General features: G+C 42.9%; 46 protein-coding genes (1 of these 46 running past the window's edge). 10 read left to right on the forward strand and 36 right to left on the reverse strand.

Features of this window, described 5'->3' with window-relative positions; all coding sequences use genetic code 11:
* Window positions 1–186 precede the first annotated feature (186 nt).
* Window positions 187–726, reverse strand: a complete 540-nt coding sequence (locus N5O98_RS19035; RefSeq protein ID WP_008650303.1) for a GNAT family N-acetyltransferase — start codon at window positions 724–726, stop codon at window positions 187–189.
* Between the two features lie 43 nt (window positions 727–769).
* Complete coding sequence (locus N5O98_RS19040; RefSeq protein ID WP_004311693.1) at window positions 770–2,047, reverse strand: IgA Peptidase M64; 1,278 nt, start codon at window positions 2,045–2,047, stop codon at window positions 770–772.
* A gap of 152 nt (window positions 2,048–2,199) precedes the next feature.
* Here N5O98_RS19040 and N5O98_RS19045 point away from each other — a divergent pair, with 152 nt between their 5' ends.
* Window positions 2,200–2,679 carry an Lrp/AsnC family transcriptional regulator gene (locus tag N5O98_RS19045; RefSeq protein WP_004297952.1) on the forward strand — a complete coding sequence of 160 codons (480 nt, stop codon included), beginning with the start codon at window positions 2,200–2,202 and terminating at the stop codon, window positions 2,677–2,679.
* 3 nt (window positions 2,680–2,682) lie between these two features.
* Here N5O98_RS19045 and N5O98_RS19050 read toward each other — a convergent pair whose 3' ends face one another.
* From N5O98_RS19050 to N5O98_RS19075, 6 genes are all read right to left on the reverse strand, one after another.
* Window positions 2,683–3,177: a dihydrofolate reductase gene (locus tag N5O98_RS19050; protein ID WP_004311692.1), complete on the reverse strand. Its 495-nt coding sequence runs from the start codon at window positions 3,175–3,177 to the stop codon at window positions 2,683–2,685.
* A 4-nt stretch (window positions 3,178–3,181) separates the two neighbouring features.
* Entirely contained in the window at window positions 3,182–3,976 is a 795-nt protein-coding gene (locus N5O98_RS19055; protein WP_004311691.1) for a thymidylate synthase, read from the reverse strand.
* A gap of 39 nt (window positions 3,977–4,015) precedes the next feature.
* Complete coding sequence (gene cls, locus N5O98_RS19060; RefSeq protein ID WP_004311690.1) at window positions 4,016–5,287, reverse strand: cardiolipin synthase; 1,272 nt, start codon at window positions 5,285–5,287, stop codon at window positions 4,016–4,018.
* A gap of 120 nt (window positions 5,288–5,407) precedes the next feature.
* Window positions 5,408–5,737: a DUF5056 domain-containing protein gene (locus N5O98_RS19065; protein ID WP_004297958.1), complete on the reverse strand. Its 330-nt coding sequence runs from the start codon at window positions 5,735–5,737 to the stop codon at window positions 5,408–5,410.
* Window positions 5,718–6,269, reverse strand: coding sequence for an RNA polymerase sigma factor (locus tag N5O98_RS19070; RefSeq protein ID WP_004297960.1), 552 nt, complete (start codon window positions 6,267–6,269; stop codon window positions 5,718–5,720). Before N5O98_RS19070 ends, N5O98_RS19065 begins: the two co-directional genes overlap by 20 nt.
* The gene (locus N5O98_RS19075) at window positions 6,266–7,045 is read right to left on the reverse strand and encodes a DUF6249 domain-containing protein (RefSeq protein WP_004306807.1); all 780 of its coding nucleotides are present in this window, start codon (window positions 7,043–7,045) and stop codon (window positions 6,266–6,268) included. Before N5O98_RS19075 ends, N5O98_RS19070 begins: the two co-directional genes overlap by 4 nt.
* A 109-nt stretch (window positions 7,046–7,154) precedes the next feature.
* Here N5O98_RS19075 and N5O98_RS19080 point away from each other — a divergent pair, with 109 nt between their 5' ends.
* Window positions 7,155–8,618: a methyltransferase RsmF C-terminal domain-like protein gene (locus tag N5O98_RS19080; RefSeq protein ID WP_004321816.1), complete on the forward strand. Its 1,464-nt coding sequence runs from the start codon at window positions 7,155–7,157 to the stop codon at window positions 8,616–8,618.
* Here the strand turns inward: N5O98_RS19080 and N5O98_RS19085 are convergent.
* From N5O98_RS19085 to N5O98_RS19110, 6 genes are all read right to left on the reverse strand, one after another.
* On the reverse strand, window positions 8,615–9,445 hold the full coding sequence (locus tag N5O98_RS19085; protein WP_004321813.1) for a hypothetical protein: 831 nt from the start codon (window positions 9,443–9,445) through the stop codon (window positions 8,615–8,617). The two genes, N5O98_RS19080 and N5O98_RS19085, sit on opposite strands and share 4 nt — an antisense overlap.
* A 257-nt stretch (window positions 9,446–9,702) precedes the next feature.
* Window positions 9,703–10,887, reverse strand: coding sequence for a TolC family protein (locus tag N5O98_RS19090; RefSeq protein ID WP_004311687.1), 1,185 nt, complete (start codon window positions 10,885–10,887; stop codon window positions 9,703–9,705).
* A 157-nt stretch (window positions 10,888–11,044) separates the two neighbouring features.
* The gene (locus N5O98_RS19095) at window positions 11,045–14,143 is read right to left on the reverse strand and encodes an efflux RND transporter permease subunit (RefSeq protein WP_004311686.1); all 3,099 of its coding nucleotides are present in this window, start codon (window positions 14,141–14,143) and stop codon (window positions 11,045–11,047) included.
* A 78-nt stretch (window positions 14,144–14,221) separates the two neighbouring features.
* Window positions 14,222–15,457: an efflux RND transporter periplasmic adaptor subunit gene (locus tag N5O98_RS19100; RefSeq protein ID WP_004311685.1), complete on the reverse strand. Its 1,236-nt coding sequence runs from the start codon at window positions 15,455–15,457 to the stop codon at window positions 14,222–14,224.
* 88 nt (window positions 15,458–15,545) lie between these two features.
* Window positions 15,546–15,956: a DUF6769 family protein gene (locus N5O98_RS19105; protein ID WP_004306814.1), complete on the reverse strand. Its 411-nt coding sequence runs from the start codon at window positions 15,954–15,956 to the stop codon at window positions 15,546–15,548.
* A 98-nt stretch (window positions 15,957–16,054) separates the two neighbouring features.
* On the reverse strand, window positions 16,055–17,692 hold the full coding sequence (locus tag N5O98_RS19110; protein WP_004311684.1) for an ABC-F family ATP-binding cassette domain-containing protein: 1,638 nt from the start codon (window positions 17,690–17,692) through the stop codon (window positions 16,055–16,057).
* 119 nt (window positions 17,693–17,811) lie between these two features.
* Here N5O98_RS19110 and N5O98_RS19115 point away from each other — a divergent pair, with 119 nt between their 5' ends.
* Window positions 17,812–18,210 (forward strand): response regulator, encoded by a 399-nt coding sequence (locus N5O98_RS19115; RefSeq protein WP_004297972.1) that lies wholly within the window; start codon window positions 17,812–17,814, stop codon window positions 18,208–18,210.
* A 244-nt stretch (window positions 18,211–18,454) separates the two neighbouring features.
* Here N5O98_RS19115 and N5O98_RS19120 read toward each other — a convergent pair whose 3' ends face one another.
* Together N5O98_RS19120 and N5O98_RS19125 are read right to left on the reverse strand one after the other, a co-directional pair.
* Window positions 18,455–20,068 (reverse strand): SusD/RagB family nutrient-binding outer membrane lipoprotein, encoded by a 1,614-nt coding sequence (locus tag N5O98_RS19120; protein WP_004306816.1) that lies wholly within the window; start codon window positions 20,066–20,068, stop codon window positions 18,455–18,457.
* Window positions 20,069–20,079: 11 nt separating this feature from the next.
* Window positions 20,080–23,058 (reverse strand): SusC/RagA family TonB-linked outer membrane protein, encoded by a 2,979-nt coding sequence (locus tag N5O98_RS19125; RefSeq protein WP_225483732.1) that lies wholly within the window; start codon window positions 23,056–23,058, stop codon window positions 20,080–20,082.
* A 333-nt stretch (window positions 23,059–23,391) separates the two neighbouring features.
* Between N5O98_RS19125 and N5O98_RS19130 the strand changes: the two genes are divergently transcribed.
* Window positions 23,392–23,613 (forward strand): carboxypeptidase-like regulatory domain-containing protein, encoded by a 222-nt coding sequence (locus N5O98_RS19130; protein ID WP_004297975.1) that lies wholly within the window; start codon window positions 23,392–23,394, stop codon window positions 23,611–23,613.
* Window positions 23,614–24,091: 478 nt separating this feature from the next.
* Here the strand turns inward: N5O98_RS19130 and rpiA are convergent, their stop codons facing one another.
* The 5 genes from rpiA to N5O98_RS19155 all read right to left on the reverse strand — a co-directional run bounded on the left by rpiA (window position 24,092) and on the right by N5O98_RS19155 (window position 30,855).
* Window positions 24,092–24,793: a ribose 5-phosphate isomerase A gene (rpiA, locus tag N5O98_RS19135; RefSeq protein ID WP_004310051.1), complete on the reverse strand. Its 702-nt coding sequence runs from the start codon at window positions 24,791–24,793 to the stop codon at window positions 24,092–24,094.
* 353 nt (window positions 24,794–25,146) lie between these two features.
* Complete coding sequence (gene trhA, locus N5O98_RS19140; protein WP_004297979.1) at window positions 25,147–25,797, reverse strand: PAQR family membrane homeostasis protein TrhA; 651 nt, start codon at window positions 25,795–25,797, stop codon at window positions 25,147–25,149.
* 80 nt (window positions 25,798–25,877) lie between these two features.
* Window positions 25,878–27,797, reverse strand: coding sequence for a transglutaminase domain-containing protein (locus N5O98_RS19145; RefSeq protein WP_004310052.1), 1,920 nt, complete (start codon window positions 27,795–27,797; stop codon window positions 25,878–25,880).
* Between the two features lie 19 nt (window positions 27,798–27,816).
* Window positions 27,817–29,859 (reverse strand): DUF3857 domain-containing protein, encoded by a 2,043-nt coding sequence (locus tag N5O98_RS19150; RefSeq protein ID WP_004310053.1) that lies wholly within the window; start codon window positions 29,857–29,859, stop codon window positions 27,817–27,819.
* A gap of 96 nt (window positions 29,860–29,955) precedes the next feature.
* Window positions 29,956–30,855 carry a diaminopimelate dehydrogenase gene (locus N5O98_RS19155; RefSeq protein WP_008776313.1) on the reverse strand — a complete coding sequence of 300 codons (900 nt, stop codon included), beginning with the start codon at window positions 30,853–30,855 and terminating at the stop codon, window positions 29,956–29,958.
* 187 nt (window positions 30,856–31,042) lie between these two features.
* Between N5O98_RS19155 and ruvA the strand changes: the two genes are divergently transcribed.
* From ruvA to N5O98_RS19170, 3 genes are read left to right on the forward strand one after another with little or no spacing between them, the layout of a single operon-like run.
* Entirely contained in the window at window positions 31,043–31,645 is a 603-nt protein-coding gene (gene ruvA / locus N5O98_RS19160) for a Holliday junction branch migration protein RuvA (protein ID WP_004306823.1), read from the forward strand.
* 1 nt (window position 31,646) lies between these two features.
* On the forward strand, window positions 31,647–32,639 hold the full coding sequence (locus N5O98_RS19165; RefSeq protein WP_004297985.1) for a DUF3843 family protein: 993 nt from the start codon (window positions 31,647–31,649) through the stop codon (window positions 32,637–32,639).
* Window positions 32,640–32,679: 40 nt separating this feature from the next.
* Window positions 32,680–32,817, forward strand: a complete 138-nt coding sequence (locus N5O98_RS19170) for a hypothetical protein (RefSeq protein ID WP_008998781.1) — start codon at window positions 32,680–32,682, stop codon at window positions 32,815–32,817.
* Between the two features lie 222 nt (window positions 32,818–33,039).
* On the opposite strand, the gene N5O98_RS19175 is transcribed toward N5O98_RS19170, so the two are convergent.
* Complete coding sequence (locus tag N5O98_RS19175) at window positions 33,040–33,876, reverse strand: hypothetical protein (RefSeq protein ID WP_004297988.1); 837 nt, start codon at window positions 33,874–33,876, stop codon at window positions 33,040–33,042.
* A gap of 95 nt (window positions 33,877–33,971) precedes the next feature.
* Here N5O98_RS19175 and N5O98_RS19180 point away from each other — a divergent pair, with 95 nt between their 5' ends.
* Window positions 33,972–35,405 carry a CCA tRNA nucleotidyltransferase gene (locus N5O98_RS19180; protein WP_004321787.1) on the forward strand — a complete coding sequence of 478 codons (1,434 nt, stop codon included), beginning with the start codon at window positions 33,972–33,974 and terminating at the stop codon, window positions 35,403–35,405.
* A gap of 400 nt (window positions 35,406–35,805) precedes the next feature.
* On the opposite strand, the gene N5O98_RS19185 is transcribed toward N5O98_RS19180, so the two are convergent.
* From N5O98_RS19185 to N5O98_RS19205, 5 genes are all read right to left on the reverse strand, one after another.
* Window positions 35,806–37,332, reverse strand: coding sequence for an arylsulfatase (locus N5O98_RS19185; RefSeq protein ID WP_195664255.1), 1,527 nt, complete (start codon window positions 37,330–37,332; stop codon window positions 35,806–35,808).
* 49 nt (window positions 37,333–37,381) lie between these two features.
* Entirely contained in the window at window positions 37,382–38,944 is a 1,563-nt protein-coding gene (locus N5O98_RS19190) for a sulfatase family protein (protein WP_008650338.1), read from the reverse strand.
* An 82-nt stretch (window positions 38,945–39,026) separates the two neighbouring features.
* Window positions 39,027–40,190: a M24 family metallopeptidase gene (locus tag N5O98_RS19195; protein ID WP_004306834.1), complete on the reverse strand. Its 1,164-nt coding sequence runs from the start codon at window positions 40,188–40,190 to the stop codon at window positions 39,027–39,029.
* Window positions 40,191–40,422: 232 nt separating this feature from the next.
* Window positions 40,423–41,760: an NADP-specific glutamate dehydrogenase gene (gene gdhA / locus N5O98_RS19200; protein WP_004317267.1), complete on the reverse strand. Its 1,338-nt coding sequence runs from the start codon at window positions 41,758–41,760 to the stop codon at window positions 40,423–40,425.
* Window positions 41,761–41,960: 200 nt separating this feature from the next.
* Window positions 41,961–44,078: a prolyl oligopeptidase family serine peptidase gene (locus tag N5O98_RS19205; protein WP_004297998.1), complete on the reverse strand. Its 2,118-nt coding sequence runs from the start codon at window positions 44,076–44,078 to the stop codon at window positions 41,961–41,963.
* A 171-nt stretch (window positions 44,079–44,249) separates the two neighbouring features.
* Here N5O98_RS19205 and N5O98_RS19210 point away from each other — a divergent pair, with 171 nt between their 5' ends.
* Window positions 44,250–47,216 (forward strand): PEP/pyruvate-binding domain-containing protein, encoded by a 2,967-nt coding sequence (locus N5O98_RS19210; RefSeq protein WP_022200236.1) that lies wholly within the window; start codon window positions 44,250–44,252, stop codon window positions 47,214–47,216.
* A gap of 321 nt (window positions 47,217–47,537) precedes the next feature.
* On the forward strand, window positions 47,538–49,019 hold the full coding sequence (locus N5O98_RS19215) for a PCMD domain-containing protein (protein ID WP_022200237.1): 1,482 nt from the start codon (window positions 47,538–47,540) through the stop codon (window positions 49,017–49,019).
* 830 nt (window positions 49,020–49,849) lie between these two features.
* On the opposite strand, the gene N5O98_RS19220 is transcribed toward N5O98_RS19215, so the two are convergent.
* The 9 genes from N5O98_RS19220 to N5O98_RS19260 all read right to left on the reverse strand — a co-directional run.
* A complete protein-coding gene (locus tag N5O98_RS19220; protein WP_008650346.1) occupies window positions 49,850–50,632 on the reverse strand; it encodes a porin family protein in 783 nt (260 codons plus the stop codon).
* A 14-nt stretch (window positions 50,633–50,646) separates the two neighbouring features.
* On the reverse strand, window positions 50,647–51,774 hold the full coding sequence (locus N5O98_RS19225) for a PCMD domain-containing protein (protein WP_269495908.1): 1,128 nt from the start codon (window positions 51,772–51,774) through the stop codon (window positions 50,647–50,649).
* A gap of 173 nt (window positions 51,775–51,947) precedes the next feature.
* Window positions 51,948–52,883: a HipA domain-containing protein gene (locus N5O98_RS19230; protein WP_008776321.1), complete on the reverse strand. Its 936-nt coding sequence runs from the start codon at window positions 52,881–52,883 to the stop codon at window positions 51,948–51,950.
* A 2-nt stretch (window positions 52,884–52,885) separates the two neighbouring features.
* Window positions 52,886–53,212 carry a HipA N-terminal domain-containing protein gene (locus tag N5O98_RS19235; RefSeq protein WP_004297663.1) on the reverse strand — a complete coding sequence of 109 codons (327 nt, stop codon included), beginning with the start codon at window positions 53,210–53,212 and terminating at the stop codon, window positions 52,886–52,888.
* On the reverse strand, window positions 53,209–53,427 hold the full coding sequence (locus N5O98_RS19240; protein ID WP_118161301.1) for a helix-turn-helix transcriptional regulator: 219 nt from the start codon (window positions 53,425–53,427) through the stop codon (window positions 53,209–53,211). Before N5O98_RS19240 ends, N5O98_RS19235 begins: the two co-directional genes overlap by 4 nt.
* Window positions 53,428–53,589: 162 nt before the next feature.
* Window positions 53,590–55,050, reverse strand: a complete 1,461-nt coding sequence (locus N5O98_RS19245) for a catalase (protein WP_004310080.1) — start codon at window positions 55,048–55,050, stop codon at window positions 53,590–53,592.
* Window positions 55,051–55,352: 302 nt separating this feature from the next.
* Window positions 55,353–56,687, reverse strand: a complete 1,335-nt coding sequence (locus tag N5O98_RS19250) for an NADP-specific glutamate dehydrogenase (protein WP_004297671.1) — start codon at window positions 56,685–56,687, stop codon at window positions 55,353–55,355.
* A gap of 247 nt (window positions 56,688–56,934) precedes the next feature.
* On the reverse strand, window positions 56,935–57,111 hold the full coding sequence (locus N5O98_RS19255; RefSeq protein WP_004310082.1) for a hypothetical protein: 177 nt from the start codon (window positions 57,109–57,111) through the stop codon (window positions 56,935–56,937).
* On the reverse strand, window positions 57,108–57,671 hold the 3' portion of the coding sequence (locus N5O98_RS19260) for an NADP-dependent malic enzyme (protein WP_004306858.1). 1,728 nt of this gene lie beyond the right edge of the window; only the last 564 of its 2,292 coding nucleotides appear in the window; its start codon lies beyond the right edge, outside the window; it ends in the stop codon at window positions 57,108–57,110. The genes N5O98_RS19255 and N5O98_RS19260 overlap by 4 nt, the downstream gene beginning before the upstream one ends.

A 57,671-nucleotide genomic window follows, 5' to 3' on the forward strand; every position in this document is an offset into this window, starting at 1 on the left:
ACGAAAAACTTTATACCTAAAGATACGAAAACTTTGGGTAATAACAAAGCCCGGGCTTGAGAAAGTCTGGGCTTTGCGCATAAAAAAAGGCTGTGTCAGCGTTTTGACACAACCTCTTTTATATATACGTAGCTGGAGTAAGGTTTTCCATTTGTGAAACTAATTTCGAGCTGCTACCTAATTTAATTAGTTGTCTTTTACTCCATATACTTCTTTATGTATTCTCTTTTTGATTGTTTCAAAATCCTTTTCACAATCCAATTCTCCGTGTACCATTAAATACATGGGCAGAAAATCATCTCCGGGCTTGTAAGGAGGTTGGCTATAGTCTTTTTCCCACAGCGTAAAGCCTTGACGTTGATAAAAGCTGATACGTCGTTTTGCCATTTCCTCTATCGGACGTTCTACTTCCAATACGATCGGGCGTTTCAAATAATTGCATAAGTATTCCAGCGTGCGTTTTCCATAGCCTCCATTTCGCAGGGCAGGATTGGTTGCAAAGTGTTCTACATAGTAGAAACTGTCAAAATCCCAATAGGTAATGAAGCCGACTGGCAGGTCATCATCAAAGATGATGTTATTATGAAAGTTGCCCGTACGATCAGTGTACTCGCGCAGTTGTTCCAACTGACGGTACTCTTCCGGTGGAAACGAATCAATTAGAAGCTCTTCCATGAATTTGTAATGTTGCAGATCCGACGTACTAATTGGTTGAAGTCTAATCATGAGGTTTGGGTTTTAAGTTTGACAATAATATAATTGTATTCCATTAAGGAACATAAAATTCAATCATTCGACGGATGGCACGTTGACAAACCGGACAAAACTCCGGATATTCGTTTGTTTTCATGCGACAGTCATAAGCCGGACGATAAATGCCTTTGGCAGAGTAGCCACCTCCTTCATATACTCCTACGGGATATTTCTTTTTTTCAGCAATAGGGGTCGGGATCGGGGTACCTGACGGAAGCATATCTTTCCATTTGGAAGCGAAGTTCACCCGTGTTGAAATATTTTGTTCCCACGGTTCGACATCCAGCGGATAAGTATCTGTCATCACATCATCATCATAGAAATATTCGTCGGCCAGTCCACCGAAACTGTGTCCGAACTCGTGCACGACTACCGGCTTGAACATCGGGTGATGGGCCGTGGTCAGCGTATACGAATTGTATATTCCTCCACCACCATATACATCCGTGTTAGCCAGGATAATGATATGTTCGTAGGGGATGCCTGCCAATGCATTATGGATAGACTTTACCCGGCTGGTAGTCAGATAACGGTCCGAGTAAAAAGTATCGAAATGGGAGTGAACCGCCGTTTGTTTCCACTGATTTTTGCGGGGAACACTGACACCACTGTCCGTAGAAGGACTGGCTACGGCAACAATATTAAATTTACCCTTCATGGAGCGGAACGGCTCATACGAAAACAAACTTTCGCAGGTACGTTGGGCATCCTGGTAGAAAATATCCATTTCTTTTTCTGTGTATCCTTCTGCAAGGATGGCAACATCTATGCAGTCTTTTTCGTTACCACTTTGAAGCATATACCGATGCGGAGTGACATGTGATACCCCCCGTTTATGAATCAATATATCATCCGGACGCACGATATGTTTATAGGTAGCCAATCTTTTTTTTCGCGGAGAATATAAAGTGACTTCTACCTCCACAGGCTGTTTAGGATAAGGAAGAAGGAAAGTATTCTCAAATCCTTTGGCTGTTTCTTTAGCTTCGTCTGTGGACAGCCACTCTTGAAACAAAGAAGAGAATGACGTTTTGTAGATACACTGTTTGCTGGCAAGGTCTTTCACTATAATTTGTCCGTTGCCTTCCAATGGAAGTTCCGAAAGATGATGTTGACGTCCTGCCCAGGTAGGAAGTTGTGATAGCTCATCCAGATAAATAGCCTGTTGTGTAGCATCCCCGGTAAAGATATAATCCACTCGCAATGTTTTGTTCTGAAAATAATCAGCAAAATTCTGTGCATAACTTCCTATAGAAGTACAGAAACACAGAATAATACAGCAAATATGTTTCATATTAATGGTATATTTATGTTTTTCGCAAAGGTACGAACTATTGTTGACTTATCCGCTTTCTGCAAATAAAAGTAATAGATTATAGTATTTGTTGTCGAAAAATCGCTAACTTTGCATAAAAGATTCATTGATAAAAACAATTTGATTCAAAAATGGGACATCATCAATTAGATGCTTTAGATGAGCAAATTCTGAAACTGATTGCAGGGAATGCGCGTATTCCTTTTTTGGAAGTAGCACGAGCATGTAATGTTTCCGGCGCTGCAATCCATCAGCGTATTCAGAAGCTTACTAATTTAGGTATATTAAAAGGTTCGGAATATGTCATCGACCCCGAGAAAATCGGATATGAGACTTGCGCTTATATTGGTATATATCTGAAAGATCCCGAATCCTTTGATTCGGTAACAAAAGCTTTAGAAGCTATCCCCGAAGTGGTGGAATGTCATTTCACTACCGGAAAATACGATATGTTTATCAAAATTTACGCAAAGAATAACCATCACTTATTGAGTATTATTCACGATAAGTTACAACCATTGGGTTTGGCGCGTACCGAGACATTAATCTCCTTCCATGAAGCCATTAAGCGGCAGATGCCAATCATGGTCGACATAGAAGATGAAGATTAATCGTTATTTTCTCACGTAATCAACAAAAGCATAGGAGCAGAGATGTTTCTCATCCGCAGGATGAGCTTCTCTGCTTTTTTCTTGCCACATCTCTGGCGATACTTCTGGAAAATAGGCGTCGGCTTCGGGAGTCATATCATCTATTTCTGTCAGGCAAAGTTCGTCAGCGAAAGAAAGAGCCTGCTGATAAATACTTGCTCCTCCTATAATATAAATGTGTTCCTCCTCTTTACAACTTTGCAAAGCTGCTTCGAGTGAAGGGAAAACTTCCGCACCGGGACATTCTGTAGCCGGGTTGGAAGATAAAACGATGTTTCTGCGATTGGGTAATGCGCCTTTCGGTAGTGACTCGAAAGTTTTGCGTCCCATCAGTATGGTGTTTCCGGTAGTTAATGCTTTGAAACGTTTCAAATCATTGGGTAACCAGAAAAGAAGTTTGTTCTCGAAGCCGATAGCCATACGGCGGTCTACGGCAGCAATGATAGATATTTTACTCATAAAGTTACACGGCTACTGCTCCCGCAATATGCGGATGCGGGTCATAGTTCACTAATTCAAAGTCCTCAAATTTGAAGTCGAAGATACTTTTCACATCCGGATTGATCTTCATTTGTGGCAATGGACGAGGTTCACGTGATAATTGGAGCTTCACTTGTTCCAAGTGGTTCAGGTAGATATGCGCATCACCGAAGGTATGAACAAAATCTCCGGCTTTCAGTCCCGTCACTTGTGCCATCATTTGCAGCAATAATGCGTATGATGCAATATTAAAAGGAACACCCAGAAAAATATCTGCACTGCGTTGATACAGTTGCAGGCTCAACCGTCCGTCTGCTACATAAAACTGAAAGAAAGCATGGCAGGGAGGCAAATTCATATTATTCAAATCTGCTACGTTCCAGGCGCTTACAATGATACGGCGTGAATCCGGATTATGTTTGATTGTTTCCACCACTTCACTGATCTGGTCGATAAATCCACCGTTATAGTCAGGCCATGAACGCCATTGATAACCATAAACATGTCCTAAGTCGCCGTTCTCATCCGCCCATTCGTTCCAGATGCGCACTCCATGTTCCTGAAGATATTTCACATTAGTATCACCTTGCAGAAACCAAAGTAATTCGTATATGATTGATTTCAGATGTAGTTTCTTGGTTGTCAGGCACGGGAAACCGTCATCAAGATTAAAACGCATTTGATGACCGAAAACGCTGATGGTTCCGGTTCCGGTACGGTCACTTTTTTCTGTACCTTCGGTTAGTACACGATTGAGTAAATCCAGGTATTGTTTCATAATGAATAAGTTGTGGTGAAAATGATTCTCCGCACAAAATTACAAAAATGGAGTGAATAAATTAGCAAACCAGCCGACGAACTTCTTCCACGGGGAGCGCTTTTTCCAGAATTCAGGCGTTAGTTGAGTGCAATGCTCGATATCGTTCCGGAACATTGTATTTAATTCACCCGTTATTTTGGTATCAAAGATAAAGGCATTTGTTTCGTAATCATAGCGCAAGCTGCGGCTGTTCAGGTTGGCAGTGCCAACTGTACAGAACAAATCATCCACCATCATTATTTTAGAGTGATGAAATCCACCGTTATACATATAGACAGTAGCTCCTCTTTTCATCAGTTTGTGCAACTTATAAAGTGCGGCATCCGGAGTAAACGGGATATCGGAGGCAGAAGAAACCATGATTGTAACATTTACGCCTCGGTCGATTGTCCGATTCAACGCCTTTTTGATAGAAGAAGTCGGTACAAAATAAGGATTGACGATATGAACATTCTTTTGGGCCGAATAGATGCTCATGGCATAAGCGTGGCTTAACATACGGCTATTCTTTTTCGGGGTACGGTCTACGATTGCTACCACAATATTCGTACTGTCCGTTTGTTCCTCATGTTGGGGGAAATAAGCGGCTCCACCTACATTCTGCTTGGTTTCCTTATTCCAGATCGTTAGGAATATCTCCTGCAGATCATTGACGGCATCCCCTTCAATGCGTGTGTGCATATCACGCCAGGTTCCGATTTTGGGTAGTCCGTTAATGTAGTAATCGGCGATATTCATACCACCGGTATAAGCCACTTTTCCATCGATGACAGCTATTTTCCGGTGATCGCGATGGGCGGCGTGATTGATATAAGGAAAAGTGAATGGATCGAACTTGACAATCTCGATTCCTTGTTCACGTATTTTCTTGAGATGTTTCTTTTTAAGTGGTTTGTTGTTCGACCAGTTTCCGAATGCATCGAACATAGCTCGTACTTCGACCCCTTCTTTCACTTTTTCGGCCAGCAGAGCAAATAAAGCATTGGCGATGGAGTCATTTCGGAAGTTGAAATATTCCAGATGGACGTGGTGTTTAGCTTCCCGGATGGCTTCAAACAAATCGATAAACTTCTCCCGTCCGCTTTTTAGCAGTTTTACCTTATTATTATCAGATATAGGGATTCCCGATTCTTGTAAATAGCGTAGCACAAGGGAATCGCTGGTTAATCCGATTGAGTCCCTGGGATGTATCATCAGACTGTCGATGATACCTGCCTGAACACTCAATATAGGCAGGAACAGAAATAAAATAAATATACGTAATTTCAAAACTCTTCTCACTCTTTTAGTTTACAGAAGAACAAAGATACGATATCTAAGTTTGGGCTCCTTTGCTAACAAGGGCAAATTTATCATTCTTTAACGAAATAACTTCTTTCCAGGAGTTAATTATGCCATCGAAGCAACCTTTCGTGTAGCCATGAATAATAGTACAACAGCTGCGATAATAATTGACTTCGGATCAAGGCTTGAAGTGCCATGATTAATCATACCGATAAATACTTCTCTTATGGTTCCCCAAGTTGCTTCCAATCCACCTAACCATACAAAAAGTGCGGCCGCCACAGTCATCACGAAAGCGCTCCAGATACGAGCCAGGCGATTACTACGATCGGGTAAGTGGTGCATGACACGGCGACTGAATCCGTTATCTGCTATTTCCTGCTTGTTTTCTGCGAAGAAATCGCGCAAGAGCTTATCATTGTCTATTTCTGTCATAACCGTTTTGTTTTAAATACGTTGCTAATTTTTCTTTCCCGCGTGACAGATGGCTTTTCACTGTCCCTGACGGTACTCCTACAATCCCTGCAATTTTGTCGATACTAATGTCCTCCATGTAGAACAACGTGATGCAGGTTCTTTCCACTTCTTTAAGCATTTTGAGTGACTGGTAGACATCCATTTTTTGCCCGATATTCTCCTGTTCGGTGCTGTTGATGGCGTCTATTTCTCTTGTATCCAAGTCGGCTGTCTCTTTCCGGCTGCGAATATAATCATAAAAAACATTATAAGCAATACGATACAGCCACGTAGAGAAACTTGACAAGTTCCGGAAAGAGGCAATGTTCGTATATGCTTTGATAAATGTATCTTGCGCAAGGTCGTCACTCAATTCGCTGTCGCCGCAAGTCAGGTTCAGGAAGAATCGCCGGATGGGCGACTGATACTCCTTCACCAACTGGTCAAAGGCCCTGGTGTTCTTGAACACCACGACCTGTGCGACTAACGATATATCATTGAGTTGGCTCATTTATTCTCGTCGTTCTTTTCTTCGTTTACTCCTTTGTCTTTCTCTTCGGATTCAGAAGGGATGATTTCGAAACTATCGGTTCTAACGTTATTCGGGTTCTTTTTTTCATCCTTATTACCCGTATACATCCGGGTAGCATTTGCGTCTTGAGTCTGTTGTTTACTACCGATAATCCATTGTCCGATACCCATGAATGTAACGAGTAAGCCGATAGCTCCAATTCCGAATTCGCCGGTGATTGCCCAGAGGAAGATGAAAAGACCGATACCCGTAAAAGTGTTCTTGATGCCTTGTGAACGCGAATCGACTGTTTTGTTTTCGCGGATAAACTCTGCCGGAAGCGGTTGGCCGGCAGCAAGTGCCTGTTCGGCAAGGCGATAACGTGCTTTCCGGTTTTTATAACGGAAGAAGAAGATTACAAATAGAATGAATACCGGAAATCCGAATACAGCAATGATTGCAATGATTGCTACCAGAATACCTCCGCCGGCACTAACATTGTGGAAGGGGAAATCGCTGTCATCCGAATCGAATGTGAAGCTGGCTTTGCCATGAGTGGTGCTAACATTACTTGAGTTTGCATTTACGTCTGCAGAATCAGCATCTGCTGTGTCTACACCAATCACTGTGACAGCAGTATTGTTCGTATTTGCTTTATTGTCTTTGGTCACAGTTACTTTTACTTTCCCGATGGAATCACGAACAACGGTGGTCTGGGCAACAGCCAGTGTGCAAGTGGTCAGTACAACCATCAATGCTAATAGAAAATTTTTCATATCAATAGTTTTTTAATTTATTTCTTTATCTGTTAGACGTAGTTAATATCATAGAAAGTTGCAAAGAGACGAAATATTTTTGATATTTGCGGAAATTAATAAACGAAAGATGGAATTACCTGCTTCTTTTATAGACTACACCCGCGCTCTATTGGGCGATGAAGAATACGACAAACTGGCTGTTGCCCTCCAACAGGAACCACCGGTTAGCATCCGGTTGAATCAATTGAAAATCAATCATTCTTTATCGGATAAAGTACCTTGGTCTTCCGAAGGATTCTATTTGGAGGAGCGTCTCACTTTCACGTTCGATCCCTTATTCCATGCAGGCTGTTATTATGTTCAGGAAGCTTCTTCCATGTTTGTGGAGCAGGTACTCCGGCAATATATCACGGGACCGGTGAAGATGTTGGATCTTTGTGCGGCTCCCGGTGGAAAATCGACTCATGCCCGTAGTGTACTTCCCGAAGGGAGCCTGTTGGTAGCCAATGAGGTAATCCGGAATCGTTCGCAGATTCTTGCTGAAAACCTGACGAAGTGGGGACATCCGGATGTGGTAGTGACCAATAATGATCCGGCAGATTTTTCGGCTTTACTCTCTTTCTTTGATGTGATTCTTACAGATGTTCCCTGTTCCGGTGAAGGTATGTTCCGTAAAGACCCGGTAGCTGTGGAAGAGTGGAGCCCCGAGAATGTGGAAATCTGTTGGCAGCGCCAGCGACGGATTATTGCAGATATCTGGGATGCGTTGAAGCCCGGAGGTATTCTTATATATAGTACGTGTACATTTAATACAAAAGAGGATGAAGAGAATGCACGTTGGATTCAACAAGAGTATGGGGGCGAACCATTAACTGTGCAGGTGCAGGAGAATTGGAATATAACAGGAGATCTTTTGTCAGATAAAGGGGATCATTCTAAATCTTCTATTCCCGTCTATCATTTTTTCCCTCATAAGACGAAAGGTGAAGGCTTTTTTCTGGTGGCTTTTCGTAAGCCGGAGACGGAAGAAGAGATCCCAGTATCTTCTTCCGCCAAAGAGAAAGCTTTCAAGAAGAAGGATAAGAAAGGAACAGCAGCATCTTCTCCTGTATCGAAAGAATATCTGAATATGGCTAAAAGTTGGTTGAATGATGAAAATTCGGACAAGTATATTTTATTGGCGGAAGGAACAAATATCCGAGCTTTCTCACAGTACTATACTAATGAATTGGCGACGATGAAACAAAGCCTGAAAATTGTGTCGGCAGGGATTGAGATAGGCGAGGTGAAAGGAAAGGATTTGATCCCTAACCATGCGTTGGCAATGTGTACCTCACTTTTATGCCGGGAAGCATTCGCTACGGAAGAAATAAGTTATGAACAGGCCATCACATATTTACGAAAAGAGGCCATTACCTTACCGGTAACAGCCCCTCGTGGATATGTTTTGCTTACTTATCGGCATATTCCTCTCGGATTTGTGAAGAACATCGGCAATCGTGCCAATAATCTTTATCCGCAAGAATGGCGCATCCGTAGTGGATACTTACCGGAAAATATACGCATCTTATCAGAATACGTTACTGATTAAGGCAGTATTCCCGCAGGTATTTCCTGTTGGGAAAGACTAAAGCTAAGCTGTCTGCCTTTTCCGATTTCTGTGCCTTCAGCTATTTCTTCCAGCGTGTAGGAAGGAGGAGGTGCAGGTGATGTCCGCGTTTCTCCAATAGGCGGAGTGTTCCAGTTCAGATTTAGGCTTTTATCCAACCGATGAAATAAGTACGAGTTTCCCCATATTATGAATTTATGATCGGAAACAGGTGTTGCCATATCTTCCGAAAAAGTGAGGGTTAGTGTCATTTTCTTATCGTCTCCTTCTTCTTTTTCCAGTTTGTAACTTCCTTGGGTTATTAATTCAAGTCCGGATGAAAAGGCGGTCTGTTCTCCTTGTTTGAAAAAATAAGCATCCCGTGCGTGGTTGTTAATCAGAAAAATGTCGGAAATACCGGGTAGAAGATTCGCATCTCCGTTGGGTAAGTTAGACAAGTAGCTGCGTAGCAACTCCATATTTTCGTAATTATCGACCACCTTGATTGGTAAAGTGCAGGTTTCTTGTGTGGCGTTGTCTGTTACTGTCAGATAAGTCGTTCCGGTGAGGATACCGGTTACATAAATCATACGTCCGGCAGGTACTCCACTCCAGCCAGTTTCAGTTCCGGCACTTGCGATGCGTGTGTCTTTCACTGCAAGTGAGTAGTCACCATTTCCGCTTTCCAGGCCGAGGTAACGTCTGCCACCCATAGGTACTTCGTATTCACTGTTGTAAAAACGCAGTGGATTGTCGTCATCATCTTTACAGCCACTTAGTAGCGTAAGGATGCAGCATAACATGAATAAATAGAAATGTTTAGGTCTCATAATTCAGATTTTATGTTCGTTGCAAATGTAATGTATTGTTTTGAAATATCCAGTCGGAATTTGAAGAAAAAGAGAGGAGATATATTTAGGCACGAATTACACGGATTAACACTGTTGCTTTATAGTTATGACAATACTAAAGACCGTGAATTCTGTGTAATCCGTGCCTAATTTATTATATAAACATACTTATATAACTTAAAAATAGAAATTAGTATGTTCAGCGTAACCCATACCTAAAGGGTTTTATGTACTATTTATAGCTTGCTTTTGTAAATCCGTGCCATTGCCTTTTGGTACTGATTTTCCAATTGCAGATAATTTTGATGACTTTGATAGATCACCGATACTTCAACGAAGTACTCGATCATACTAATTTGTCCACCTGTCAAAGCTTGTTTCAGCAATGCCAAATCTTGTTGAGACTGGAAAGTCTTGCTATATTCTTCCATTGAAGCATGCAGCGTTTTCGCTTCCCGGTAAAGTTGTGCCAATTCAGATTCCACTTGCAGTGTAGCATTATCCTTTTGCAAGTCGATGTTGAGTGCCTGCGCTTTAGCAATTTTCACCTTATTCCGATTTTCGAAAAGCGGGAAGGAAAAGCCCACCACTACACCGTTGAAAGGCACACCAGTCTCTGTATTCCGACGGTAGCCGAGTTCCAGCTTCGGCAGCCACTGGGATTTATTGACAGCAATCTGTTTACGGGCAACGAGAGCCTCGTTGCCTAGTGCCATTAAGGTACGGTCTGTAGCCATGACTTCTGATTTCAACATTTGGTAATCGCTTGGGAACGGTATAGCCGGATATTGATTTTCTTCGAAAACCACCGGAATATTACCATTCAGCGTATTCAGTTCCTGCTGCTTATTGCGAAGTGCCGTTTCGTTCAGAGACGCTTCCGTTTTGACATTCAACAGTTCCAAGTTGATTTTATTGGTTTCGAGAGCATTTGCATCCCCTGTTTGGAGACGTTTGGCGTACATTTTAGCAAGTTCTTCCGCATTGCGGAGACGTTCCTCCAAAATATGCTTTTGCTGACGAAGCATGATAATGTCCAGGCAAAGTTCTTTTGCCTGTAACAGTTTCTCCTGACGAAAAACATCCGACTGACTGTCAAGAGTTCCGGCTTTCAGACGGTTTAACTTGTTACGTGTGGCGTATAAACTAGGGAAATCAAAGCTTTGTGAAACAACCAGCTCACCGATTGTTTCGCTTTTATCTTTTGCTCCCCATAGATGCGCGTAAGAGAGAGTAGGATCAGGCAAGTTATTATCCGTTTTGGCTTCCAGCTTCTGCGAGGTAATCAGTTGCTCGTTTGCCTGCAACTCCTTATTGTTCGTTTCGATATTCTTCAATACCTGTTCAATTCCGTTTTGGGCTTGCACTTCACCTATGGTTAAGAAAAGAAGTGCAGCGCTTATGGTCATGATTTGTTTCATTTCTAATTTCTTTATTTATTACAATCTATTGTTGATAGATACTTTATGATAAGGCATCTATTTGTTTGACACCGAGGAACGACCCGTTCCTCACCGAGAAACACTTGTTTCCTCACCGGGGAACGATGGTTTTCTCACCGAGGAAAAATATCCCTCTCTACAGGCTTTTCTGGGCCTCTTTCCGATGCATCATCAGATAAACAATCGGAACGATAAAACCGTTCAAAAAAGTAGACGTTAATAATCCTCCTAGAATCACTTTTGCCATCGGACTTTGAATTTCGTTACCGGGCAAGTCGCCGGCAAGTGCCAATGGAATCAGTGCCAGTGCAGAAGACAATGCCGTCATTAAAATCGGATTCAGGCGGTCGAGAGAACCTTGAATCACACTATCATATACATTCAAACCTTCTTCCTTTTGCAAATGATTGTAGTGACTGATGAGCAACATACCGTTACGCGTTGCAATACCGAACAAGGAAATGAAACCGATGATAGCCGGAATACTGACTTCTCCTGTTGTAATCACCAAAGCAAATACACCACCGATCAGTGCCAGCGGAAGATTCAGCAAGATAACCCCGGATTCTTTCACACTGCGGAACTCATTGTACAGCAACAGGAAGATAACCACGATACTGATAAATGAAGTCAACGCTAATGTCCGGCTGGCAGCCTGCTCGCTTTCAAACTGTCCACCATACTCGATATGATAACCTTCGGGTAATTGTACCGATGTGTCGATACGTTTCTGAATATCATTCACAACACTGCGCAAGTCACGATCGGCCACATTGGCGGAAATGACAATTTTACGTTTCACATTCTCGCGGTTGATCGTATTCGGACCCATGGCCGATACCACTTCCGCTACATAGCTCAAAGGAACTTTGCGGCCGTCGTTCGTGTCTACCATCAGGTTACGGATTTTCTCTATTTCATCCCGGGCATCATCCTTCACTTTTACGATCAGGTCAAAACTCTTGCCCTGTTCATACACTTGTGAGATCACTTTTCCAGCCAAAGCTACATTCACATATTCCGAAAATTCCGGCAGGGTAATACCGAACTTAGCCAGCATTTCCCGTTTAGGCTGTATTTTCAGCTGCGGACGTTCAATCTGTTGTTCCACGTTCAGGTCGGCAACACCGGGAATGTCACTGATCGCTCCTTTGATTTGATTACCGAGTGAAAACATTTTATTCAGGTCATCACCGAATAATTTGATAGCAATATTCGCTTTCGTACCCGATAGCATTGCGTCGATACGGTGGCTGATCGGTTGTCCGATTTCTATGTTTGCTCCGGTGATCGTACCTAATTTTTCACGTACATCAGCTACCAGTTCACTGCGCGAGCGGTCTTTCAATTCGAACGGAGCTTCTATTTCAGAAACATTGACTCCTAACGCATGTTCATCCAATTCGGCACGTCCCGTTTTCCGGGCTACCGTTTGTATTTCGGGAATTGTCATCAATAACTCTTCGGCACGATGTCCCATTTTGTTGCTTTCTTCCAGCGAAATACCTGGCAGAGAACTGATATTGATAGTAAACGATCCTTCATTGAACGAAGGAAGGAAGCTGCGTCCAAGTGTGAAAAACACTCCGAGGGCAACTACAAAAAGTCCGATTGTACTTCCGAGAGTTACACGTTTATGTGCCAGTACCCAAGTCAGTGCTTTTTCATAAATCCCTTTCATCCAGCGGGCAACAGGAGCTTCTTTCAGTTCCTTGTTCGTCTTATTGCTTCCTAATAGATAAGAGCAGAGTACCGGAGTTAGTGTCAGGGCAACTATCGTAGACGCAAACAGGGCCACGATAAAAGCAACACCTAGTGGAACCAACATTCTGCCTTCCATGCCGCTCAAGAAAAATAACGGAACAAAACTGACTACGATAATCAACGTTGAATTAAGGATAGGCATGCGCACCTCTTTCGACGCATTGAATACCACTTCGAGCGTACTTAGTCTTTCTGCTTCCGCTTTCAGGCGGTTCTCCCGCAGTCGTTTATATACGTTTTCCACATCGACAATGGCGTCGTCTACCAATGAACCGATAGCTATCGCCATACCTCCAAGACTCATGGTGTTGATTGTCAGCCCCATGTAGTGTAAAGTCAGGATCGAAACGAGCAGGGAAAGAGGCAGTGTCACCAATGAGATCAGCGTAGTACGTACATTTGCCAGGAACAGGAAAAGCACGATGACAACGAAAATACCTCCTTCAAAGAGTGATTTTTTCACATTGCCGATGGAGCTTTCGATAAAGCGGCTTTGACGGAATATGTCCGTTGAAACTTTTACGTCCGGCGGCAGATTTTTCTGGAGGTCTTTCAGAGATGCTTCCAGTTTGTCCGTCAGTTCCAGTGTGCTGGTAGCCGGTTGCTTGGTAACAGTCATCAGGACGGCAGATTTGCCGCGTTCTGAAGCAGTACCCAGTTTCGGAGCCTTCGGGCCGATGGTTACGTTTGCAATATCTTCCAGCGTGACAGGGAAGTTATTCACTGTCTTTACTACCGCTTTGCCAAGTTGCTCTGTTTTCGAAGTGGAGAGTACACCACGTACAATATATTCATTTCCGAATTCATAGAGCACACCTCCATTGGCATTTAGGTTCATATCCTGTGTTACAGCCATCACTTCTCCCATCGAGATGCCGTAATGACGCATCCGTTCGGGATCTAGCTGAATCTGATATTCTTTGATATCTCCTCCGAGCACAGCCACTTGTGCCACTCCTCCGGTAGACAGCAGGCGTGGACGGATGGTCCAGTCCGCAATCGTGCGAAGATCGAGCATGGAAGTGGAGTCGGCAGTCAGACCGACGATGAGCATTTCGCCTAAGATAGAAGACTGTGGTCCAAGAGTCGGTTTGCCGACATTGACCGGCAGCGATTCGCTGACCACCGCTAATTTCTCACTAACAATCTGGCGAGCGAGATAAATATCGGTTCCCCAATCAAATTCTACCCAGACAACGGAAAATCCGTTGGTAGAAGAAGAGCGGACACGGCGTACACCCGTAGCTCCGTTTACGGCAGTTTCAACAGGAAAAGTGACGAGCTGTTCAACTTCTTCTGCAGCCATACCGTTCGCTTCGGTCATGATTACTACCGTAGGTGCATTTAGGTCGGGGAATACGTCTACTTCCGTATGCATGGCGGTATACGTTCCCGCAATAAGCAGGAGGATGGCCGCACAAACTACCACCAGCCGGTTGTGTAGGGAGTAATGTATAATTTTATTAAGCATGATATTTCATTAATTGAGAGTTATAAATAACTTGATAGATGCGCCGCACAAAAAAAACGGTTGCGACGCCTAGTCTCTTTAGTGTTCGTGGCTGTGTGCCGGGATTGCATTGCTTGCGCTTGCCAGTCGAACCTGATAAGCACCCTCGGTCACTACACGGTCGCCAGCCTTTACACCAGTTAGGATTTGAACGCTTTTGCCGTTGTCGGCTCCTATCGTTACTTCCTGTTTTTTATAACCCTCTTCGTCCAGTTGCAGATATATGAAGAATATGCCTTGTTCCTCTGTCAGCGCGGTGCGCGGAAGAGAAATCACGTTTTCCATTGCTGAAGAAAGCAGGAATACCTCCACAAATGAGCCGGGAATCACTTCCCCTTTGTTGTCGAACTCAAAAGTGACAGGCACATAAAAAGAATTGTCTCCGGCAGCTTTTCCGAAAGAGAGAAGTTTACCGTTCAATGCTTTCAACTCGTACACCTGATTATTATAAGGAGTCTGGAAATTGGCGGAACTGATGGTGCGGAGATACGGGTAATACTTTTCCGACACTTCGGCACGGAGGAAAAGACGACGGTTCTGCGTCACGCTTACCAGCGGTTGTCCGATTGTCACATAGTCACCTTCTTTCACGAGAATACTTTTCACATATCCGGCAATAGGAGCCGTAATGCTTTGGCCGATAGCCGAATGATTCTTAGAAAGAGCTTCGTAACTAAGACGGGCGTTTTCGTAACTTTGCTCCGCTTGTGCAAAATCCTTGTCGGATACAATCTTGTTTTTAACAAGCTCCTTCATACGTTCGTATTCCTTCTTGGATACCTCGTAGGCAATGCGGGCACGTTGCACCGGATCACCATCGGCGATATTCTTTGAAGAAATAGTGACTAGCGGAGTGCTGCTGCCGACGCTCATACCTTCCGTTACTTTTCCACGGAAAGATACCACGCCGGCTACTGTAGCTACGGCAACCGATTCATCCCCTTGAGCAGCCAGCACCTGTCCGCTGGTTTTAATCACTTGCTGGAAAGGTGCAGGTTCAATAACGCTCACCTTTACACCGGCTGCTTCAGCTTTCGCTTTCGGAAGAATGATTTCATCACTGTGGGCTTCGGCAGCTTCGTTGTATTCATCGGCTGCTTCATGATTGTGTTCTCCGCTACATTCGCCTTCATGGGAATGATCGGGTCCTTCTGCCTCGTGATTATGTCCTTCCGCGGCATGATCGTGTTCATCGTGTGTGTGTGTGACGGTACTATTATTACAGGATCCCAGCACGAATAAGCCCAGGATTCCCACGAAAATAAGTTTTTTCATAATGATATTTTCCTACTAAATTTTACTGTTTTCTTTTTACGCTACAAAGATAAGGTAGCGCAGATGCAACTAATTTGCATTTACGCTTTTACGCAAAAACAGAGTAGGGAGGGGCACGAAGAGAAGTGGTACGATGAGTATCCGTACCATGCAAAGAGTCTCGGTAAACGTAATAGTTTTTAATCCGTTTCTCTTGCGGTCGTAATAAATGCTCGATGATTACATCCGTGAATAAGGTAGCGATGAATACGTAATCCGGTCCGCTATCCGTATGTATGGATGGAGTGGGAGAGTAGAAACGAGTCATACATTCGCTGCTGCAACATGAGTCGTTTCCCGGGTGATGATGATGCGTGGGACATTGCTGTTCTACAGGCAAGTCCTGCTTCATGCAAATCATTCCGTTGGGGTGATGATGATGGGGAATAACCGCTGCCACCAACATAATAATGTTGATAAAAAACAGCAGAGTTACTATAATTCGTTTCTTCCCTTTCATCCTTTCTTTTAGAGGTTATCCGCTTTTCAGAGCTTCAAAGTGCAAATATACAAATACTTTTATTTCGCCTGTAGCCGATACCCTCTTTTTATTATTTATTATTTCTTTTCCAGTTCTTGCAACGAATCCATTTTCTTCTTTTCGAGGAACTCATAGATACCGCAAAGATGTTCCGTCACCTTTTGATTACCGAACTCATACACCTTGGTAACCAGCCCGTCAAGGAAGTCACGGTCGTGTGAAACGACGATCAGCGTACCATCAAAATCCAGCAATGCCTGTTTTAGAATATCTTTCGTTTTCATGTCCAGATGATTCGTCGGCTCATCTAAAATCAGGAGGTTGACAGGTTCCAGCAATAATTTAATCATAGCCAGACGGGTACGCTCTCCACCCGAAAGCACTTTGACCTTTTTCATCGATTCCTCGGGACCGCCAAACATAAACGCCCCCAGCAAATCACGAATCTTGTTCCGGATATCCCCTTTGGCTACATCGTCAATCGTTTGGAAAACCGTCAGGTTTTCATCCATCAGCGAAGCCTGATTTTGAGCGAAATATCCAATTTGCACATTATGTCCGAGAGTCAATGTACCGTCATGCTCAATCTCCTTCATGATACACTTCACGAGCGTAGACTTACCCTCACCGTTCTTACCAACGAAAGCTACCTTATCACCACGCTCAATCGTCAGATTAGCATTGCGGAATACCACTTTGTCTCCGTATGTCTTTCCAACACCCTCCATGATGACCGGGTAACTGCCCGAACGGGGTGAAGGCGGGAATTTCAGTCGCAATGCAGAAGTATCCTCCTCGTCCACTTCGAGCAATTCCAGCTTCTCCAGCATTTTGACACGGCTCTGCACCTGCAACGTCTTTGAATAAGTCCCCTTGAACCGTTCGATAAACTCCTTCGTTTCAGCAATAAACTTCTGCTGCTCGTCATAAGCCTTCTGTTGCTGTTCGCGGCGGTCCTTGCGCAGCTGCAAATATTGCGAGTAATTTACCTTGTAATCATAGATACGTCCCATCGTCACTTCGATGGTGCGTGTTGTAATATTATCCACGAATTTACGGTCGTGACTAATTACAATGACCGCTTTTCCATTATTAATAAGAAAATCCTCCAGCCATTGAATAGATTCGATATCCAGATGATTCGTCGGCTCATCGAGCAAGAGCACATCCGGTTTCTGCAACAGCAATTTGGCGAGTTCGATACGCATTCGCCATCCACCGCTGAAATCACTCGTCTGGCGTTGGAAATCTCCTCGGGTGAATCCTAATCCAAGCAATGCCTTTTCCACATCCTCTTCATAATTAGTAGCATCGATTGAATAAAACTTCTCGCTCAAGCTGGACACTTCCTCGATCAGCGCCATGTAACTGTCGCTCTCGTAGTCCGTCCGTGTTTCAAGCTCCTTGTTCAACTTTTCGATCTGCGCTTCCATCTCATGAAGATGTGAAAAAGCCTGTGCCGTTTCGCCAAACACTGTTCTTCCGTCTTCCGTCATCAGATGTTGAGGCAGGTATGCTACTACGCAATCTTTGGGTGCGGAAACTTTTCCACGTGTCGGTTGCCGTGCGCCTGCCAAAATCTTCAGCAGCGTACTTTTTCCAGCCCCGTTTTTGCCCATCAGAGCGATGCGGTCTTTTTCATTAATTACGAAAGAAATATCACTAAATAAAGCAGTGCCGCCAAACTCTACGGCTAGTCCGTCAACAGAAATCATACTATTCTTTTAAATTGAGGCGCAAAGATAGCGAAATATATGAATATTTTTTATACCTTGCGGGCTGAAAAGGAAGATAGCTCTAAAAAAACAGATAAAAAAAACAATATATAAGCGATATGGAAAGCGAACAAATGAATGAATTCAGACCTTTAATTTTGGTAGCTGAAGACGATGACAGCAACTTTAAATTAATCAAGGCTATCATAGGCAAAAAGTGTGATATCGAGTGGGCTAAAAATGGCCAGGAAATGGTGGAGTTGTTTCAGCAACACCAGCAAAGAGCCAAAGCAATGCTAATGGATATTAAGATGCCGGTGATGAACGGATTGGAAGCAACGAAGATAATTCGTGAATCTAACACAGAAATTCCTATTATCATGCAGACGGCTTATGCTTTTAGCTCGGATAAGGAAAATGCAATGAATGCAGGAGCAACTGAAGTATTAGTGAAACCTATCACCTTGGGTATTCTCCGCACTACGTTGAGTAAATATTTACCCGATTTGCAGTGGTAAGATTGATTCTTACGAGATTTTTTTTAGTTTATTAAAAAAGTGCTTAAGCGTTAAAAACGTAAAAGCATGGAAAAGAAGTATGATTGGGTAGAAAAATGGTATTACTCTAACTTCATCTAATGCATTTGGATAAAATAAAATAGGCGAACCTCACGGTTGGCCTATTTTTGTTCGTCTCTGTTAATTTGTTAGAGTACAGAAACGACTCTATGTAAAGTCTCTCCTTTGAGAGATTTTAAGTTCATTATTTGTTTCCGCCAGCCCACCATACGGCCTCGCTATATACGTACTGTCCATCACCGAAAGCAGCTTTCACTTCAGGATTTGCCAATACATCGTCTGCTCCATAACCGAAGCGCAATGGGAATTTACTGCTGTTCTGCGGGTTTTTCAGTACAATGAAGTTTTCTCCTGCACCTTTCAGACGGCGGTAGTCATTATAGGCTTCCAGTGATTCGCCGGATGCGCCGAAGAAAGCAAGATACTTTTGTATCATTGTCTCTTGCAGAGGGTTGGCATCGAATAACGGTTCCACTTCATCCGTGAAATAGGCTTCTGCCACATCTGCACCCAAATCGCTGTCACCATCATATATCCAAGTGTCTGCAGCATCTATAATTGAATTTCCCAGATTCTCGAATCCGGCAGTGACTGCATCTTTCAAAGCAGTCTTAGCTTCGCCCAGTCTGCCTCCCAAACGGCACAATGCTTCTGCTTCAAGGAATTTCACTTCGTGATAGCTGATTAAAAGAGTAGGAGCCGACATAGCCCATGATATCATCGACATACCATAATTATTCTGCAACTCTTGCGGAGTTCCGTTAGGAGCCGCTTTGATGCCTGCGATGTCCGTAGCTTGCGTAGCTCCGTATCCATAAGTGATATATCCGGTAGGATCAGGTTCCAGGAACGCTTGCGGTGCTCTGGGATCATTGCGCTCAACGAACTTTTCAATCAGACTTGCACTAGCTGCTAAACTGTTGCGGCTGTAGCTGAAGGACCAAAGCGGATTCAATTGCGAATCAGCATCGTAAACGGCCAACTTACATTCTTCACTTGCGTTGGCAAATGATTTGCTCACATAAGTAAGAATATTCTGAAGATCTGTAGTCTTGTTGGCACTTTTATTGAGCAGACGCATTGTATAACGTGCTTTTAACGCATAGGCCGTTTTAAGCCACATACTTGCCTGTGTACTGGTGTTTGAACCATAGATCAAGTCTTTAGAACCGACTGCACCGGATAAGCCCGTATCTTTGGCAGTACCGTTATTCAGTAGAGTGATGGCATCATCCAGGTTCTGCATTACTTCCTGATAGATACTTTCCTGTGTATCCATTTTAGGTTGCATATACATCGGTGTACCGTCCGGATTGAGGATACCTGTCTGGCTATACGGTGTGTTTCCAAACACATCGGCTGCCACAGCTCCATTGTAGGCGAGCAGGATTTTAGCAATCGCTTCCGTCACTACGTTTCCTTTTTCCGAAGGATCTTCTTCGCATTTCTTGATAACGATTTTAGCATTCTTGATATTTGAGTACACGTTGATCCATGCATTGTTGTAGGTAGTAGCCGTTGTGGGCTCTCCGCTGCGTACTTCCGCGCGGTAAAGCTGGTTGGATATACCCGTTTCATGTTCTATGTAAACAGAAGAATAGAGCGAGAAATCCCCTCCTACAGTGCTGAATGCAGTACTTACGCCTAAGTCCGTAATTAAGAACTTAGCGGGCGCATCCAACGGATTGTTAGGGTTTTCATTGATTTTATCCATTGCGTCTTCCGTACAAGCAGAAGCAATGGTAGCAGTCAAGAAAGAAACTGCCAGCAATTTTCCTATTGATTTATATTTTTTCATTGTCTTGCAGATTAAAATTTAATGTTGAAACCAAAGCCGAAACTAGCTGTTTGCGGCATTGAATAATCTTCAAATGCTCCTGCCATGTTGTTGTTACCCTGACTGGCTTCCGGATCGAGGTCAGGCAATTGTGCCCAGATCAGAATGTTTCTGGCAAATGCGTTTACAGAAAGTTCAATCGAACGTTTTTGAAGAATTTTGTAGTTGACAGCCACTTCACGCAGTTTGATGAAAGAGTTGTCATATACAGAAGATTCGTCGATGTCGTTCAAACGGCTGTAATATACCTGTTGTGCGTTTGCACCTGTGATGGCGATATCGTTTTTAGTTCCATCAGTTTTGTAGCCGTCAAAGATGATAGTACCATCACGGTTTTCCGTTCTCTTGCTGACACCATAGTAGTCTGCCAGTCCGGTTGTCCTACTATACATCTGACCACCCTGTTTCCAATCGAGCACTGCGCTGATTGTACACTTCCATAAGCGTAATGTGGTGTTGAAGCCCATCAGGAAGTCCGGAGAAACCTTACCGATAACCTGTGCTTCACCAGCGATAGGTAAACCGTTTTCGTCTACCAGACGATTACCATTCGCATCTCTCTTGAAGCCTACACCGTAGATGACAGGGAATTTCTCACCTGCTGAAGCGCGTACCTGCGGAGTAACGTATCCTCCCAGAGAGATATTCTCCACACCCGGTGCCAGTTCATCTACGTAGTTGTCGATCTTCGTCCAGTTGAATGCAAAATCCCAGTTGATATTCTTCGTCCGGATTGGATTGAAGCCAAGAGTGAATTCATGCGTGTTGGTATGAATCTTACCACCGTTGGTGAGCAGTTTGCTAGCACCGGTAGAAGAAGCCAAAGGCACTTCAAAAATCTGGTCTTTAACGTTCTGGCGTGAGTACGTATAACTGAATGTGATTAAGTTATCGAGGAAGTTCACGTCAGCGCCCACTTCATACGAACGTGTATTCTGCGGTTTCAGTTTCGGGTCGAAAATCGTGTAGTACGGAGTATAGGCGGTAGTACCTTTCATCGGGTACATGATTGGAGTTAACGTATAGAATCCACCTCCATACGTAGGAGTAGAGTAGTAGTTTTCAAGGAAATCACCTGCTTGTCCTACTTCCGCATACGATACTCTCAATTTGGCGTGATTAACTATATTGTTTTTCAATGCATCTAATTCCGTCAGGATAAAACCAGCCGAAATAGAAGGATAGAAGAAAGAGCGGTTGTTACGTGGCATATTGGATACATAGTCCTGACGTCCGGTGAGGGTCAGATAAAGCATATTTCTGTAAGAAGCCGATACGTTACCGAAGAATCCCACCGTACGGTTTTTCCATGTCTCTTCCTCTGTCTGTTGAGTAGTGGCGTTGTTGATGTGGTTCCATCCCGGGAAGTTGTAGTTCGTACCATATTCATAATACTTCTTTCTGTTGCTTTGGATAATTTCGTTACCCACTACCGCGTTCAGTCCCCAGTCTTCATTGATATGCCAGTCGTAGTTGATGGTCAGCAATGAGTTGTATGTAGCATTTGTCCAGCCGTAGTTCTCGATCTGTCCGCGACCGCCACCGGTGTTGCTACCATATCCGTAGCTGTCTACATAGTGAGTGGTGTAAGCATCCACACCAACCATGTATTTCGCGTTCAACTTGTGGTTCGTTGTGCCGAAATCAGTCTGATAGCTTGCATACACATTTCCGAAGAAGCGGTTGGTATCTTCCGTAAATTTGTTGTTTTCCATCGCCCAGTAAGCGTTGTCAAAGCTACCACGGAAAGAATTCTGTGTGTACGGGTTACCGTCTACGTGACTTGGAATACCGGCCAGATCATAGCTGGGAGGAGCTGCGTAAACCGTTCTCAACAGACCGTTACCGGAAGTCACTGCCTTGTCGATAGAAGTAGTGATATAGTTAGCTGTAAATCCGGAACTCCAGTTGTTAGTCAGTTTCGTGTCAGCACTAACCTTTACATTATATCTGTCCATACCAGTGCTTGAGATAATACCGTCCTGATGTGTATTTCCCAATGAGATAGAGTAGGAGCTTTTGTCGAGCATCTGCGCTACATTCAATGAATTGCTCCAGGTGATTCCTGTGTCGAAGAAGTCTTTTGCATTGTCATATGCCTGTGGAGTAGCCCACGGGTCAAGACCGGCTGCTGCACGCTGGGGAACATAATATTTTCCTTGTTGCTTACCGAACTTCTGCGTGTATTCGTTATCTGTGTTACCTCCATACGTTGCGTCGTTTGGAAGTTCGGAAATCTTAGGTCCCCAAGACGTTCCCGAAGTAGTGCTGAATACTCCACCCGAACCTTGTGCGTATGTTTTCTGGAACTCCGGCAGACGACCGACTACATCGAAGCTGACATTAGAAGAGAAGCTAACCTGCGGTTTGCCTTTTTCCAGTCCTTTACCACTCTTGGTTGTGATGATAATCACACCATTGGAAGCGCGGATACCATAAAGTGCAGATGCAGCCTGTCCTTTCAAAATGTTGATACTTTCAATATCATTAGGGTCGATATCTACCGCACGGTTGGCGAAGTCCGCTCCGCTCACACTACCATTGTTCTGAATGTCTGTGCTAACATCCGGCGTACTGGTCACCGGCATTCCGTCAATAACGTAAAGCGGAGTGTTGTCACCCGAGAAAGAACGTGCACCACGGATAGTGATCTGTGAAGAAGCTCCCGGCATACCACTTGAAGGCTTCACGTCCAAACCGGACACCTTACCTTGCAACGCTCCCGCCAGATTAGAGTTGGCAGCTTGCGTCAGTTGATCCGATTTTACGTCCTGAACGGCGTAACCCAGTGCTTTTTTCTCGCGTGAGATACCCATGGCTGTCACCACAACCTCATCCAGTGCTTTCGCGTCGCTTTTCAAAACAACTTTTATCACTCCCGGTTTGATGGAAACGTCCTGCGAAATCATTCCTACATAAGAAACGCGCAAAGTTTTAGCAGAACTTGGTATGTAGAAGTTTCTGCCTTTATCATTGTTAATAGTTCTTTAACCCTTTTGAAGGTGCAAAATGATAAAAAGATACCGTTTTGGAGGCAATAATGTTCACTTTTCCTTGAAAAGCCTGATTTTGGTGCTATCTTTATGATAGAAATTATCTTTTAAAATATGCTAAATCGGAAAGGTGTTCTTTTAACCTATCAGTTTTTGAATACTTTTTGCTTTCAAAACGATACTTTTTAGTTAAATACGTAACACTTTTTTCGGTTTGTCATAATTAGTGTTATCTTTGCAACCTGTTAGAGACAAAAAATCTGTTTATAGGTTAAATTTAAGAGAGAATTTATGAAAAGAAAATTGATGTTCTTAATGACCTTCCTTTTTATAGGTATAGGTCTAGTGACAGCGCAAACATCCAGAGTTACCGGTTTGGTTACCTCTGAAGAAGATGGGCAACCTGTCGTAGGTGCTTCAATATTGGTGAATGGCACTACCCTTGGTACTATCACTGATATTGACGGTAAGTTTACAATCACGAATGTACCAAGTTCTGCTAAGACTTATTGATTTTTCTTTCCTCCTTTCCTTCTGCTTTTTTTTCTCCTATCTTGTTGTTTTTCAATGTTTTTGTTTCGGATTTTAAAAATTAACCTATTCTTCCGGTTTCTTTTATTGAAACTTCCTTTATCAATTTAGTAGTCTTTGCTTCTCATTGATTTTTGAGAAGGGATTAATATTCTACCCAAATTTTTAATAAATTTCCCGGTGTTTTTCTTTATCTAGGCGTTTTTAATATTCGGGTTTTGGAGGTATGAGTTAAATGTTACAATCTAATAGTGATTGAAATTATGAGTGATAGTAAAGAAGAATGCAAAAGACTGCAAGTATAAGTTGTCTGACACCCGGGTGTCGGTATGTCTGAGACCCGGGTGTCAGATAACCTAGTTCTACTAACTAAAATAAAGGTAAAGCTATACTATTTAATTTGCATTAGAACAAATCAAATTTACGTCTCTACAAAATGGGATTTTCAGCTTGTGTTATTTTATTCCGCCACGATCACTTTGATGTCATAACCTATGAAAAGTCCGCTCTCTATAACACCAGTGATTGCCTTCAGTCGTTCTTCGAGCGAAGAATCGATGTCGTTGAAACGGGTGTCGAGGATAAAGTTGCCGTTTTCTGTAAAGATAGGTCCGTCTTTGCCACGAGCGGGACGAAGAACAATCTCCGAGGCACCCAGTCGCTGCAACTCATGCTCTACATAAGTCAGTGAGTCCGGAAAGACCTCTACAGGGATGGGAAATTTGCTTCCCAACTGATTTACACGCTTGCTGGGGTCGATGATGATGAACGTTTTGCGGCTGCTTCTAATCAGTAGTTTCTCTTTGAACATCGCTCCGCCACGTCCCTTAATCAAGTTCTGTTGCGGATCTACTTCGTCTGCTCCGTCGAATGTCCAGTCGGGCCGTTGGTTCCAGAGGGTAGTTTGGGGGATGCCTAGCTGTATGCAGGTCATCGAGATTTCTTGTGAGGCGGGAATCACTTCGATATGCAAGTGCTCTTCACGAATTCGTCGTGAGAGTTCGAACAGAGTCAGGTAGACTGTAGAGCCGGAGCCGGCTCCTATCACATCTCCGTCTTTTGCCGTGGCGGCAATTTCACGGGCTACGTGTTCTTTTGCCTCCCGGTTGATGATGGAGTCCGACCATTGCAGGTGTTTTATCAGGTGATTTTCCCAATCCATAAGTTTACGTTCTAAATCGTTTTCGTTTTTAAGTTCCTCTTTTCTATATAACGAATTTGTGAATCTGTTTGTTTGTTCGTTTCAAATTCAGAAGGAAAAAAACTCATTAGCGGCAATTCAATCATTTAAATCGTTAATAAACGATTCGTTAATTTTTAACTTTATTGCGTTAAACGTTAACGAACCTCTGCTTTTTATTAAACCGTGTTATAAGTTAGGTTGCTTTGGCCTGAAAATTTGGAGATGACCGAAAAGTCCGTATCTTTGTACTGTGTTTTTCATAGTATTAGATTTAAGGTTAACAAAGATTGGCTGTCTGGGATAGATAGCCTTTTTTTTGTCCCTACCATTCCTTACAGAATCAGCCAGATCGCAATGATATGTCCGATGCTGCCTCCCAGGCAAAACAAATGGAAAGTGGCATGCATATACGGTTTGCGTAATGAATAAAAGACAGCTCCCACGATGTATGAGACTCCGCCGCCGATCAGCCACCAGAAAGCAGTAGTGGCTCCCAGTTCTCCCAGATGATCCAGCAAAGGCTTCATGGCCACTAATATGCACGCACCCATACCCACATAACAGGCCGTTTCGAGGTTGCTGTGTTCTTTCAGCTTTTTGAAGCTAAGAATGAAACCGGCAATAGCCGACAGCCAGACGAAAGCGAAGATTCCCCATCCCCATCCTCCGGCATGCCGCAGGACAAGTAGCGTGAAAGGAGTGTAGGTGCCCGCGATGTGCAGGTAGATAGCTCCATGATCGAATTTGCGGAGCAACTCTTTCAGTTTCCCCGGACGGCTGCCGTGATACCACGTAGAACTGATATAAGAGGAAAGCATCCCCGCCAGATAGACGGATACACAAGCAACTGCCCACTGCGGTTCCATATTCTCGGAAGCCTTTTCCAATAGGAAATATCCGGCCACGATTCCAAGCAGGATGCCTATTCCGTGGCTAAGGGTATTTGCCCATTCTTCTATATGATTGTATCGTTTGTTCTTCAATGTTCCTTTTTTTGAATGGTTAAGTCACAAAAAATGTTGAGTCGCAAAGATACTTTATTTTCTGTAAAGCGTTTCCCTCCTTATTCTTTTTTTAAAATGATTTTTCCTCCATATTGTCCTGCCACTTGCTTGCGGAAATCAATGAATGCCGCATATTCATCCGGACTGTAAACCCCTTTGCGCATAAACAATCGGTGAGTGATGTAGATTTCCTTATCTTTCACCTGAATACCGGAATGGAAACTGCCGAACTTGCTTTTCACGTCAAGCGGTTTCGGAAGTCCTTCGATTACATATCCTTCCGGCAGTTGGATGCGGATGCTGTCGGTATCTGTGTATCCGTAGTTGATGTAAATGGGATAGGTGCGCTTCGTCACAGGAGGAACACTGAATTCTTTTCGGAACACATTGGTGGGGATAAACAGACGGTTGCCCGTTTTATGCCCGTATTGATTGCTGGTGGCAGTGTAGTCGAAGGTGATAGACGGATTGGGCTCCTTGCACTCGCTGATTTGCAGGTTCTGAATATCGGCTTGGGATAAGTTGATGCTTGAACGGATGCGGTCTTTCTGTTTGTTAGGCTCCAGATAGACGATGCCTGCTTCATTCTCATATTGGAAAATCCGGGAGATTTCGTTCACCTCTATCCGTGCCTCGGCTGTGGGGGAGAGGGTGATGTTGGCAACGATGTGCTGCGTGTTCAGTGAGTCGGGATAGGTGGGCAGGCGATACATCTGGCCGCCGGTCGGTTCGATGAGTAAGGCGTCGTGTCCCGCAATGTCTTGGTGGACATAACCGAAGGGAAACGATGGGTTTGTACATTCCAGCCAGAGCGTATCTTGGGGAAGTGGAACTTGTAGGATGACGTGATTCATCTGGTTGGCACTGGAGAAGTCCGGTAGTAAACGCTCGTTGGTGGTGCTGATGACTGTATAAGTGGAAGCAATTCCCAACTCTTTCAGCATGGCGCGGGTGTAATTGGACAATCCTTTACAGTCGCCGAATCCCGTGCGGCAAACATCGGCGGCGGCAATGGGCTGTAAACCTCCGATGCCTAGTTGGATGCTCACGTAACGGGTGGTTTTGGCCAGATAATCGTAGATTGCTTTCACCTTGTCCCGGTCGGTAGTGCAGTGGGCTGTCAGTTCGTGCAGTTTGGCGCGGAAAGGTTCGGTGAGCAGGTCGCGCCCGTCGAGCAATCGGTATTGCCATTCTCCGTACTTTTGCCAGTTGCTCATATCGCCTTCCGACTTGTCGTACTTGAAGGCGGAAGGCGCAAAATAGACACGTGGAAACAGTTCAGTAAAATCCGGTCCGAAAGGTTCTTTAATGATGGGAGAGAGTTTGGAGGCGGTGGCTTCAATCACTTGCTGTCCGTTGGCTCCGGTGGATTCTTTTACCTGGATTCCTTTTCCTTGCGTGTTCAGTTCACGATATCTGCATCCTTGTCCTGCGGGCAGTTCGATCCGGTAAGTCGCTTTTTCCACACCTTGGTTGAAGTCTGCCAGCGGTATAAAGGGGGGATAGCCGATCAGACCGTTGTTGCACTTCACTTCCCATTCGTATTTCACCGTGAAAGGGAGAGAAGGATAATTGCATTCGTAAAAATAAAAATAATCATCCGTGCTAAGCGAGGAGCTGTATTCACTTTTCTGTAGTTCAGATTTCTTTATCTTACGTACACTTTGTCCATCGGCATTGATGATTTCCCCGGAGAATTTCTGCAAAGAACGGAACATATCACATCCGCAGAAGAAATGTGCAGCTTCCAACCCCTTACGGTTGAGGATGGTGATTGTCAGGCTCTCTTTTTCTATGGATTGGGTCATAGATTTGCAGAGAACCTCTGTGCGTGCTTCAACGATAACGGAATTGGCATCCTTGAGAATATCCTGTGCACATGCCGGCTGTATGTGCAGACTTAGGCAGATAAGGACACAGGACAGGCTGAATGCCCGATGTGTCATTTGCTTCAGGATGAGATAGCTGGAACGGATCATCGGTATAGATAGGTAAAGTTTATATTTTCTTGAGTACGATCAGCGCATTATTTTTCTCGATCACTTTAGTCCACAGTTCTTGTAGTTGTTTATATTGTTCGGAAAGGAATATATATCCCTTTAAGTGGAATACATAATTGAGCAGGATTGTATTTCCCTGTTTCTGAATCATATATTTGCATTGCAGGCCGTCTCCTTCCGACCGGATGGCTTGTGGTTGGGGGAGTTCTTCCACTTCGTAGCCTTCGGGGAGAGTCAGCGTAGACAACATCGTGAACTTGTACGGATATGGAAATTCGATGGGGAGCACCCGTTCCGTCTGGATAAACGGATTACTCTTTAGTTGCGGAAAGAGCATCGGATTGATATAAAGATGATTGTCCGTCCGGTTGACTTGCAAGACGAAATCGAATTCTTCTTCTATCAGTGCCCAGTCATTTTCTTGTTTTTTCACTTTCAGGTTGGTGACAGTGAGTTGCTCTTTCTGACTACTGATCTTGTTTTCGGGATTCGAGACGAGGCTGTCCTGCTTATGTTTTGCATTTGCCTGATACTCTACAGCTTCTTGTCCGTAAAGAACTGTGCTGCGATGTCCTTTCACCTGATCTCCTTCTATTCGGGCATCGATTTTCATGAAACTTTTGTTGTTGGAAAGAGTCATCACATTCACCCATTTATTCTCTTCTTTCTCTTTCCGGGAAAGGATGCGTGCTTTGTTTACAGACAATTCAAGCGGTAATATATTAAAGGCAGGTACGTCCATAGAACTGTCTAAAAATACATATTTTTGTTTGTTTATATCGTGGATAGCAACAAAGAACGTATTTAGTTTTTGCAGAGAAGGAAAGTTGTACGGCAGCATACCTGATGAACGTCGGCTCATAACCACCGGATAGGCCTCCAGTCCAAAGTCTTTCAGGATGCTGATAAGGATGAAATTCAGGTCGGCATTACTGCCGCTTCCTTTTTTGATTACTTTTTCGAGCTCTTTGCTGTAGAGTTGATACCGTCCGTTCCAGGCCATTTTCTTTTTGAGCACCTGGAAGGCGCAGATGATTTTCTCCTCGAAATTCATTTCGCTGTTGTAGGCTTGTTTGGTTTCAGGGCGGAAAGGGTTGGTGAGTGAGAGGTGTTCGCCGAACTGTGTATTTTCCGGTTTGAGCAACTGCTTGTCTACATCTTCCCATTTCTGGCTGTATGGTTTGTATTCATTGGGGGTGAATTGAGTACCTTGCAGATCGAAGCTCACTTGCACCTTATAGTCTTCCGGACACCAGCAGTAGGATTCGTCCTGACGGATAGCCGGAAGGTTGCGTGAGATAAAGGTGGTTTCTTGTGCCGAAACGGTGAAGTCTTTGCTGACTCCACCCGCACCGGAGCCTTCACGTTCTGTGGCATGAATGGAGGAGTCTCTTTGCTTCACTTGTATGTAGTCCTTTCCCCGGAGTTCGATGTTGTAGACAAATACATGAGGGATGGTGATTTTATACTGGTTGTAGAGCATCGGGAGTTCTTCCTGCATCATCCAGTTGTCGATGTGTGAGAAATAGTCGGAGTAGAGTTTGTAGTGATATTCGATGATAGTGCCCTCTTTGACAGCAGGCAAAGAGAATTTTAGTATTTTATACAGGTTATTGAACCGTTCGAAAGAGATGGATTCCCGCTTCATGGGTGTTTTTATGCATTTCCCGTTTTCCATATTGTAGGAGCAGCCTTCTATCTCACTGGCTCTTTCCTGTCCTTCATCTTTATCGGTAGGAGAGTAGTAGGGAACGGACACGTCGGCGTATGACACTCCTTGTGGTTTCAGGATTTTGATGCGTACCCAGTGCTCGGTAGTTAGTTGAAAACCGTCATGGTAGATGAAGTCACTTTGTCCCTGATGGAAGAGATAAATAGCCGTAGCGGTGGTGTCCGGGGCATAAGAGGTGAGAGACAGTGCTTCTTTGGAGGGTTTTCCGTATTTCAGATTGGGCTCTATGGTGGCTGTTGTGGCTTGCTGTGGGTAGACAGGCGACAGGAGCTGTAATAGAAATGCGCAGAGAATGAATAGTTTTCTCATAATTGTGTTTTTTGTAGTATGCTCACAAAGATAAAAAAAATAGAGAAAGGTGTACCGCCTTTCTCTATTTTAATTTTGTTTTATGTATAAAATATATTATACCAAATGTCCGATCCATTCTTCGCGGTCGCCGGGGAGAAGGTCGATAACGGGAACTTCTACCATCGTGTAGCATCCCGGTTGTTGCTTCATGGAAGCACGTGCCACGCATACCAGTACTTGTGCGGTCAGTGCGGGGTTATTGATACGCATATTAAATTCGAACAACTGGTTCTGTGTTTTGCCGGATACACCTTTGCGAGTCAGATTTACACCATGACCCATGTCTAGCAGGGCGTCTACACTCGGAACGAGTTTCACGTGTGTTTCATCGTTCACGAAGTAAGGATCTGCTTTGATGGCAGCGGCTACTTCTTCGAATTTATATCCGTCTTTCAGTTCGATGTATACCATGCGGCGGTGGATTCCCGTGCCGGTCGGAATGGTCATGGAAAGGGCAGCTTTCACTCCGTCAATCGCTTTTACGGCTACTGTGTGTCCCATGCTCATACCGGGACCGAAGTTGGTGTAGGTGATGCCTTTCGGAGCAATTGCTTCCAGCATGGTGCGTACGATGGAATCGCTTCCCGGATCCCATCCGGCAGAGATGATCGATACGGCTTTATGTTCTTTGGCGGTAGCATTCAAGGTACGGCGCAGGTCTACGATACCGGTGTGGATATCGAAACTGTCTACCGTGTTAATACCCATCGCCAGATATTCTTTTGCATATTTTTCTACGCTGCGGGTCGGCGTGCAAAGAATAGCTACGTCTACTTCTCCCAGCTCTTTTATGTCCTTCACTACTGCGTAGTTTGCTAACTCTTCCGGTTTGTTCTCTGCTCCTGCACGACGAACGACTCCGGCTATTTCGAAATCAGGTGCCGCCTGAAGCGCTTCAAGTACATAATGTCCAATGTTGCCATAACCAACGATGGCAGCTCTTACTTTTTTCATTCTTTTCTTGGTTTTAATGAACAAATTTCTTTCTTTTGCTTGCAAAAGTAAACAAATTACTACTAACTTTGGTTCATTTGCTTTAATATTTTTATTTTTTTCATATTCTTCATATCTAATGCACAAAAGAATAATCTGTGAAAATCAGTGTAATCTGTGGTGAGAAAGTTTTATCTTTGTCCCTGTTATGATAGAATATATTAGAGGCGAACTTGCCGAACTAAGTCCGGCAACCGCGGTGATCGACTGTAACGGGGTGGGATATGCCGCCAATATATCTTTGAATACCTATTCGGCTATTCAGGGAAAGAAAAGTTGTAAGCTATATATTTACGAGGCGATTCGTGAAGATGCGTATGTGCTCTACGGATTTGCCGAGAAACAGGAACGGGAGATTTTTCTATTATTGATTTCCGTTTCCGGAATCGGTGGGAACACGGCTCGTATGATTCTTTCGGCTCTCTCGCCTGCCGAACTGGTGAACGTAATCAGTACTGAAAATGCGAACATGTTGAAAACGGTGAAAGGCATCGGGCTGAAGACTGCGCAACGCGTGATTGTCGACCTGAAAGATAAGATAAAAACAATGGGTATGTCTGCTGCCGGAGGGGCTTCCGCAGGTTTGTTGTTGCAACCTGCCAATGCGGAAGTGCAGGAAGAGGCGGTGTCTGCATTGACGATGCTAGGCTTTGCTGCTGCACCTTCACAGAAGGTGGTGTTGGCTATCTTGAAGGAGGAGCCGGATGCTCCGGTAGAAAAGGTTATCAAACTGGCTTTGAAACGTTTGTAGTATGAAGCAACAGAAGATATATATGAAAGCATGGCTGGACGCTCATGGTCGTGCAAAAGCAGTGGATACGGATGAATGGTATCTGGATTTCGCTAACCAGCTATTGCCGTTGGTGGCAGATTCTTTTATATACGGTGGGAGAGAGTGGGAGGAAGACCAGAAGCGAGTGGCTTTGACGTGTGCCTTGTATTTGGAAGATTGCGTAGCAGACGGAGGAAATTGGCGTCAGTTTATTCATTGGCACCGGAAAAGCTACGGACGTTATTTGCCTTTTTACGCACTGACGGAGGAATATTTGCCGGACGAAATTAACCGTGAAGATGTTGTTTTCCTTTTGTGGGCCATCAATTCTCCGGTTGGCGATGATTTTGATGGAGTAGAGAACCCGATGGATGCGGATTTGCTGGAGTTTGCGGATACGCTTTACAACCGTTTGGATGCTGCGTTCGAATTGGCTCCTATCAGCGATTATCTGGCAACGGACTGGCTGATGGAAACGGAGCTGATGCAAAAGAAGCGGATGCCTCTGCCGGTAGCTTTGCCGGGAGAAAAGATGCCTACGAACGTAGAACGTTTCCTTGAAGCGAGCAAAGGTGAACCGCTTTTATACTTTGACTCTTACGAAGCGCTGAAATATTTCTTTGTGCAATCGTTGAAGTGGGAAGATGAAGAGGATTCTTTGTTGCCTGACTTAAAGGAGTTCGGTAACTTTGTGGTTTTTGCCAATCCGAAAGGGTTGTTGATCGGTCCTGATGTAGCCGAATATTTTGCAGACAAACGTAATCCGCTCTACAATGCCGAACTGGCTGAAGAGGAAGCATACGAGCTGTTTTGTGAAGAAGGTTTGTGTCCGTTCGATCTGCTGAAATATGGAATGGAACACGATTTGTTGCCGGAAGCACAGTTCCCGTTTGAGAACGGAAAGGAGTTATTGCAGGAAAACTGGGATTTTGTGGCTCGCTGGTTTTTGGGTGAGTATTACGAAGGAGAATAAGAATTATAAGAAATAAGTACTGTTTATATAAGTGCTGTCTATGCCAATCAAAAAAAGTAACAATCCTTTTGCCGGAAAGACAAAGTCTGCAGTCGGTAAAAAGAAGACGACCGGAAAACGGGTCGGAAAATCAAAGCAGGAAAAGGCTAATAATCAGTTGAATAGAAGGATAAAATAAAGGCGTGTAGACCACGCCGTTTTTGGTTATCAGGCTACGCCGTTTGATGATGGCAGACTACGCCTTTTCTCCCTACCAGGAAACGCCTTTTCTCTCACGCAGAGGATTAAGAGTCTCATTATGCATTTGACGGGAATAGTTGTCGTTTATGAAAAATAACAACTATTCCCGTCTATTTTATTATTAACCAATGGCTTTTTCTGGTGGATGGCTTTCCTTTTACTAATCGGTAATTTCTTCCTGTGCTTTCCGTTCTTTCTTCTTATTGATGAATCCGATTTTCAGGTTGGCTTCCTCTTGTTCTTTTTTAATCTGTTCCATGGCCGAGAGGATTTGTGCTAATTCGTAAACACCTGCTGCGGCCTGGCGGTCGGTTGGACTCATTGTCGTTTTATAGGTGCGGTCGCCTATATATTCCACACGGATATTTTTGTCTTTATTGAGATTCAGGAATTCGATCACATTTCCGTCTTCCCCTAGTTTGTAGTCAGCTTTTTCTATTTTCTCGTTCATATCCGTTGTCTCGTAGCTGTCTTTGGAGCTTGGAGTTTCTGCAAAACTGCCGTCAGGAGCAATCACTTTCACTTTTGTATGGTGAATATTGCCGGCACCACAGTAGATGGAAGTCATACTCATTATACCTTGCTCGTTCACTTGGAAGCGGAGGTACGAACGGTGCATATTTTTTTCAATGGTCTGTGTAGGCCAGAGATAGTTGCCGACTTGTTGATATTCGGCATCTTTTTCTAGTTTGAATTTGTCCTTGATGGCATTGAATTCTTCTGTCTTTGCCTGAAAGGCGCTATCCAGGTAAGCAAGCGTTTTTTGTTGTGCTTTTGTTTCAACATCGAGCATCAGTGCCTGTCCCGCCTTACGTGCTTCGAACGCTTTGGGATAGAGAATCTTGATACTGTCAATTTGTAACTTAGCTTCTTCATAGTCGCCACGTTCGTAGGCAGCCTTGGCAACCATCAGTTTTTCATTGGCTTTTTTCTCAAGGCCATTTCCGCAGGCAGCTAATGCCAGCGTACCACAAAAGAGGATAATCAGTTTTTTCATCACAAATTCTATTTACTGGTTTTATTAGCGGCAAAAATACAAATATATCCCTTATTTTTGTAATTTTGTCCCCTCAAAACTTATAACTAAAAAGAATGATAGAGTTGACTCAAGAGGAATTGAAGCAGCATTTTAGCGAACCCATCTTCGGACAGATAGCCGAAACGGCTGATACACTCGGTATGGAGTGTTATGTGGTAGGTGGTTACGTTCGTGATATTTTTCTGCAGCGTCCCTCTAAAGATATAGATGTAGTAGTTGTAGGAAGTGGAATTGCAATGGCGGAAGCCCTTGGAAAACAGTTGGGACGTGGTGCTCATGTTTCTGTTTTCAAGAATTTCGGGACAGCACAAGTAAAATATAGAGGCACGGAAGTAGAGTTTGTAGGTGCACGTAAAGAGTCTTATCAACGGGATTCGCGTAAACCTATCGTTGAAGACGGCACGCTGGAAGACGATCAGAATCGTCGCGATTTCACGATCAATGCTCTGGCTGTATGTCTCAATAAAGCACGTTTTGGCGAATTGGTAGATCCGTTCGGAGGTTTGGAGGATATGAAAGAAAAAACAATCCGCACTCCCCTTGACCCGGATATTACTTTCAGCGATGATCCCTTGCGCATGATGCGTTGTATCCGTTTTGCTACGCAACTGGGTTTTTACATTGACGATGATACTTTCGAATCGCTTTGCCGGAATAAAGAACGGATTGAAATTATATCCCGTGAACGTATTGCGGACGAACTGAATAAGATTATTCTTTCTCCAATCCCCTCAAAAGGATTTATTGATTTGGAGCGCAGCGGTTTGCTGTCGTTGATTTTTCCGGAATTTGCTGCCTTGCAGGGGGTGGAAACACGGAACGGGCGTTCTCACAAGGATAATTTTTATCATACGTTGGAAGTGCTGGATAATATCAGCAAGAAGACTGATAACCTTTGGCTGCGTTGGGCTGCTTTGTTGCACGATATTGCCAAACCTGCCACGAAGCGTTGGGAACCTAAAGCGGGATGGACGTTCCATAATCATAACTTTATCGGTGAAAAGATGATTCCGCATATCTTCCGTAAGATGAAGTTGCCGATGAATGAGAAGATGAAGTATGTACAAAAGCTGGTCAGCCTGCACATGCGCCCGATCGTTATCGCAGATGATGTGGTGACAGACTCGGCTGTACGTCGTCTGCTCTTTGAAGCGGGTGATGACATTGACGACTTGATGATGCTTTGCGAAGCGGATATTACTTCCAAGAATATGGAACGTAAACAGCGTTTCCTGAATAACTTCCAGTTGGTTCGACAGAAACTGAAGGATTTGGAAGAGAAGGACCGTGTCCGTAATTTCCAGCCACCTGTGAGCGGAGAAGAAATTATGGAGATTTTCGGCTTGGAACCTTGTCGTGAAGTCGGAGTTTTGAAGAGTGCTATTAAAGATGCAATTTTGGATGGAGTGATTCCGAATGAATATGAGGCGGCTCATGCTTTCATGCTGGAACGGGCAAAGAAGATGGGAATGACGCCTATTCGCTGATAGAAGGACGGAACAGATATAAAATCAGGCATCGTAATCCTATAGTATTCAGACACTGATTTATGCGAATCAGTAGTTGAATTGGAGTAAAACAAGGCAGGAATGAACTAATCTTAGTTCTTCTAAGATTTAATTGGTAATATGCGATGATTTAATATTCATCATACATAGATTTATTCGTCTGACAGCTGTCAGACGAATAAATTCATGTATCATTAGCCATAACCCCATTAGGTATCAAAAATAAATCTGCACAAGCTCGAAATTAGTTCATTTCAGTACCGGCATGAACAAGATTCACCTCTGTACCCTCCGTGTCCTCTGTGGTGAAAACTGTATAGGAATGAATGATAACTTGCTTTCCAACTGCTGATTACTCATTATTTCTTTATCTGTGTGTTTATCGTTTGGGCAACGTTACCGAAAAATGAGGATTCGGAGTATGTTGTTCAAAGATGATAGCCTTCATCTTTTCCACGATATCCGGATGTTGGAGTGTTATGTCATGATCCTCATGAATATCTGTTTTTAGATTATAGAGGAACGGTGTTCCTTTTTTCACTACCATTTTCCAATCATCCATGCGTACGGCAATCTGGTCTGTTTCATCAAATTCCCAATACAGAAAATCATGCTTCTTTTGCTTTTTATTACCCAGGAGTGTGGGGGCGAAAGAAATCCCATCGAAATAATCGACTTCTTTTTCCTTATTGCGGTATTTCTTTTCGTAGTCTTTGATACCAATAACTTCGCAGAACGTCGGCATTAAATCATAAAATGCACAGATGTGATCGTTTACTTCGCCTGCAGGTATGTGTCCCGGCCAACGGGCGATAAATGGAATACGTATTCCTCCTTCGTGGCATTGACGTTTCAGTCCGCGTAGTTTTCCGTCTCTGCCGAAGAAAGTAGGATCAGCTCCGCCTTCCTCGTGAGGGCCGTTGTCACTGGAGAAAATAACCAATGTGTTTTCGTCCAGTCCTTTTTCTTTCAGTTTTTTCAAAACTTCGCCCACGTAATAGTCCAGGCGGGTAATCATTCCGGCAAATTGGGCGTGTGTATGCGTGATGGCGTTGTATCGTGAGCCTTCGCTTCCCTTAAATTCTTTATCCGGGTTGAATTTAGCTTTGTATTCATTCAGGATAGAATCTTCCGGCTGAACGAGTTCCGCATGAGGTAAGGTGTAAGTCAATACGCCGAAAAACGGTTGTTTGCCGTCTTGCTGATCCAGCCACTCCAATGCTTTCTGGTGAATCATGTCGGCCGAATATTGCGGACGTTTCAGGTAGTCGGGACCATACATCGGATATTGGATGTTTTCATCCATCACTACACGTACCACTCCGGTGTCACCCAATGCTTTACTATAACGGTTCAGGAAATTGGGATAATAAAGATGAGCTTGAAACTGACAGATATAACCGTAGTATTCGTCTATCCCCCGTTTGTCGGGAGTGGAACAGGAACCTTCGTAACCTCCGGCCCATTTACCGAACATACCTGTGGTATAGCCGTTATCTTTCATTATCTCCGGCAGGATTACGTGGTCGGGATCATAAGGGTGTTGCCCCACTATTGAGTATTCTTTATTCTGTCCATATTCCACGATCGGTGCATTTTTCCAGTACTCCTTGTTACCTCGTACTTCACAATGGCCTGAATGTTGTCCTGTCATGAATGAAGCTCTGGAAGGGGCGCTGACGGGACTTCCTGCGTATGCTTGCGTAAAACGCATTCCTTCACCGGTCATGGCGTCTATATGAGGGGTACGGATAAATGGTTGACCGTAGCATCCTAAGTCTCCATATCCCATATCGTCACAAAGGATGAAGAGGATATTGGGCTGGGTATTTTTTTTCTGTCCGTTGGCAGATAGGGTAGATAGGAGCAGGGCACTGCCTATCAACGGGATTGATTGATAATTCATGATATTGTTGTCATTAAAATAAAAGCGTTTCAGTGTTTCATATCTGGAATTATTTCCCGATTAAGTCCTTTCCTTCGCGTACGCTTTGAAGGATACTTTGCAGTTCTGCCACTTTCTCCGGCATATTCTTTGCATAGTTGGTTACCTCTTTCACTTCTTTCATCTTATAAAGCTGGGGTTCTTTAGAGTTTCCGGTTTCTATCTTCGGTCCCCATTGAATCATTTTCGGTCCGTCATTCGGTTCGATGTATTTCCAGTCTTTGGTGCGGACAGAAAGCGTGTGATTAGAAGCCTGCTCTATTACCCACGGGCGGTCTGTCTTTTCTTTACCCAGCCAACTTCCCAGATAGTTGTAACTATCCGGTGCGGTATTCTTAGGCATCGTAGCTCCGGTCAGGGAAGCGAGAGAGGCGAGCCAGTCCACTTGTGAAACCAATAAGTCTGAAGTCATTCCTTTTTTTACTCCTGCAGGCCAGCTGACGATGGCAGGAATACGGGTTCCTCCTTCAAAGGCACTATATTTGTTGCCCCGTAGTGGTCCCGCAGGACTATGACCGTTGAGTAGTTCTTCTGCTTTGTCATCGTATCCGTCGTCTACTACCGGGCCGTTGTCACTTGAAAGAATAATGAGTGTATTTTCTCTTAATCCCAGTTTTTCGAGTGTATTCAGGATTTCACCGACACAATAATCGAACTGTACGATAGCATCGCCTCTTAATCCCATCGGATTTTTTCCTCTGAAACGGTCGTGAGGAAAGCGGGGCACATGTACGTCATTGGTGGCAAAGTAGAGAAAGAAAGGTTTGTTTTGGTTTTCCTCGATGAATTGAATGGCGTGTGTGGTAAGTGAATCAGCAATGTTTTCGTCTTTCCAGAGCGCCTTTCCACCGCCTTTCATAAAACCGATGCGTGAAATTCCATTAACGATCGACATGTCGTGACCGTGACTTGGCTTGAGGTTATAAAGTAATTCAGGATTACTTTTTCCGGTAGGTTCACCCTCGAAGTTCTTTTGATAACTGACTTCGATGGGAGCACTCGGATCATAGTTGGCTACTTTCCCGTTTTCGATGTATACACAGGGTACACGGTCGGCTGTGGCTGCCATAATGTAATGATAGTCGAAACCTAAATCGCCCAGTGCGCACGGTAACGGAGCATTCCAGTCTTGAGTGGCGGTTTGATCTCCGAGTCCCAGATGCCATTTGCCTACTGCGGCAGTGGTGTAACCGACACTTTTGAACATATCTGCCATGGTGTATTGTTCGGGACGGATAATCATTCCGGCATTTCCTGCCGCTACATCCGTTCCTTCTTTGCGCCATGCGTATTCTCCGGTTAGCATGGAGTAGCGGGAAGGGGTGCTGGTGGCGGCTGTTGCGTGAGCATTGGTGAAAAGGATTCCCGATTTTGCCAGTCGGTTGACGTTGGGTGTCTGTACGTTTTTAGCTCCGTAACATTCCAGATCGCCGTAGCCGAGATCGTCGGCATAGATAAATACAACGTTGGGTGTTTTTGACTTTGTCGGTGTGGTGTTTTCCGGTGCTTTGTTGGCGGCTGTTACAGCACAGGCAACAGAGGATACAAGGGTTAGAATGAAAGGTTGTTTCATTGGTTTTGGGGGTTAAGTGTGTTATTATTAGTAGAAAAAGATGTGCCTGTTCTTTGCCGGACACATCTTTTTCATCGTCTGTTTAACTTAATTCAATGATTTCTTCATTGCAGTTCGTCAGTTTTTCTATTCCTTCGTTGGTCACTACCCAAGAGTTCTCGATACCTACGGGACCTACACCCGGAATAACGATTTTCGGTTCGAGGGCAAAGACCATACCCGGTTCTAATTGTTGCTTTATGCGGGGAGCCAGTACCGGAGCTTCGTTAATTTCAAGCCCGATGCCGTGACCGATAAATTTGGCTTGTTGTCCTGTTCCCATAAATTTGTCGGCAAATCCGGCTGCTTTGACCACTTCGACTGCTGTGTCGTAAAGCACTTCACAGGCAATACCCGGTCTGGCAATGGAAGCAATTTTTTCTTGGATATCCAGACAAACCTGATGGGCGGTGTAAGCTTCTTCGGGCAGTTTGCCGATGGAGAATACACGGCTCATATCGTTCATGTAACCGTTGAAGTTGCCACCTAAGTCCACCATAACGCTTTGTCCCTCTTTTAACGGAGTTTTATTTGCTCCTCCCGGCAAGGCAGGATCAAGTCCCTGACCGCCTAAGGCAAAATCATAAGGAGAGGGGTAACCGGCATTATCTCCGGTCAGTACGCTACCCATGAATATTTCCATACTGCGTCCGAATACCCGGAAAATTCCGAGGCAACCTTGCAGGCGCATCAGGCGTTCTATTTCGATGGAAAATTCAATATCCGTCATACCGGGACGATAAACACCTGGAATCTGCTCATAAGCCTTTGCATGAGCAATGCCGGAGCGGCGGAACATTTCAATTTCTACAGGTGTTTTCACGCTGCGTGCCTGGCGAATCAACGGGGTACCATTTACCACTTCCGCTTCCGGGAAGAGACCGGCCAGACGACAATATTCCGTATAAGGAAGTTCGTCACCTTCTAACATCAGTTTGGTTGGCATCGGTAATCCTTGTTCTTTCAGCAGATCAACAATTTGTTCCGGTTTGCGGATAGAGAATGAGTGCTCTCCTGTGATGTTATTAGGACGTTTAAAAAATAATAGTGCAGGCGAATGAAGGGGGAGGTAAAGATAGCCACTGACTACACAGCCATACGTGTAAATTAAATTTGCATTACACGTGATAAGTGCGGCGTCAATGCCCTGCGACACCATCAGACTGCGAATTTTGTCACGGCGAAATTTCAATTCGGGTTGTAGCATTTTTTATTTATTACTTGATTATTAATTACAAAACCAATAATGGTAAATTATTAGTTGTGAGTTGTTTATCGCATATAACAAATTCACAAACTATTATTTAACCTATCATGCTACAAAGATAATTAATTCCAGCGAAAATAATGTTAATCTCAAAAAAATAGCGCTACCCGCGTCCTGTCACAGGAGACGAGCAGCGCAAACCACAAATACAAATACAACTAAACAAAGTCTTCTAAATAACGCCTTGCCCCATCATTGCGTGAGCTACTTTCATAAATCCGGCAATGTTGGCACCCTTCACATAATTAATGTATCCGTCGGGTTCCGTGCCGTATTTCACGCATTGTGCATGGATGCCGTGCATGATTGCATGGAGTTTTTCGTCCACTTCGGCAGCACTCCAGCTAAGGTGCATTGCGTTTTGAGACATTTCCAAGCCGGAAGTGGCTACACCACCTGCGTTGACCGCTTTACCCGGAGCGTACATCGTCTTATGTTCAATGAAAAGATCGATAGCTTCAGGGGTACATCCCATATTGGAAATTTCTCCGACGCAAAGTACGTCATTTTTTATGAGATTTTGAGCATCTTCTCCATTTAATTCGTTCTGGGTGGCGCAAGGAAGTGCGATGTCTGCTTTCACTTCCCACGGGCGTTTTCCTTCTACGAAGGTTGCGTTCGGATACTGTTCAGCATAAGGAGCCACAATATCGTTACCCGAAGAACGAAGTTCGAGCATATAGTCTATCTTCTCGCCGCTGATACCATCCGGATCGTAGATATATCCGTCCGGACCGGAAATCGTAATCACTTTTGCACCCAGTTCGGTAGCTTTAGTAGCTGCTCCCCAGGCAACGTTGCCGAAACCGGAGATGGCTACTGTCTTACCTTTTATATCAATCCCTTTTGCCTGAAGCATCTGATTGACAAAATACAGTCCTCCAAAACCAGTAGCTTCCGGACGAATCAATGAACCGCCGAATTCTAATCCTTTACCAGTGAATGTACCGGTAAATTCACGAGTCAGTTTCTTGTACATGCCGAACATATAGCCCACTTCACGTCCTCCTACGCCGATGTCACCGGCAGGCACATCCATGTCCGGTCCGAGATGACGCCACAACTCCAGCATAAATGCCTGGCAGAAACGCATGATTTCAGCATCACTCTTTCCGCGTGGAGAGAAATCGGAACCGCCTTTACCGCCACCCATAGGCAAGGTAGTCAGTGCATTCTTGAATGTTTGTTCGAAACCGAGGAACTTCAAAATGGAAAGATTAACGGATGCATGAAAACGGATACCACCTTTATATGGGCCTATCGCATTATTGAATTGTACACGATAACCGAGGTTGGTCTGCACCTCACCTTTATCATCCACCCACGTCACACGGAAAGTGAAGATACGATCAGGTTCTACCAATCTTTCTATGATTTTAGCTTTTTCAAATTCAGGATGTTGATTGTATATATCTTCGATAGAAAGAAGAACTTCCTTCACTGCCTGAAGATATTCAGATTCACCGGGATGCTTAGCCTCCAAAGAGGACATGATTTTCTGGATGTTCATGATACTATATTTTAAAAGGTTAATTCTGATAAAATGTCAACTAACTCACTGCAAATATAGGAAAATTTTTCAGATGTGATTGATTTTATGCCATTATTTTGATTAAATAATGATAAAATGATAGTAGAAAAAGCATTAGGTATCAAGTATTCAGTGCTAATACTTAATACTTGATACCTGAATTTAATACTTTGTACTTTTTACTTCTTAAAATCCGGCTTCATGTCCAAATTGTACATGATGAAACCGTAAATGTCTGCCTGTTCTTCAAGTACTTTTGCCATCGGTTTGCCTGCACCGTGACCTGCTTTGCTGTCGATGCGGATTAGTGTCGGGTTTGTACCGTCGTTGTCTGCTTGCAGCGTAGCGGCAAACTTGAATGAATGGGCGGGAACCACACGGTCGTCATGGTCGGCAGTGGTCACTAGTGTTGCCGGATATTTCGTGCCCGGTTTCAGGTTGTGCAATGGAGAATAGCCTTTGAGGTATTCAAACATTTCTTTGCTGTCTTCGCTTGTTCCGTAATCGCTTGCCCAGTTCCAACCGATAGTAAATTTATGATAGCGAAGCATATCCATCACGCCTACCTGCGGAATTGCTACACGGAACAGGTCCGGACGCTGTGTCATGCAGGCACCTACCAGCAGACCACCGTTGGAGCCACCTACAATGGCGATTTTGTCTTTATTCGTATATTTTTCGTTGATAAGATATTCGGCAGCAGAGATGAAGTCGTCGAATACATTCTGCTTCTGCATCTTAGTTCCGGCTACGTGCCAGTCTTCACCGTATTCGCTGCCACCACGCAGGTTGACTTGTGCGTAGATACCGCCATTTTCGAGGAATGGGATGCGCATTGCACTGAAACCCGGGTTGAGGCTGATGCCGAAACCACCGTATCCGTAGAGGAATACAGGATTTTTGCCGTCTTTCTTCAGATCTTTCTTATAGGTAAGGAACATCGGGACTTTTACACCGTCTTTGCTGGCAAAGAATACTTGTTCCGTCACAAAATCATCCGAGTTGAACTGTACTTTCGGTGCACGGTATAGTTCGTAGGTGTTCTGGTCCATATCATATTTGTAAGTGGCACCCGGAATGGTGAATGAAGTGAATCCAAAGAAACATTCTTTATCGTCTTTGTTGCCGCTAAAGCCTACGGAACCGAGTGACGGCAGTTGAATCTCCTGAATTTGTTTGCCGTCGAGGCCGTAAACGTATGCATGGTTCGAAGCATCTTTGTCGTAAGTAAGGAACAGTTTGCCACCGATCACTTCTGCGTTTGAAAGAACGGCTTCCGATTCGGGAACGAGTTCTTTCCAGTCCTCCAGTTTCGGACGGTTGATGTCGGCTACCATGATCCGGTTTTTCGGTGCGCCATAGTTAGTATAAATATACATCTGATCGCCGATCACTTCAATCGGGTAGTATTGGTAGTCAAGGTCGGTAGTCAGTTGGATAAAAGGAGAATTCGGCTTTTTCAGGTCCCTTATAAATAAGTTGTTGCCTCTTCCGGCACCGGATTCTGTGAGGAAGAGAATACGTTCGTCTTCGCTGGTGCTGGCTGTATAGAAACGTTTCGGATAAGCCGGATTCTGATAAATCAGTTTATCTTTCGATTGCGGTTCACCTATTTTGTGATAATAGATTTTGTGCTTTTCGTTTACGTTGGAGAATTCTTTTCCTTTGGCGGGAGCATCGTAGGCGCTGTAGTAGAAGCCGTCTCCCTGCCAGGCGGCACCGGTAAATTTGGCCCATTCGATGTGCTCTTCCAATAACTTGCCACTTTCAGTGTCCATGACAAATATTTCAGACCAATCCGATCCGCTGCGTGAGATACTGTAAGCGGTATATTTGCCGTCGTTTGAGAAGTAAAGACCGGTCAGTGCCACTGTGCCATCGTCCGAGAGCTTGTTCGGGTCGAGGAAAACGCGAGGCTCGCCGTCCAGTGAATCCTGTACGTAGAATACACTCTGGTTTTGCAGGCCATCATTTTTACTGAAGTAATATTTGCCATGTTTCTTGATTGGCGCACTGATCTTCTCGTAATCGGCCAGTGTGGTCAATCGTTTCAACAAGTTTTCCCGGAATGGAATCTGACTTAGATACTCATTCGTTACTTTGTTTTGTGCTTCTACCCAGGCAGTAGTAGCTGCACTGGTGTCATTTTCCAGCCATCTGTAAGGGTCGGGAACTTGTGTACCGAAGTACACGTCTACGGTGTCTACCTTTGCCGTCTCGGGGTAGACTAGCTTTTTCTGTTGGGGAGCGCATGACATCACCATGATTCCACTCATTAATAAAGTTACTTTTTTCATGTGAATAAAAAGTCTTTTTGAATAAACTTAAAGTTACAAATCTACAAAATAATAAGAGATAAACAAGTAAACTTTATAAAGAAGATGGTGGAAAATGAGATTTAAAGAATTAACTTTGCAAAATGTGATTCTGCAGATAGACGATTTGAAATAAGAAAGGAGAATGACTTTATGCTTAGTAAATATAAATTAAACCAGCTTTACTTCAAAGATACGCAATTCGCTAACTTGATGACAAGGCGGATTTTTAACGTGTTATTAATCGCTAATCCTTACGATGCTTTCATGTTGGAGGATGACGGGCGCATTGATGAGAAGATTTTCAATGAATACACTTCTTTGTCTCTGCGCTATCCACCTCGTTTCTCGCAGGTATCTACGGAGGAGGAAGCATTGTCACAGTTGGAAAATATGTCGTTCGACCTGGTGATTTGTATGCCGAGCACGGGGGATAATGACAGTTTCGATATCGGCCGTCACATCAAAGAGAAATACGAGCATATTCCTATCGTCATACTGACTCCTTTTAGCCATGGTATTACCAAACGGATTATCAATGAAGATTTAAGTGCGTTCGAATATGTGTTCTGCTGGTTGGGTAATACCGACCTGTTGGTGTCTATCATTAAGTTGATAGAGGACAAGATGAATCTGGAACACGATGTACAGGAGGTCGGTGTGCAGCTGATTCTTTTGGTGGAAGATGGCATTCGTTTCTATTCTTCCATTTTGCCGAATCTGTATAAGTTCGTGTTGAAGCAGAGTCAGGAATTCTCTACCGAAGCCTTGAATGCACACCAGCGTACGCTCCGTATGCGCGGACGTCCTAAAATAGTGTTGGCACGTACGTATCAGGAGGCGATGGAGATCTATCATAAGTATCAGAATAATATATTGGGGGTAATCACTGACGTCCGTTTCCCGAAAGTGGAACGGGGAGAGAAAGACGGTCTGGCAGGTATCAAGCTGTGTGCGGAGATACGTAAGAATGATCCGTTTGTTCCTTTGATTATTCAGTCTTCCGAATCTGAAAATTCGTCTTATGCAGTCAAGTATGGTGCTAGCTTTATCGATAAGAACTCCAAGAAGATGGACGTTGATTTGCGCCGTATCGTCTCCGATAATTTTGGTTTTGGTGATTTTATTTTCCGCAATCCGGATACCGGGGAGGAGATTGCCCGCGTCCGGAATTTGAAGGAGCTGCAAAACATTCTTTTTGCCGTACCTGCGGAATCTTTCTTATATCATATCAGCAGGAATCACGTGTCGCGTTGGTTTTATTCACGTGCCATGTTCCCGGTGGCTGAATTTTTGAAACCGATAACCTGGAATAGTCTTCAGGATGTGGATGCTCACCGTAAAATCATCTTTGAGGCGATTGTGAAATATCGTAAGATGAAGAACCAGGGAGTTGTGGCGGTCTTTAAGCGCGATCGCTTCGACCGTTATTCTAACTTTGCCCGTATCGGGGATGGCTCTCTCGGAGGAAAAGGGCGTGGACTGGCATTTATTGATAATATGGTGAAGCGTCATCCGGAGTTTGACGAGTTTGAAAATGCGCGTATTGCTATTCCTAAAACAGTGGTGCTTTGTACGGATGTCTTTGATGAGTTCATGGACACCAACAACTTGTATCAGATTGCACTGTCGGATGCGGATGATGCTACGATTTTGAAATACTTCCTGAAGGCTAAATTACCGGACCGGTTGATAGAGGACTTTTTCACTTTCTTCGATGTCGTGAAGTCTCCGATTGCCATTCGGTCTTCTTCCTTGTTGGAGGATTCTCACTATCAACCGTTTGCCGGAATTTACAACACTTACATGATTCCTTATCTGGACGACCGCTATGAAATGTTGCGGATGCTTTCCGATGCCATCAAAGGGGTGTATGCTTCGGTTTATTTCCGTGACAGCAAAGCGTATATGCAAGCTACGTCGAATGTAATCGATCAGGAGAAAATGGCTGTTATCTTACAGGAAGTAGTTGGCAATCAGTATGGTGACCGTTATTATCCTTCCATGTCCGGTGTGGCACGCTCGCTCAATTATTATCCGTTGGGGAATGAAAAGGCAGAAGAGGGAACGGTGAATCTGGCTTTGGGATTAGGAAAATATATTGTTGACGGTGGCATGACCCTTCGTTTTTCTCCTTATCATCCTAATCAGGTGTTACAGACCAGCGAAATGGAAATTGCTCTCAAGGAGACTCAAACCCGTTTCTATGCATTGGATTTGAAAAATGCCGGACATGATTTTTCTATCGACGATGGTTTTAATTTGCTGAAACTTCATGTCAAAGAGGCAGAAAGTGACGGTGCTCTGCGTTATATTGCTTCTACCTACGATCCGTACGATCAGATCATTCGTGATGGTTTATATCCGGGAGGACGTAAGGTGATTACTTTTGCTAATATCCTGCAACATGATGTTTTTCCGTTAGCTCGTATTCTGCAGTTAGTATTGAAATATGGTGAACAGGAGATGCGCCGTCCGGTTGAAATTGAATTTGCAGCAACGTTAAGTCGCGAACATGATAAATCCGGAACTTTCTATCTGTTGCAGATCCGTCCTATCGTAGACAGTAAAGAAATGCTGGATGAGGATTTGAACGAGATACCGGATGAAGATGTGATTCTCCGCTCATATAATTCATTGGGACATGGTATCATGAATGATATTTATGATGTGGTCTATGTAAAGACCGATAATTATAGTGCCTCCAACAATCAGACAATTGCCTGGGAGATAGAAAAGATTAACCAACAATTCTTGAATGAAGGAAAGAATTATGTGCTTGTCGGTCCGGGACGTTGGGGAAGCAGCGATACTTGGCTCGGCATCCCTGTGAAGTGGCCGCATATTTCGGCTGCCCGTGTGATTGTGGAAGCCGGATTGACTAATTATCGGGTAGATCCAAGTCAAGGGACACACTTTTTCCAAAATTTGACTTCATTTGGAGTTGGATATTTTACTATTAACGCCTTTATGAATGATGGTGTGTATAATCAGGACTTCCTCAATGCGCAACCTGCGGTGGAAGAAACGAAATATCTTCGTCATGTTCGCTTTGAGAAACCGATGGTGGTCAAGATGGATGGAAAGAAGAAGCTGGGAGTAGTGTTGATGCCTTTTTAAGTGGAACTCGCAATAATTTAATGTGAAACAAATTTTGGAAGTACTAGGAGGATCGTTTTTTTATGTGTTGGAATTGATAAGATTCTATTTTCTGACCGTTGGTCTTTTTAACTAAATTAAAATATGATTTAAATCTTCCGTAGCATACCGTATAGTGTGAATATTAACCTTAAAAAAGTCTATATAGACAGGAAATATGGTCTTATAATCTTAAAAATAGAACATAAAATACAAAGAATTGACCTTGTGTGAATTATTATAAAGTTGTTACTTTGCACTCGTTTTTGTGATCAAATAGATTATTAATTAATTATGAGAATTATGAAGAAGAGTTTATTGTACTTGTTTATGCTTGTTTGTTCTGTTAGCATATTCATGAGTTGTAGTGATGATGACGATGAAGTGAAATATCCGATAGATACAGAATTGGCTGGAGGCTATGTTGGTAATCTGTCTGTAAATGTGGATGGTAATCAAATGGGAACTACCGAAAATCAAAAAATCACAATTTCACAGTCTAATAAGGGAACTAACCAAATTGCATTATCATTGAAGAATTTTACTTTTTTGGTAAATGTTGGTGATATTGAAGTTGATCCTTGCACTGTGAAAGCTATAGATAGTGGTTATGCTTTTGAAGGTCAACAGAATCTAGATTTGGTACAGCCACTTGGTAATTGCCCTGTTAGTATTTCTGGTACTGTGAAAGGTAGCAATATTAATATTGAAATAGGTGTAAAGGTTGGTGCTCCTTTAAATCAAAATGTAAAGGCTACTTTTGTTGGTCGTAAATTGACAGGTAGTGAAAGTTCGGAGGCTAAAATAACAAGTTTTATTATTGACGATGAGGCAGTAGTAGAACAACCAGTTATAAATGAAGAAGCTGGTACGATTGTTTTTGCTGTTAATGAGGAAGTAGAATCTTTAAAGTTTACTCCTATTATTGAAATATCTGAAGGAGCAACTATTACTCCGGCTTCCGGCGTAGCACAGGACTTCTCGAATAATAAGAAAGTGACTTATACTGTGACGGCGGAAGATGGCACCGTGAAAGTTTATACAGCTTTTGTGGAAGGTACTCGTAAGGTATTGAAATATTCTTTTGAAGACTGGAAGGAAGGTAGTAAGAATGATGAACTGTTACCCAAAGATTTGTGGGCAGGAAGTGCTGCTGGAGCTGGTATTTTAGGTGGTACTTTGTTGAGAAAGGAAACTAGAGAGGATGGTACGTATGCGGCTAAACTGATAACTTTTGAATATCCAAATGAGCCAAATTCATTAGTTCCGAAGATTACTGCCGGTTCTATTTTTATTGGTAAATTTGATATGATGCCTGCTTTACAAGGTGATAGGTTGAGTTGTACTAAATTTGGTCTTGATGCAGAAACAGTTAGTTTAGGTGGAAAACCGCTTTGTTTTAAGGGTGTTTATAAATATGAATCAGGTTCTAATTATCTTGATGCTTCTAATTATGAAGATGTAAAACCGGTTGATATTAAAGATAAAGGACAGATTCAAGCCGTATTGTATAAAGTGCAAACAGGCGAGGATGGTAAAGAGATTGTATTGACAGGTCACGATGTGAACACTTCGGAATTAAGAGTTGCTGTTGCTAATATTATCGTTGAGGATATTAAAGAATATACTCCTTTTAACATTGAATTTGAATATTTACAAGAGTATGATCGAAATGCAAAATATAAATTTGCTATAGTTTGCTCTTCAAGTAAAGATGGTGATTTATTTAAAGGTGCTGGTGGTAGTACTTTGATTGTGGATGAATTTGAAGTAATATGTGAATAAGATTGTTATAATATAAGTTGGCATACATTTAATGTGTGTTTATTGTATAAACGAGGGTGTCTATGAGGATATCCTCGTTTTTCTGTAAAATCCTGTATATATATCAAATAAATATTAAATAAATTTCCCTTACTGTTTTTGGACAGTGGGGAATTTTTTTGTAGTGAGGGAGAATAATTATTTGTTTATGGCAATCATACCCAAAATGTCATTCAATATACGATACAGAAAAGAATTTGTTCACTATAGAATAACTCCGGATATAAAGTTTCAATGAATTTGAACTCAGCAAATACTACATAGTGAAAAATATTTACCATACTATCATTTATTTTTATATTAAGCTAATTTTCAATAAGATAAGTGTGATAGATGATTTCTCAAACAGGTATCTATCATACCCCTACTGCATCCGCTTTAGTGTAGTATCATGGAAAAACACCCATATGAAGCCACAAGAATATTCACTTTATAGGATGATAACTTGTATTTGGCAGCTAAATAATACATTGGAAACGGTAATCTTTTTATAGCCTACATATGTAGGCTGTACAGCCCTGGCTATCAAAGTGGGATTATTAAGCCATACAAGCCGGATTTATATAGATTCATTGCAACAAAAACAAGCCATCTTACGCCTGTTTGAACCTTATTGGACTATTTTATTGATGAGAGATACCCGCTTTTTGGTGGTATAGAAACGCAGAGACGCTTACGATACTACCCTGTATTTATTGATTTAGCCCATACATAAATAAAAAACTACGAGAAGAATTCCCGTAGTTTTCTATTGACACAATATTCTGGATCGTTTAGTATAAAACAATATGCTAAAATGCATATCCAAATCCCACGTTCAAATAAATAGGATACATGGCAAATGAGATTGTATCAAAATCTTTTTTGAAAATATCATTCATCCCCCACGTTAAGTCAGCGTATACATTTAGATGTTTAAATGCTCTCCATTCGCCGCCTAGTTGTAGTCCCCATTGAAATTTTCGGAGATTTTCGGAAAAATCATAGGTAGCTATGCTTTCCCCAGAGAAAACAACTCGTGAACCTGTTTGGTCCGGGGTACGTAAATGACCGTTGTATACATGTCCGGAGAATCCTCCTTCGATGAGGTATGATATGTATGGACCTGCAGACAATTTCCAACGCTTGCTTATCTTATAGTTAGCAACCACCGGAATTGTCAGATATGAGTTTTTAACTTTGGTCTTTACTCCTCCTGTCCATAATCCTTGTAATTCTCCACCATTGGTGTTGATAATTTTCATACCGTAATTTTTTACGGTAGCTTCGGTGGTCATATTCTTATTTTCAAGTCGCACTCCTACAGTCATCCCCCATTTGGGATCGAACCACTTCGTCGCATTACCTTCAATTGAAATTGCGATTCCTGGTGCATAACTATCAATTTTACGGATTTCTTTTGGTAGAGGTAATGGTGAAGTTCCACCAATATTGAAACCGGCTTTTATTCCATATTCCCATCCATGTAAATAAGACCAGATGATACCTTGGTTTCTTTCTTCCTGTGCTTGAGCTGTGAATATGCTTACAAATAGCAGCACAACTATGATATTGATTGATTGATATTTTTTCATTGTGTTAGTTTTATTTATTCTTTACAAATAAGTTCTAGCTCATCAACGTATAGAGTGCTACCGACAGCTCCTCTAAAATAGGCGCCATCTACGCTGGATGATAGTACAATACCTAATTTATATTTACCGTTTTGTAGTTTCGTATCGTCAATTTCTCGTCCTTTTACTGATTCGAAATGTATAGTAAACTCATTCCATTCATCTGATTCAACAATATCTTTAGGTTCTATTCGTGCTAATAATACCAATTTATCAGAGTTAAATACGTTATCACCATTAAGCATGATAGAATTATTTTCTGCCTCATACATAACAGCATAAATATCACATTTGTCCCTTTTTCCGGTTTGTGGCTGTCCTTCTACAGAATAAACTTCCCCAGCTTTAAATTTATAATATCCTTTAAGTGCTATGGGATGTTTATAAAATTGAAAACCAAAGTTCGTTGCTTTTCTAGGATTTGTCAGTGCATTTTCTACTTCAAATGTCCCGATAAATAAATTTCCAGCAGCAATATACATTTTTACCATTGCACCAAAATCTCCAGTATTACGAGTTTCTAGCTTTACAGCCTTACCTTTAAAACCATTTGCAACTTGTACTGTTGGGTAATCTATTCTAGAATTAGCCATACCCGTTAATTTAAAACCGGGATTACCGCTTGACCATTGTAATACTTTAGATATTTCTTGTGAGGTTGCAGGTGTAAATTCGTAAAATGTATCGTATTCACTGGAGGTTGTCAGTAATTCTTCAAATTTGAAAAGGGTAGGTAATTCCGCTAAAATCACATTAACGGTATAAACAGGCTGCCATTGACCGTCTTCTGATGTAACAGTGAATTTACGGGAGTGCGATTCTTCGCTGAAATCATAGGTAGATTCAGTATCTCCAGTTATTGGAGTATTTACTTTAATTGTAGCTCCTTGTGGAAGTGTAAATTCTAATTTTTGTTTGGAAAGGTCGGCTCCTTTATTTACATATACATTGATTACTTTAGAATCTGCATCGATATTTGCCAATTGCACATCATCGCCTGAACAAACATCAATGGCTGCTTCTGAATTTAATGCTTCATCCTGTATGCAGGAAGATATTGCACATGTAAAGATGAAATAGGCTATTAAAGTCTTAATTTTCATTTGATTTTCCTTTTTAGTTTACTAATTCAGTCTCTTTTATAAAACTTGGTTGCAAAGTTAAGTTTCTTTTTTGAAATGCAGTACTTCATCACTTAAGTAATTCAATAAAATTAGCGCCTTTTTAAAATTAATGTTATAAATGAATTATTCCTTTTTAAATCCCCGCACTGTTTTTATAATAAATCTAACTTCCTTGTTATAATCAACTTGTACTGTTGCTTCATTTCTTTGGGCAAGAAAGAAATATCTATGAACTCTAACCATTTTTCGGCAACTTTGGTAAATTTAGAAAATAGGTTGTCTATGATCTTTTTCTCTAAACTGCAACTATTCATGGCAACTTCAAAATCAGAACGCTTGATTTTGCGTCTTTTTCCATAAAGTGTCAAAGCCAATTTTTCAGTGTCCTCCGGCATGAGGAGTGCCGTAGAGATCATGTCATATCCCGGGGTCAGTGAATAATAGCCTTTACGCTGACTATAAAGTGAAAAGTTTTTCAGATGCATATCCGCATTTCCGGTCAGCCATGAGAAAACGACTTGTTCCCAGAAATTTATTACGTCAAGTTTTGGCACAGAGGAATATTGCATAATTATCTTTGCTATCTTTTCATAAGAACCCTTATATTTATACTCTGTGAGGCGTTCCGAGAGCTGGCACATATCCTCCATTGGCAACTTTTCACCCTTTGCGGTTCTATCTATGCGTTTAGTGATATAGGCCAATTCGCCATCGGCAAAACGAATCAATGAATGAGGGACAACGTTCACTTTAGCCAATTCGGCAAGATGCATCGTTAAATCCTCAACTTCAGGCATGTATTTAAATTGTTCCGTTTGCGGTTTGAGAATATAACGTCCCCATAAACCAACGATAGTAAAGCGTTGCGGTTGGTTGGGGGACGATGATATATCGAGAGACAATTTTGCTTGCACTCCTGTAAGTGTGGTTTGTGAGCGTATGACTTGTTCGGCAAGTTGCTTAATATCCGCTTTTGTATAAGGTAGGAGAGGAACTGTTTTGCTCCCAAATATTTTCTTTCCGCATTGAGGGTGAAAATCAGTTTCTCCCTCGCCAAGTTCCTGATAACAATATAGGCATCTGCTCATCATTATTCTTTATTTAAGATGGGAATCACACTAACTGCACCGATACAATCTTTGCAACAGGCAAGCAGTAGTGACATACGGTCACGTCGATTTATCTTCCAACTTTTTTCAGCAATATCTAAAAGCCAGCCTTCAGGAATAAGACCGTCAAAGAATGGGAATAATATTAGACTTGTATATGGCTTTTCCGAGATTGGCAGTGTGAGGCTGATAGATTCCGCATCGCTGGATTTAATGTAGGCTGTATCATATTGAAAGGTATAGCCATTTTCATCTTCTGTAAGCAATCCTGCCAACTGGTCTTGGTTGTATATGAGTGCTTGTCTCATAGCTTGTTGAATTTACTTATTGGTACAACACCCACTTCCGTTCCAAAGAGACTAAGCACTTGATTTACTTTATCAAGACGCAAAGTCTGTTTCCTCTGTTCGAGTTCGCGTACAAAACGTAATCCGACTCCTGATTTTTCGGACAGCTCTACTTGGGTCAAGTTATGTTCTTTACGCATTTGCTTGACGTATTCTGATAATGATTTATCGTTCATATTATACCCTTTTGGGTACAAAGATAATGTAAATTTTCTATTTTACACCCTTTAGGGTATAAATTTAGTTGTAGATTTATGAATTATACCTTATGGGGTATAAGAAAACAGGTACTCTTTCTTTGGGAAGAAGGAGTACCTGTAGAGGAAAGTGATAGCAGATTATTCTTTCAAAGCCTCTTGTAAGTCAATACCCAGCGCTTTGGCAACTCCTGTTCCATATGCAGGATCGGCTTTGTAGCAGTTGCGCACATGACGTTGTTTGATAAACAATTCGGAGTCTCCCATGGCGCGAGCTGTATTTTCGAACAATAATTGTTGTTCTTCAGCTGGCATCAGTCGGAATAAGTCACCCGGTTGGCTATAATAGTCGTCATCATATTCCCGTTCATTGTAGTTGTAAACTTCACCGGTAACTTTAAGAGGCGGTTCTTTCATAGTAGGAGAATCCTGCCATTCGCCGTAACTGTTCGGTTCATACCCTTTAGTAGCACCGTAGTTACCGTCTACGCGCATAGCACCGTCACGATGATAGGCGTGGAAAGGACAACGAGGTTTGTTGACCGGAATTTGTTCTGCATTCACCCCTAGACGATAACGTTGTGCGTCGCCATAAGAGAATAAACGACCTTGTAACATTTTGTCGGGAGACAGACCGATACCGTCTACAATATTCATCGGGTTGAAAGCAGCTTGTTCCACTTCAGCAAAATAATTTTCCGGGTTGCGGTTCAGTTCAAGGACACCAACATCTTGTAGAGGGAAATCTTTGTGCGGCCATACTTTAGTCAGGTCAAACGGGTTGATACGATAGTTGTCCGCTTCTTCCTCCGTCATTAACTGAATCTGGAATAACCATTTCGGATAATCGCCCTTTTCGATGCTCTCGAAGAGATCACGTTGATGAGATTCGCGATCTTTAGCAACTATTGCTTCTGCTTCCTGGTCTGTCAGATTCTTGATACCCTGCAAGGTACGCAGATGGAATTTAACCCAAATACGTTGATTTTCTGCATTGATAAAACTATAAGTATGACTGCCGAATCCGTGCATGTGGCGATATGAATAAGGAATACCACGCGGACTCATAGTGATAGTAACCTGATGTAATGCTTCTGGTAAAAGCGTCCAGAAGTCCCAGTTACTGTTCGGGCTACGCATATTTGTTTTCGGATCTCGTTTGATGGCATGATTCAGATCCGGAAATTTAAGCGGATCACGTAAGAAGAATACAGGAGTGTTGTTACCCACCAAATCCCAGTTACCTTCTTCCGTATAGAATTTCATAGCAAAACCACGGATGTCACGTTCTGCATCAGCAGCTCCACGTTCTCCGGCTACGGTGGAGAAACGGACAAAACATTCTGTTTGTTTTCCGACTTTACTGAAAATAGCAGCACGGGTGTACTTTGTAATGTCATGGGTGACAGTAAACGTACCGTAAGCTCCCGAACCTTTAGCGTGCATACGTCTTTCAGGAATTACTTCACGATCAAAATGGGCAAGCTTCTCTATAAGCCAGGGATCTTGTAACATTACAGGTCCGCGTTGACCTGCGGTTTGCGAGTTTTGATTGTCAGCGATAGGACGACCGTTCGCTGCAGTAAGTTTTTTCTTTTCCATAAATAGATTTTTTAGTCGGATACAAGTATAAGCAGACTGTTTCCTTTTATTCTTTCATCCGGGGTTTATAATATATAACAAAGATAGGCTTCTTTTGCTCGCTTGTCAAACAGATAATTTCTATCTAAAGATAGAGAATAACTATGAATTGTGTGTATTGTCTGCTATTTATTTTTCTACAAAGATTATTGTGCTGACACCTGGGTGTCGTACATCTTTTTATTGCATAAAAAAACTCCCGCACTTCCTTCACGGAAGACGGGAGCTTTTAAATAAACTATAGCTTATATATCTTTTGCTGATTATACGATACCTTGTGCCATCATTGCTTTAGCAACCTTCATGAATCCGGCTACGTTAGCACCCTTCACATAGTTTACGTATCCGTCAGCTTCTGTACCGTACTGAACGCAAGCTTCGTGGATATTCTTCATGATACTCTTCAGCTTTTCGTCTACTTCTTCAGCGCTCCAGCTTAATTTGATAGAGTTTTGAGTCATTTCAAGACCTGATACTGATACACCACCGGCGTTAGCAGCTTTACCCGGAGCATAAAGGATTTTTGCATCCTGGAATACTTTGATAGCTTCCGGAGTAGAAGGCATGTTAGCACCTTCAGATACAGCGATACAACCGTTTGCTACCAACTGACGAGCGTGGTCACCGTTCAATTCATTTTGAGTAGCAGAAGGAAGAGCGATATCACATTTTTCACCCCAAGGTTTAGCTCCTTCTACATATTTGCAACCATATTTTTCTGCGTATTCACGGATACGGCCACGGTACAGATTCTTCAGTTCCATGATATAATCCAGTTTTTCGCGGTCGATACCGTCCGGATCGTAGATATAACCGTCAGAGTCAGAGCAAGTAACTACTTTACCACCCAGTTCGATTACTTTTTCGATTGTATATTGAGCAACGTTACCAGAACCAGAAACCAGACAAACTTTACCTTTCAAGTCAGTTCCTTTTCTCTTCAACATTTCCATCAGGAAGTAGATGTTACCGTAACCTGTAGCTTCCGGACGAATCAGTGAACCACCGAATTCGCGGCCTTTACCTGTAAATGTTCCGGTAAATTCATGAGCCAGTTTTTTATACATACCGAACATGAAACCTACTTCACGGCCACCAACACCGATGTCACCAGCAGGAACGTCAGTTTCAGGACCGATGTGACGCCACAGTTCCAGCATGAATGCCTGTACGAAACGCATTACTTCGGCATTTGACTTTCCACGAGGAGAGAAGTCGGAACCACCTTTACCACCACCCATTGGCAGAGTAGTCAGTGAGTTTTTGAATGTTTGTTCAAAGGCAAGGAACTTCAAGATAGAAAGGTTCACAGATGCGTGGAAACGGATACCGCCTTTGTAAGGGCCGATTGCGTTGTTATGCTGAACACGGTAACCCATATTGGTCTGAATATTACCTTTATCGTCCATCCAAGTCACACGGAACTGATATACTCTATCAGGAATACACAAACGTTCGATCAAGTTTACTTTATCAAACTCCGGATGTTTGTTGTATTCTTCTTCAATAGTAGAAAGTACTTCTTCTACTGCTTGATGATACTCCGGTTCATTGGGAAATCTTCTTTTCAGATCGTCTAATACCTTTGCTGCATTCATAATCTTTTTTTTCTTTAATTGGTTGATATAAATAAAGTGCTAATTTGACAATTTGCTAATATACCGTTTGACTATGTGCTTTTGTGCTATATAGCAGATTTGCACATCTGCGTATGGGTACATCGGATATTTATTTTCGGTTGCAAAAGTAAAGATAAAAATTGAACTAGCAAACATTTTATAAAGAAAAATGCGATAAAACATCAAATTTGATATTTTATCGCATTAAAAATAGGAAAAAAGATATTTATTTGTTCTTTTTGATCGACTTATAGACAGGAATAAACACTAATGCTGCCGAAATGCCAAGCATTACCGCCGTCATCCCGTCAATTCGTTCGGCTTTTGTCAGAACTAGATAGCAAAGCGCCAACCAAAGCAGGCTGATGCAAACTATTTGTGATTTGGATAACGGACGTTTCATTTACCTCCTCTTTTCTTTTTGTCAACGATGGCGTCGATCACGGCTACAGCTGTGATATTGACAATGTCGCGGACAGAGCTTTCGAAATCGGTGAAATGAATAGGTTTGTTCAATCCCATCTGGATAGGGCCGATGAATTCCGTATCCGGGTCCATTGCCTGCAACAGTTTGTAACCGGCGTTTGCTGAACTCAAGTTCGGGAAAATCAATGTATTTACATCTTTTCCTTTCAGGCGGGTAAACGGATATTTGGTATCACGCAATTCGCGGTTCATGGCAAAGTTTACCTGCATTTCACCGTCAATAGCCAGTTCCGGATATTCTTCCTGCATGTGGGCAACAGCTTCGTGCACTTTCACAGGGCTACCTGCAGTATCAGCACCGAAGTTGGAGTATGACAACATTGAGATAACCGGCGTGTGATTGAAGAAGCGAACTGTTTTATCAGACAATTTAGCGATGTCAATCAATGTTTCCGTATCCGGGTGGCGGTTAATCAGTGTGTCTGCCAGGAAGTAAGTACCTTTCTTGGAGTTCAGGATATGCATTGTTCCGAAGTG

The sequence above is a fragment of the Bacteroides sp. LFL-34 genome, from assembly GCF_027257075.1.
Taxonomy (GTDB): Bacteria; Bacteroidota; Bacteroidia; order Bacteroidales; family Bacteroidaceae; genus Bacteroides; species Bacteroides ovatus.

What these genes read in the sequence shown, in the direction of transcription:
- N5O98_RS19120 (WP_004306816.1), bottom strand. Translation starts at nt 20,068, where the DNA reads ATGAAAAAATATAAATCAATAGGAAAATTGCTGGCAGTTTCTTTCTTG.
- N5O98_RS19225 (WP_269495908.1), bottom strand. Translation starts at nt 51,774, where the DNA reads ATGAAAATTAAGACTTTAATAGCCTATTTCATCTTTACATGTGCAATA.
- N5O98_RS19230 (WP_008776321.1), bottom strand. Translation starts at nt 52,883, where the DNA reads ATGAGCAGATGCCTATATTGTTATCAGGAACTTGGCGAGGGAGAAACT.
- N5O98_RS19205 (WP_004297998.1), bottom strand. Translation starts at nt 44,078, where the DNA reads ATGAAAAAAGTAACTTTATTAATGAGTGGAATCATGGTGATGTCATGC.
- N5O98_RS19085 (WP_004321813.1), bottom strand. Translation starts at nt 9,445, where the DNA reads ATGAGACCTAAACATTTCTATTTATTCATGTTATGCTGCATCCTTACG.
- N5O98_RS19070 (WP_004297960.1), bottom strand. Translation starts at nt 6,269, where the DNA reads ATGAGCCAACTCAATGATATATCGTTAGTCGCACAGGTCGTGGTGTTC.
- N5O98_RS19180 (WP_004321787.1), top strand. Translation starts at nt 33,972, where the DNA reads ATGATAGAGTTGACTCAAGAGGAATTGAAGCAGCATTTTAGCGAACCC.
- N5O98_RS19115 (WP_004297972.1), top strand. Translation starts at nt 17,812, where the DNA reads ATGGAAAGCGAACAAATGAATGAATTCAGACCTTTAATTTTGGTAGCT.
- N5O98_RS19195 (WP_004306834.1), bottom strand. Translation starts at nt 40,190, where the DNA reads ATGCTACAACCCGAATTGAAATTTCGCCGTGACAAAATTCGCAGTCTG.
- N5O98_RS19065 (WP_004297958.1), bottom strand. Translation starts at nt 5,737, where the DNA reads ATGACAGAAATAGACAATGATAAGCTCTTGCGCGATTTCTTCGCAGAA.
- N5O98_RS19075 (WP_004306807.1), bottom strand. Translation starts at nt 7,045, where the DNA reads ATGAAAAATTTTCTATTAGCATTGATGGTTGTACTGACCACTTGCACA.
- N5O98_RS19240 (WP_118161301.1), bottom strand. Translation starts at nt 53,427, where the DNA reads ATGAACGATAAATCATTATCAGAATACGTCAAGCAAATGCGTAAAGAA.
- N5O98_RS19040 (WP_004311693.1), bottom strand. Translation starts at nt 2,047, where the DNA reads ATGAAACATATTTGCTGTATTATTCTGTGTTTCTGTACTTCTATAGGA.
- rpiA (WP_004310051.1), bottom strand. Translation starts at nt 24,793, where the DNA reads ATGGATTGGGAAAATCACCTGATAAAACACCTGCAATGGTCGGACTCC.
- N5O98_RS19220 (WP_008650346.1), bottom strand. Translation starts at nt 50,632, where the DNA reads ATGAAAAAATATCAATCAATCAATATCATAGTTGTGCTGCTATTTGTA.
- N5O98_RS19100 (WP_004311685.1), bottom strand. Translation starts at nt 15,457, where the DNA reads ATGAAAAAACTTATTTTCGTGGGAATCCTGGGCTTATTCGTGCTGGGA.
- N5O98_RS19080 (WP_004321816.1), top strand. Translation starts at nt 7,155, where the DNA reads ATGGAATTACCTGCTTCTTTTATAGACTACACCCGCGCTCTATTGGGC.
- N5O98_RS19055 (WP_004311691.1), bottom strand. Translation starts at nt 3,976, where the DNA reads ATGAAACAATACCTGGATTTACTCAATCGTGTACTAACCGAAGGTACA.
- N5O98_RS19150 (WP_004310053.1), bottom strand. Translation starts at nt 29,859, where the DNA reads ATGAGAAAACTATTCATTCTCTGCGCATTTCTATTACAGCTCCTGTCG.
- N5O98_RS19110 (WP_004311684.1), bottom strand. Translation starts at nt 17,692, where the DNA reads ATGATTTCTGTTGACGGACTAGCCGTAGAGTTTGGCGGCACTGCTTTA.
- N5O98_RS19170 (WP_008998781.1), top strand. Translation starts at nt 32,680, where the DNA reads ATGCCAATCAAAAAAAGTAACAATCCTTTTGCCGGAAAGACAAAGTCT.
- N5O98_RS19215 (WP_022200237.1), top strand. Translation starts at nt 47,538, where the DNA reads ATGAAGAAGAGTTTATTGTACTTGTTTATGCTTGTTTGTTCTGTTAGC.
- N5O98_RS19210 (WP_022200236.1), top strand. Translation starts at nt 44,250, where the DNA reads ATGCTTAGTAAATATAAATTAAACCAGCTTTACTTCAAAGATACGCAA.
- N5O98_RS19235 (WP_004297663.1), bottom strand. Translation starts at nt 53,212, where the DNA reads ATGAGACAAGCACTCATATACAACCAAGACCAGTTGGCAGGATTGCTT.
- N5O98_RS19250 (WP_004297671.1), bottom strand. Translation starts at nt 56,687, where the DNA reads ATGAATGCAGCAAAGGTATTAGACGATCTGAAAAGAAGATTTCCCAAT.
- N5O98_RS19255 (WP_004310082.1), bottom strand. Translation starts at nt 57,111, where the DNA reads ATGAAACGTCCGTTATCCAAATCACAAATAGTTTGCATCAGCCTGCTT.
- N5O98_RS19050 (WP_004311692.1), bottom strand. Translation starts at nt 3,177, where the DNA reads ATGAGTAAAATATCTATCATTGCTGCCGTAGACCGCCGTATGGCTATC.
- N5O98_RS19155 (WP_008776313.1), bottom strand. Translation starts at nt 30,855, where the DNA reads ATGAAAAAAGTAAGAGCTGCCATCGTTGGTTATGGCAACATTGGACAT.
- N5O98_RS19095 (WP_004311686.1), bottom strand. Translation starts at nt 14,143, where the DNA reads ATGCTTAATAAAATTATACATTACTCCCTACACAACCGGCTGGTGGTA.
- N5O98_RS19035 (WP_008650303.1), bottom strand. Translation starts at nt 726, where the DNA reads ATGATTAGACTTCAACCAATTAGTACGTCGGATCTGCAACATTACAAA.
- N5O98_RS19145 (WP_004310052.1), bottom strand. Translation starts at nt 27,797, where the DNA reads ATGATCCGTTCCAGCTATCTCATCCTGAAGCAAATGACACATCGGGCA.
- gdhA (WP_004317267.1), bottom strand. Translation starts at nt 41,760, where the DNA reads ATGAACATCCAGAAAATCATGTCCTCTTTGGAGGCTAAGCATCCCGGT.
- N5O98_RS19045 (WP_004297952.1), top strand. Translation starts at nt 2,200, where the DNA reads ATGGGACATCATCAATTAGATGCTTTAGATGAGCAAATTCTGAAACTG.
- N5O98_RS19165 (WP_004297985.1), top strand. Translation starts at nt 31,647, where the DNA reads ATGAAGCAACAGAAGATATATATGAAAGCATGGCTGGACGCTCATGGT.
- N5O98_RS19190 (WP_008650338.1), bottom strand. Translation starts at nt 38,944, where the DNA reads ATGAAACAACCTTTCATTCTAACCCTTGTATCCTCTGTTGCCTGTGCT.
- N5O98_RS19130 (WP_004297975.1), top strand. Translation starts at nt 23,392, where the DNA reads ATGAAAAGAAAATTGATGTTCTTAATGACCTTCCTTTTTATAGGTATA.
- N5O98_RS19090 (WP_004311687.1), bottom strand. Translation starts at nt 10,887, where the DNA reads ATGAAACAAATCATGACCATAAGCGCTGCACTTCTTTTCTTAACCATA.
- N5O98_RS19105 (WP_004306814.1), bottom strand. Translation starts at nt 15,956, where the DNA reads ATGAAAGGGAAGAAACGAATTATAGTAACTCTGCTGTTTTTTATCAAC.
- N5O98_RS19175 (WP_004297988.1), bottom strand. Translation starts at nt 33,876, where the DNA reads ATGAAAAAACTGATTATCCTCTTTTGTGGTACGCTGGCATTAGCTGCC.
- ruvA (WP_004306823.1), top strand. Translation starts at nt 31,043, where the DNA reads ATGATAGAATATATTAGAGGCGAACTTGCCGAACTAAGTCCGGCAACC.
- N5O98_RS19245 (WP_004310080.1), bottom strand. Translation starts at nt 55,050, where the DNA reads ATGGAAAAGAAAAAACTTACTGCAGCGAACGGTCGTCCTATCGCTGAC.
- N5O98_RS19185 (WP_195664255.1), bottom strand. Translation starts at nt 37,332, where the DNA reads ATGAATTATCAATCAATCCCGTTGATAGGCAGTGCCCTGCTCCTATCT.